47 protein-coding genes and 1 pseudogene (1 of these 48 running past the window's edge) are annotated in these 57488 nt (G+C 69.5%); 25 read left to right on the forward strand and 23 right to left on the reverse strand.

The features are described from left to right. The 11 genes and pseudogenes from ACFHNC_RS19335 to hpxZ form a co-directional block, all read left to right on the forward strand. On the forward strand, positions 1-818 hold an 818-nt coding region (locus tag ACFHNC_RS19335; RefSeq protein ID WP_437170879.1), incomplete at its 5' end, for a PP2C family protein-serine/threonine phosphatase. Beyond that, complete coding sequence (locus ACFHNC_RS19340; RefSeq protein ID WP_305669923.1) at positions 818-1153, forward strand: STAS domain-containing protein; 336 nt, start codon at positions 818-820, stop codon at positions 1151-1153. The genes ACFHNC_RS19335 and ACFHNC_RS19340, both read left to right, overlap by 1 nt. Before the next feature lies 1 nt (position 1154). Continuing rightward, entirely contained in the window at positions 1155-1586 is a 432-nt protein-coding gene (locus ACFHNC_RS19345) for an ATP-binding protein (protein WP_437170880.1), read from the forward strand. 161 nt (positions 1587-1747) lie between these two features. Next, positions 1748-2968, forward strand: coding sequence for a hypothetical protein (locus ACFHNC_RS19350; protein WP_437170881.1), 1221 nt, complete (start codon positions 1748-1750; stop codon positions 2966-2968). 73 nt (positions 2969-3041) lie between these two features. Next, positions 3042-4394 (forward strand): NHLP bacteriocin system secretion protein, encoded by a 1353-nt coding sequence (locus tag ACFHNC_RS19355; protein ID WP_437170882.1) that lies wholly within the window; start codon positions 3042-3044, stop codon positions 4392-4394. Positions 4395-4398: 4 nt separating this feature from the next. Further along, a pseudogene (locus tag ACFHNC_RS19360) lies at positions 4399-5666 on the forward strand (cysteine peptidase family C39 domain-containing protein); the annotation flags it as partial. A gap of 39 nt (positions 5667-5705) precedes the next feature. Next, positions 5706-6548 carry an ATP-binding cassette domain-containing protein gene (locus tag ACFHNC_RS19365; RefSeq protein ID WP_437170952.1) on the forward strand — a complete coding sequence of 281 codons (843 nt, stop codon included), beginning with the start codon at positions 5706-5708 and terminating at the stop codon, positions 6546-6548. 1 nt (position 6549) lies between these two features. Then, the gene (locus tag ACFHNC_RS19370; protein WP_437170883.1) at positions 6550-9426 is read left to right on the forward strand and encodes an ATP-binding cassette domain-containing protein; all 2877 of its coding nucleotides are present in this window, start codon (positions 6550-6552) and stop codon (positions 9424-9426) included. An 887-nt stretch (positions 9427-10313) separates the two neighbouring features. Next, complete coding sequence (locus ACFHNC_RS19375; RefSeq protein ID WP_437170884.1) at positions 10314-10763, forward strand: TonB family protein; 450 nt, start codon at positions 10314-10316, stop codon at positions 10761-10763. A gap of 71 nt (positions 10764-10834) precedes the next feature. Beyond that, on the forward strand, positions 10835-11995 hold the full coding sequence (locus tag ACFHNC_RS19380; RefSeq protein ID WP_437170885.1) for an amidase: 1161 nt from the start codon (positions 10835-10837) through the stop codon (positions 11993-11995). Further along, the gene (hpxZ, locus tag ACFHNC_RS19385) at positions 11995-12390 is read left to right on the forward strand and encodes an oxalurate catabolism protein HpxZ (protein WP_437170886.1); all 396 of its coding nucleotides are present in this window, start codon (positions 11995-11997) and stop codon (positions 12388-12390) included. The genes ACFHNC_RS19380 and hpxZ overlap by 1 nt, the downstream gene beginning before the upstream one ends. An 8-nt stretch (positions 12391-12398) precedes the next feature. Here the strand turns inward: hpxZ and ACFHNC_RS19390 are convergent, their stop codons facing one another. Next, positions 12399-13184: an alpha/beta fold hydrolase gene (locus tag ACFHNC_RS19390; RefSeq protein WP_437170887.1), complete on the reverse strand. Its 786-nt coding sequence runs from the start codon at positions 13182-13184 to the stop codon at positions 12399-12401. Next, the gene (locus tag ACFHNC_RS19395) at positions 13184-14071 is read right to left on the reverse strand and encodes an MBL fold metallo-hydrolase (RefSeq protein WP_437170888.1); all 888 of its coding nucleotides are present in this window, start codon (positions 14069-14071) and stop codon (positions 13184-13186) included. The genes ACFHNC_RS19390 and ACFHNC_RS19395 overlap by 1 nt, the downstream gene beginning before the upstream one ends. 242 nt (positions 14072-14313) lie before the next feature. Between ACFHNC_RS19395 and kdsA the strand changes: the two genes are divergently transcribed. The 3 genes from kdsA to ACFHNC_RS19410 are packed head-to-tail and all read left to right on the forward strand — an operon-like array spanning position 14314 to position 16882. After that, positions 14314-15153, forward strand: coding sequence for a 3-deoxy-8-phosphooctulonate synthase (kdsA, locus tag ACFHNC_RS19400; RefSeq protein ID WP_437170889.1), 840 nt, complete (start codon positions 14314-14316; stop codon positions 15151-15153). Beyond that, complete coding sequence (locus ACFHNC_RS19405) at positions 15150-15884, forward strand: 3-deoxy-manno-octulosonate cytidylyltransferase (RefSeq protein ID WP_437170890.1); 735 nt, start codon at positions 15150-15152, stop codon at positions 15882-15884. Before kdsA ends, ACFHNC_RS19405 begins: the two co-directional genes overlap by 4 nt. After that, the gene (locus ACFHNC_RS19410) at positions 15884-16882 is read left to right on the forward strand and encodes a KpsF/GutQ family sugar-phosphate isomerase (RefSeq protein ID WP_437170891.1); all 999 of its coding nucleotides are present in this window, start codon (positions 15884-15886) and stop codon (positions 16880-16882) included. The genes ACFHNC_RS19405 and ACFHNC_RS19410 overlap by 1 nt, the downstream gene beginning before the upstream one ends. Positions 16883-16977: 95 nt before the next feature. Here ACFHNC_RS19410 and htpG read toward each other — a convergent pair whose 3' ends face one another. From htpG to ACFHNC_RS19425, 3 genes are all read right to left on the reverse strand, one after another. Continuing rightward, on the reverse strand, positions 16978-18810 hold the full coding sequence (gene htpG / locus ACFHNC_RS19415; protein ID WP_437170892.1) for a molecular chaperone HtpG: 1833 nt from the start codon (positions 18808-18810) through the stop codon (positions 16978-16980). A gap of 71 nt (positions 18811-18881) precedes the next feature. Beyond that, positions 18882-19232 (reverse strand): hypothetical protein, encoded by a 351-nt coding sequence (locus tag ACFHNC_RS19420; RefSeq protein WP_437170893.1) that lies wholly within the window; start codon positions 19230-19232, stop codon positions 18882-18884. Beyond that, positions 19229-19798 carry a histidine phosphatase family protein gene (locus ACFHNC_RS19425; protein ID WP_437170894.1) on the reverse strand — a complete coding sequence of 190 codons (570 nt, stop codon included), beginning with the start codon at positions 19796-19798 and terminating at the stop codon, positions 19229-19231. Before ACFHNC_RS19425 ends, ACFHNC_RS19420 begins: the two co-directional genes overlap by 4 nt. Before the next feature lie 104 nt (positions 19799-19902). Between ACFHNC_RS19425 and ACFHNC_RS19430 the strand changes: the two genes are divergently transcribed. Together ACFHNC_RS19430 and ACFHNC_RS19435 are read left to right on the forward strand one after the other, a co-directional pair. Beyond that, positions 19903-20793: a TauD/TfdA dioxygenase family protein gene (locus ACFHNC_RS19430; protein WP_437170895.1), complete on the forward strand. Its 891-nt coding sequence runs from the start codon at positions 19903-19905 to the stop codon at positions 20791-20793. A gap of 65 nt (positions 20794-20858) precedes the next feature. Beyond that, positions 20859-22052 carry an LLM class flavin-dependent oxidoreductase gene (locus ACFHNC_RS19435; protein ID WP_437170896.1) on the forward strand — a complete coding sequence of 398 codons (1194 nt, stop codon included), beginning with the start codon at positions 20859-20861 and terminating at the stop codon, positions 22050-22052. Here ACFHNC_RS19435 and ACFHNC_RS19440 read toward each other — a convergent pair. From ACFHNC_RS19440 to ACFHNC_RS19460, 5 genes are all read right to left on the reverse strand, one after another. Continuing rightward, entirely contained in the window at positions 22049-23254 is a 1206-nt protein-coding gene (locus tag ACFHNC_RS19440) for a pyridoxal phosphate-dependent aminotransferase (RefSeq protein ID WP_437170897.1), read from the reverse strand. The two genes, ACFHNC_RS19435 and ACFHNC_RS19440, sit on opposite strands and share 4 nt — an antisense overlap. Positions 23255-23263: 9 nt before the next feature. Beyond that, positions 23264-24250, reverse strand: a complete 987-nt coding sequence (locus ACFHNC_RS19445; protein ID WP_437170898.1) for a Bug family tripartite tricarboxylate transporter substrate binding protein — start codon at positions 24248-24250, stop codon at positions 23264-23266. A gap of 13 nt (positions 24251-24263) precedes the next feature. Further along, positions 24264-25232: a Bug family tripartite tricarboxylate transporter substrate binding protein gene (locus tag ACFHNC_RS19450; RefSeq protein ID WP_437170899.1), complete on the reverse strand. Its 969-nt coding sequence runs from the start codon at positions 25230-25232 to the stop codon at positions 24264-24266. Positions 25233-25345: 113 nt separating this feature from the next. Continuing rightward, positions 25346-27451, reverse strand: a complete 2106-nt coding sequence (locus ACFHNC_RS19455; protein ID WP_437170900.1) for a hydantoinase/oxoprolinase family protein — start codon at positions 27449-27451, stop codon at positions 25346-25348. Next, positions 27448-29091 (reverse strand): hydantoinase B/oxoprolinase family protein, encoded by a 1644-nt coding sequence (locus ACFHNC_RS19460; RefSeq protein WP_437170901.1) that lies wholly within the window; start codon positions 29089-29091, stop codon positions 27448-27450. The genes ACFHNC_RS19455 and ACFHNC_RS19460 overlap by 4 nt, the downstream gene beginning before the upstream one ends. A 94-nt stretch (positions 29092-29185) precedes the next feature. Here ACFHNC_RS19460 and ACFHNC_RS19465 point away from each other — a divergent pair, with 94 nt between their 5' ends. The 4 genes from ACFHNC_RS19465 (at position 29186) to ACFHNC_RS19480 (ending at position 35146) form a co-directional block, all read left to right on the forward strand. Then, complete coding sequence (locus ACFHNC_RS19465) at positions 29186-30088, forward strand: LysR substrate-binding domain-containing protein (RefSeq protein WP_437170902.1); 903 nt, start codon at positions 29186-29188, stop codon at positions 30086-30088. A gap of 80 nt (positions 30089-30168) precedes the next feature. Continuing rightward, on the forward strand, positions 30169-31335 hold the full coding sequence (locus tag ACFHNC_RS19470) for an efflux RND transporter periplasmic adaptor subunit (protein WP_437170903.1): 1167 nt from the start codon (positions 30169-30171) through the stop codon (positions 31333-31335). Positions 31336-31346: 11 nt separating this feature from the next. After that, positions 31347-34496 (forward strand): efflux RND transporter permease subunit, encoded by a 3150-nt coding sequence (locus ACFHNC_RS19475; protein ID WP_437170904.1) that lies wholly within the window; start codon positions 31347-31349, stop codon positions 34494-34496. 5 nt (positions 34497-34501) lie between these two features. Further along, positions 34502-35146 carry a TetR/AcrR family transcriptional regulator gene (locus ACFHNC_RS19480; RefSeq protein ID WP_437170905.1) on the forward strand — a complete coding sequence of 215 codons (645 nt, stop codon included), beginning with the start codon at positions 34502-34504 and terminating at the stop codon, positions 35144-35146. A 12-nt stretch (positions 35147-35158) separates the two neighbouring features. Here the strand turns inward: ACFHNC_RS19480 and ACFHNC_RS19485 are convergent, their stop codons facing one another. Together ACFHNC_RS19485 and ACFHNC_RS19490 are read right to left on the reverse strand one after the other, a co-directional pair. Further along, the gene (locus ACFHNC_RS19485) at positions 35159-36556 is read right to left on the reverse strand and encodes a M20 family metallopeptidase (RefSeq protein WP_437170906.1); all 1398 of its coding nucleotides are present in this window, start codon (positions 36554-36556) and stop codon (positions 35159-35161) included. A 274-nt stretch (positions 36557-36830) separates the two neighbouring features. Next, entirely contained in the window at positions 36831-37805 is a 975-nt protein-coding gene (locus ACFHNC_RS19490) for a ketopantoate reductase family protein (RefSeq protein ID WP_437170907.1), read from the reverse strand. A 137-nt stretch (positions 37806-37942) separates the two neighbouring features. Between ACFHNC_RS19490 and ACFHNC_RS19495 the strand changes: the two genes are divergently transcribed. Continuing rightward, entirely contained in the window at positions 37943-40198 is a 2256-nt protein-coding gene (locus ACFHNC_RS19495; protein ID WP_437170908.1) for a PAS domain-containing protein, read from the forward strand. 9 nt (positions 40199-40207) lie between these two features. Here the strand turns inward: ACFHNC_RS19495 and ACFHNC_RS19500 are convergent, their stop codons facing one another. The 8 genes from ACFHNC_RS19500 to ACFHNC_RS19535 form a co-directional block, all read right to left on the reverse strand. Then, positions 40208-41863 (reverse strand): thiamine pyrophosphate-binding protein, encoded by a 1656-nt coding sequence (locus ACFHNC_RS19500; RefSeq protein WP_437170909.1) that lies wholly within the window; start codon positions 41861-41863, stop codon positions 40208-40210. A 78-nt stretch (positions 41864-41941) separates the two neighbouring features. Further along, entirely contained in the window at positions 41942-42976 is a 1035-nt protein-coding gene (locus tag ACFHNC_RS19505) for an NAD(P)-dependent oxidoreductase (RefSeq protein WP_437170910.1), read from the reverse strand. After that, positions 42973-45048, reverse strand: coding sequence for an acetate--CoA ligase family protein (locus ACFHNC_RS19510; RefSeq protein WP_437170911.1), 2076 nt, complete (start codon positions 45046-45048; stop codon positions 42973-42975). Before ACFHNC_RS19510 ends, ACFHNC_RS19505 begins: the two co-directional genes overlap by 4 nt. A gap of 11 nt (positions 45049-45059) precedes the next feature. After that, a complete protein-coding gene (locus ACFHNC_RS19515) occupies positions 45060-46121 on the reverse strand; it encodes an acyl-CoA dehydrogenase family protein (protein WP_437170912.1) in 1062 nt (353 codons plus the stop codon). A gap of 4 nt (positions 46122-46125) precedes the next feature. After that, positions 46126-47298 carry an acyl-CoA dehydrogenase family protein gene (locus ACFHNC_RS19520; protein WP_437170913.1) on the reverse strand — a complete coding sequence of 391 codons (1173 nt, stop codon included), beginning with the start codon at positions 47296-47298 and terminating at the stop codon, positions 46126-46128. A 1-nt stretch (position 47299) separates the two neighbouring features. Beyond that, a complete protein-coding gene (locus tag ACFHNC_RS19525) occupies positions 47300-48070 on the reverse strand; it encodes an enoyl-CoA hydratase/isomerase family protein (protein ID WP_437170914.1) in 771 nt (256 codons plus the stop codon). 73 nt (positions 48071-48143) lie between these two features. Next, positions 48144-48806, reverse strand: coding sequence for a TetR/AcrR family transcriptional regulator (locus tag ACFHNC_RS19530; protein ID WP_437170915.1), 663 nt, complete (start codon positions 48804-48806; stop codon positions 48144-48146). 28 nt (positions 48807-48834) lie between these two features. After that, complete coding sequence (locus tag ACFHNC_RS19535; protein WP_437170916.1) at positions 48835-49848, reverse strand: Bug family tripartite tricarboxylate transporter substrate binding protein; 1014 nt, start codon at positions 49846-49848, stop codon at positions 48835-48837. A gap of 226 nt (positions 49849-50074) precedes the next feature. Here ACFHNC_RS19535 and ACFHNC_RS19540 point away from each other — a divergent pair, with 226 nt between their 5' ends. Continuing rightward, positions 50075-51682 (forward strand): ABC transporter substrate-binding protein, encoded by a 1608-nt coding sequence (locus ACFHNC_RS19540; RefSeq protein ID WP_437170917.1) that lies wholly within the window; start codon positions 50075-50077, stop codon positions 51680-51682. Between the two features lie 83 nt (positions 51683-51765). Beyond that, the gene (locus tag ACFHNC_RS19545; protein ID WP_437170918.1) at positions 51766-53043 is read left to right on the forward strand and encodes an NAD(P)/FAD-dependent oxidoreductase; all 1278 of its coding nucleotides are present in this window, start codon (positions 51766-51768) and stop codon (positions 53041-53043) included. Positions 53044-53054: 11 nt separating this feature from the next. Here the strand turns inward: ACFHNC_RS19545 and ACFHNC_RS19550 are convergent, their stop codons facing one another. After that, the gene (locus ACFHNC_RS19550) at positions 53055-54026 is read right to left on the reverse strand and encodes a Bug family tripartite tricarboxylate transporter substrate binding protein (protein WP_437170919.1); all 972 of its coding nucleotides are present in this window, start codon (positions 54024-54026) and stop codon (positions 53055-53057) included. A gap of 34 nt (positions 54027-54060) precedes the next feature. After that, on the reverse strand, positions 54061-54939 hold the full coding sequence (locus tag ACFHNC_RS19555; protein ID WP_437170920.1) for a TauD/TfdA dioxygenase family protein: 879 nt from the start codon (positions 54937-54939) through the stop codon (positions 54061-54063). A gap of 118 nt (positions 54940-55057) precedes the next feature. Here ACFHNC_RS19555 and ACFHNC_RS19560 point away from each other — a divergent pair, with 118 nt between their 5' ends. Both ACFHNC_RS19560 and ACFHNC_RS19565 read left to right on the forward strand, forming a co-directional pair. Continuing rightward, entirely contained in the window at positions 55058-55822 is a 765-nt protein-coding gene (locus ACFHNC_RS19560) for an IclR family transcriptional regulator (RefSeq protein ID WP_437170921.1), read from the forward strand. Positions 55823-55874: 52 nt separating this feature from the next. Continuing rightward, positions 55875-56717, forward strand: a complete 843-nt coding sequence (locus tag ACFHNC_RS19565; RefSeq protein WP_437170922.1) for a serine hydrolase — start codon at positions 55875-55877, stop codon at positions 56715-56717. A gap of 18 nt (positions 56718-56735) precedes the next feature. On the opposite strand, the gene ACFHNC_RS19570 is transcribed toward ACFHNC_RS19565, so the two are convergent. Next, positions 56736-57488, reverse strand: partial view of an ABC transporter substrate-binding protein gene (locus tag ACFHNC_RS19570; protein ID WP_437170923.1) — the end only. Its footprint extends 837 nt past the window's final position; the window shows 753 of its 1590 coding nt (coding positions 838-1590); the start codon falls outside the window, past its right edge; it ends in the stop codon at positions 56736-56738.

A 57488-nucleotide genomic window follows, 5' to 3' on the forward strand; every position in this document is an offset into this window, starting at 1 on the left:
CGCTGGTGCGCCAGGCGCTGGATGAGCGGCTGCAGTTCAACCGGATGCGGGAGGAGTTGGACGTGGCGCGGCGGCTCCAGCTTTCGTCGCTGCCCACCACCTATCCCGAACGCCCCTGCTTCCGCCTGCACGCCGCGATGGTGCCGGCGAAGGAAGTGGGCGGTGACTTCTGCGACCTGTTCATGCTGGACGAACACCGGCTGGTGCTGATGATCGGCGATGCCTCCGGCAAGGGCGTCGGCGCTGCCATCTTCATCGCCATGGCCCGCAGCCTGCTGCGTGCCGCCATGGGCCGCGGCGCCACGCCGGCGGAGGCGCTGGTCCAGGCCAATGACACGCTGGCGGCGGATAACCCAACGCTGATGTTCGCCACCGCCATCGTCGCCGTGCTGGATTGCCGCAGCGGCCTGCTGAGCTACGCCAATGCCGGCCACAACGCACCACGCCGGCGCAGCGCGGATGGGCGGGAGGGGGAATTGCCCGTGGAGGTCGGCATCGCGCTCGGCGTGATGGATGGCATCGACTTCGCCGACCAGACCCTCGTGCTGGAAGCCGGCGACCATGTGCTGATGTTCACCGATGGCGTGACGGAAGCGATGGGCCCGAACGACGCGATGTTCGGCGATGCGCGGCTCGCCGCCATCGTTGCCGATCCGCGCAACGGCGAACCCGCCAGCCTCGTGGACGCCGTGGCCCAAAACGTCGAGGTCTTTGCGGAGACCGAGCCGCAGGCGGATGACATCACCATGGTGGCGCTGCATTGGCGCGGGGCGGATGCGGCACCCGTTCTGCACGCGCGTGAAAAGGAGACGGTCTGATGGACGTGACCACCGAAGTGCATGGGGACGCGCTGATCCATCGTGTCAGCGGCCGCATCGATACCGGGACCGCGGCGGATGCGGAACGCAAGCTGACGGCGGAGGTCCGCCAGGGCCGGCGCGTCGCGATGGACATGACGCAGGTGGCCTATGTCTCCTCCGCCGGGCTGCGCGTGGTACTGATGGCGGCGAAACTGGCCAAGGCCAATCGGGGCGCCGTGTCCCTGTTCGGATTGCAGGCGACCGTACGGGAAGTCTTCGCCATGTCTGGTTTCGACAAGGTGGTGACCATCCGCGACGACGAAGCCTCCGCCCTCGCTGCCGTCGCACCCTGACATGGCCGCGATCCGGCTGCGCTGCGACCGCGCGCCCGCGGCGGTGGAAAGCACGCTCGACGCCATCGAGGCGCATCTGGTGGCCGCCGGGGCGGCGGAGCCGGAGGCGATGCAGTGGCGCCTGGTGGCGGAGGAGATCGTCACCAACATCGCACGCTGTGCCTGGCCCGAGGGCATCGAGGCGCAGTTCCATGTAGAGCTGGCGGCGGAGCCTCGCGCGGCCGGCCTGCATGTCAGCATGACCACGATCGATGATGGTGTGCCCTTCGATCCCACCGCGCAGGCGGCGCCCGATATCGATGCGGAACTGGATGACCGCGCCATCGGGGGCCTGGGCATGTTCCTGGTGCGGGAGATGACGGACGCGCAGCGCTATGACCGCGCGAATGGCGAGAACCGTTTTCGGGTAGAACGGCTGCTGCCGCGTGATTGATGAAGTGCACCACAATGTCTTGCTTCACGAACGCAAGTAGCGGTCCAGTACATCAATCATAAAGGATACCCAGTCAGAATAACGGAAGTCATCCGGTCTGCGCCTGCTTATACCATGAAGCAACGTGCGGCGGGATGCGTCGAAATCGAAGGATCCCTCCCATGACCCCGCCTGACAACAACGTTTGGTCCGATTTGGATGATTCGACGCTGGCCTCCGTCGTCGGCGGCAGCGGCTCAACCGGCGCCACGCCGACCTCCGGCGGTGGCGAGGAGGATGAGGCGGAGTATGGCGCCAGCCTGACCAGCCCGACGATCGTCGGCGGCGGCGCGTCCACCGGGGACCAGGTCTCGACCAGCATCGTGGTGAACGGCGTCACGCTGGAAGCCGGCGCGGGCTGGGGCGCCGCGGCGGGCTATGAAGTCACCCATACCGGCGCCAGCGCCGGGGCGGGCGTGGGCGCCGGCGTGTATGCCACCGGCAGCGTGACGGAAGGGAACGTCACCACCACGGTCACGCTGGAAGCCGGCGCCGGCGCGCAAGTGGTGGCGGAGGTGGGCGTCACCGGCATCAGCGTCGGCGCCTCGGCCGGCATCGGCGGCAGCGTGACGGTGGAGGTCGCGACCGAGCACAATCTGGGCAACGGCACCACCGCGACCACGACCACGACCACCGAAGTGGGCGTGAAGGCCGGCGTCGAGGGCAATGTCTCCTACGGCGCGGAGGGCGTGCAGACGGAGGCCGAGATCATGGCGGGTGCCTATGCCTCCATCACCGTGGAAGCAACGATCGGCGGCGAGGAAGGCTCCGGCACCGCCTCGGTTGGCTATGTCGATCCGGGCTCGGCGGGCGTCGGCGCGGAGGTTGAGGCTGGCTACGAGAATGGCGAGATCACCATCGGCGTGGGCGGTGAGGTTTCGCTGCTGCTGGGTGGCGTGAATGTCGGCGTCAGCGGCACCGTCGATGTGAACGCGGTGGGCGATGCGGGCGCCGAGACGGCGGCGCTGGCCGAGGCGCAGGCGCAGGTGGCGGCGGAAAAGGCCGCGGCGGAGGCGGAGGCTGCGGCGGAGCGCGCCGAGGCGGAAGCGCGTGCGGCGGCGGAGCGCGCCGAGGCGGAAGCGCGTGCGGCCGCCGAACGTGCCGAGGCGGAAGCGCGTGCGGCCGCGGAACGTGCCGCGGCGGAAGCGCGCGCGGCCGCGGAAAAGGCGGCGGCCCAGGCAGCGGCCCAGGCCGCCGCGACCGCGGCGGCGGCCAAGGCCGTGGCGGATAAGGCGGCAGCGGAGGCCAAGGTGGCGGCGGATGCTGCGGCCTCGGCTGCGAAGTCCGCCGGCAATGCCGCGAAGAAGGTGGGCAAGTCCATCAAGAAGAAGTTCAGGTTCTGATCCCCCGCGGTCCGGCCCGCGTGATGCGGCGCCGGACCCGCGACCTGCCCGCTTCGAGAGGGAACATTTCTGCATGACCGCGCCCGCCAGCCCACCGCCCTTCCGCGCCGAGGCGGTCGCCTCCGCCACCTCCGTCACCGTGGTCGAGGATGCGCTGGAGGTGGTGCAGCCGCCGCTGATGGTGCTGTGGTGGGGGCTGGCGGCGCTGGTCATCGGGCTGCTGACCTGGTCCGCCACCACGGATGTGCCGGTGAAGATTGGCGGGCAGGGCATACTTCTGTCCGCCGGTGGGCTGACCGACATCGTGTCCGACACCGAAGGCCGCGTGGTGGAGATGCTGGTGGCGCCAGGTGATAACGTCACCGCCGGCAGCATCGTCGCGGTGGTTGACCAAGCCGAACAGCGCCTGCTGCTGACCGCGGCGGAGGGTGAGCTGCGCGACGCGCAGGCGGCGCGGGCCGAAGTGCTGCGCTTCCAGGAACGCGATGCGGAAGCCGATCGCGCCTGGCGCATGGCGCGGGAGGAGGGGCTGACGCAGACCCTGCGCTCCGCACAGGAACGCCTGCGACTGATGACGGAACGCGAACAGGTGGTGCGCGACCTGGCCGCGCGGTCGCTGGCCACGCGCGACCGCGCGATCGGCGCGCAGGTGGAGCTGTTCACCATCCGCGACCAGATCGAGACGGTCCGCAACGACCATCGCGTGCTCGGCCTGGATGCCGCCATGCGGCAGACCCAGCGGGAGAAGGACCTGATGGTGGCGGATCAGCGCGTCGCCCAGGCGGAACGCCAGGTGACCACGCTGAACGAACGCATCCGCCGCATGGGCGCCATCGTCTCGCCTTTCGACGGGCGGGTGGTGGAGGCCAAGGCGAATACCGGCCAGGTGGTCAGCCGCGGCGGCCCGCTGCTGACTCTGGTGCGCAGCGACGTGCCGGGCGCGGAGGCCGGCGGGCTGGTCGGGCTGATCTATGTCGGCGCGCAGGATGGCAAGAAGCTGCAGCCGGGCATGGCGGTGGAATTGTCGCCCGCCACGGCGCCGCAGCAGGAATATGGCTATCTGGTGGGCCGCGTGGTGCGGGTGGCGGATACGCCGGCTTCCTCCGCCGGCATGTTGCGGACCTTGCAGAACGACGCGCTGGTGACGGAATTCCAGCGCAACCAGCGCACGCTGTTCGAGGTGAACATCGTGATGGAGCGCGACGCGCAGGGCGGGCTGCGCTGGTCCGCCGGGAACGGTCCGCCCTTCACCATCGAGGGCGGCACGCCGGTGGCGATGCAGGCGACGGTGCGGAATGTGCGGATGATCTCGCTCGGCCTGCCGGCGCTGCAACGCTGGCTGGGCGAGGATGTGCGCGTGGCTGCCGCGCCGCCCGCCACCACCGTCGCGGCGCCGCCGCGCGCTGCCATGGCCGAGGCGCGCTAAGGCCATGCGCACGCCGACCATCCTGCAGATCGAGGCGGCGGAATGCGGTGCCGCAGCGCTCGGCATCATCGCCGCGCATCACGGGTTGTGGCTGACGCTGGAGGATCTGCGCGCCCGCTGCGGCGTCTCCCGCGATGCAGCAAGGCGCAGCATATTGCCGCGGCTGCGCGCGAGATGGGTTTTGAGGTGCGCGCCGTACGGGGCGAGCCGGAGGCGCTGGCCAGTGTCGAAGGCCCGGTGATCCTGCATTGGGGCATGGACCATTTCCTGGTGCTGGAAGGGAAGCGTGGCGGAAGCTGGCAGCTCAATGATCCTGCGCGTGGCCGGCGCCGGGTGGATGATCGCGAATTGCGCCGGCAGTTCAGCGGCATCGTGCTGATGCTGAAGCCCGGGCCGGATTTCAGGAAGGGCGGCTCGCCACCCAGCGCCATGCGCGGCCTGGCGGACCGGCTGCGCGGCTGCCGGCGCGCGGTGCTGCTGGCCATCGGTATCAGCGTGATCCTGGCGCTGCCGGGTGTGCTTGGCCCGTCCTTCCGCCAGGTCTTCATGGACCGCATCCTCTCGGCCGGCGTGATTGCCTGGTTGTGGCCGATGGTGCTGGTGATGGTGGGTGTCGGCGCCTTCGCGGCGCTGTGCACCTGGATGCAGAAGACGTTGCAGCACAATCTGGAAACCCGCGTCGCCGTGGCCGGTGGCATCGGCTTCATGGAACGCGTGCTGCGCCTGCCGATGTCCTTCTACGGCCAGCGCGGGCCGGCCAGCATTGCCGATCGCGTCATGCTGAACGACCGGGTCGCGGGTATCGTCGCCGGTGAAATCGGCGGCACCATGCTGGCGCTGATCATGGCGACGATCTACCTGGCGATGTTGCTGCTGTTCGACCTGCGGCTTGGCCTGGTGGCGCTCGCTGCCGCGGCCTCGCTGGCCCTGGCGCTGGTCTTCCTCTCGGCCCGGCTGAAGGAGGATCAGCAGCGCCTGATGAACGAACAGGCGATGGAGGCGGCGGAGGCCAAGCAGGGGCTCCGCATGATCGAAAGCTACCGCGCCAGCGGCAGCGAGGCGCTGCTGTTCGACCGGCTGATGGCACGCCGTGCGCGGGCGTTGAACCTGCGGCAATCGCTGATGCTGGGCCGCACCGCGCTGCGGCACCTGCCGGGGCTGGCCACCGCGGTCGCCGCCGCCACCTCGCTCGCCATTGGTGGTGGGCTGGTGATCGGTGGCGAGATGTCGATCGGCGCGATGGTGGCGTTCCAATTCCTGCTGGCGGTGTTCCTCTCGCCAGTCGGCCGCCTGGTGCAGCTTGGCCCGCGCATGCAGGAAGCCGGCGCCAGCCTGCGCCTGCTGGGCGACACCTTGCAGCACCCGCTGGCCGAGGAGTTCACCAAGCCCCCGGCCGCCCCGCGGCTGATCCGCCGCCTGGATGGACGGATCGAGCTGCGCGACGTCACCTTCGGCCATTCGCGCCGCGCCACGCCGCTGATCTCCGGCGTCTCGCTGGTGGTGGAGCCGGGGGAGCGTGTCGGCATCGTCGGCGCCTCCGGCTCCGGCAAATCCACGCTGTCGCTGCTGGCGGCCGGGTTGCACGAGCCGTGGTCGGGACAGGTGCTGCTGGATGGCAAGCCGTTGCGCGACATCCCCCGCGCCGTGCTGCGCCAGAGCCTTCAGGTGGTGGACCAGACGGCCACGCTGTTCACCGGCACGGTGCGGGACAACATCGCGATGTGGGACCCGACCGTGTCCGAGGAACGGCTGCACGCCGCGGCGCGCGACGCCGTCATCCACGATTTCATCCTGGAGCGGCGGGAGGGCTACGCCTGCCCGATTGCCGGCGGCGGCACCAACCTCTCGGGCGGCCAGCGCGCGCGCATCGAGATTGCGCGCGCCCTGGTGCAGGACCCGCGCATCCTGCTGTTCGACGAGGCGACTGCGGCGCTGGATGACCAGACGGAGGCGGAGCTGCTGTCCAACATCCGCCGGCGTGGCGCGACCATGCTGGTGGTGGCCCACCGCCTGGCGCCGCTGCGCGATTGCGACCGTGTGGTGGTGATGGAGCGTGGCGCGATCGTCGAGATGGGGCCGCCGGCGGAACTCGCGGCACGGCGCGGCGCCTTCGCCACGCTGATGCTGCCGGCCATGGCCGAGATTGGGGCCTGAGATGGACGCCTTCGTACCCTCCGGCCTGCCGGGCCAGCCCGACCCCCACTTCCAGCAGCCGCCGCGCAGCCTGGCGGACTCCGGCGCCTTCTGGCTGCTGGAAGCCGGGGAGGCCGACATCTTCGCAGCCCAGGGCGGGCTGGAGGATCGCGAGCCTGGCCAGGTGCCGCCCGGCCCGCATCTGTTCATCGGCCGCATCGGGCCTGGCACGCTGGTGGTGGGCCACGGGCCGGATCTGGAATGCCTGGTGCTGCGCCCGGCCGCCGGCGCCAGGCTGCGGCGCCTGCCGCAACTTGCGGCGCTAGGCGGGCACCAGGCGCAGGTCGAGGCGATGCAGCTCTGGGCCTCCGCATTGGCCGGCGGAATGGGGGCGCGGCTCTGGCGGCCGTCGAACATCGACAAGGTGGCCCGCCCGGGCCGAAGGCTGCATTTGGCGGAGCGCCAATCCGCCACCGCGCGCGGGCAGGGGGTATGGCTGGAACTGCCGCCGGGCTGCGGCATGCTGCTGGGGCTGGAACCGGTGGGCGGGTTGCTGCCGCTGCCGCCGGAGGGCTGGCTGGTTGCCGGTGGTGACCTGGATGCGCTGGTGCTCAGCGCGCCGCCGCCCTCCCTGATGGCGGCGGCGGTGGAGGGTATCACCGCCTTCACCGATGCCTGCGTCGCCATGCTGCCCAGCCTGCGCAGCCTGGCCGAGATCGACGAAGGCGGAAGGCTCGGCCAGCGCGCGCAGCAGGATGCGGAAGCCGCGCAGCGCACCACGGAACTCGCCGCCGCGCTGCTGCACGCGCCGGCGCCGCAGGTGGCCGCGAAGCCGGTGGAAGCCGGGCCGGCGGAGCCGCTGTTCCAGGCGATGGTCACGGTGGCGAAGGCCGCCCGCATGCGCCCGCGCATCCAGCGCCCGACCCGGCTGCGCGAACAGGATATCGACACGCCGCCGACGATGGACGAGATCGCCCGCGCCTCCGGCCTGCGGCTGCGGCCGGTGGCGTTGCCGGCGGAATGGTGGCGGCGCAACCTCGGCCCGCTGTTGGGCCATCTGGAGGGGGAGCCGGTTGCGCTGCTGCCGCGCAAGGGCGGCTATGTGCTGCAAGGCTTCGGCGTGGCCGCGCAGCCGATGAATGCGGCGCTGGCGGACCGGCTGGAAACCCGCGCCTGGACGATGATCGAGCCGCTTTCGGACCAGCAACTGACGGTGGAGGCGCTGGGCCGATTCGTGCTGCCCAATCGCGGCGATCGCGGGCTGGCACTGGGCGCGGCGCTGCTTGGCGCGTTCCTCGGGCTGGGCATGCCGATCGCCATGTCCTTCGCCACCGGGTCGCTGATTCCGGGCGGCAACCGGATGGGGCTGATGGAGCTGGGCATTGCACTCGCCTGTGTGGGTCTCGCGAACTTCGTGGTGCAGATGGCAGGCGACATCGCCAAGCATCGGCTGACGGCCACCGCGGAAGCGCCGCTGCATGCCGGGCTCTGGGACCGGCTGCTGCGGCTGCCGATGCCGGTGCTTCGGAAATTCACGCCGTCCGAGATATCATCACGGTTGAATGTGGCGCTGTCGCTGCCACTCGGCATGCAGGGGTTTCGTTTGTCCGTGATGGGCTACGGCGCGGCGCTGGCGACCTCCATGGCCATGCTGTTCCTGTACCACCCGATCGCGGCGCTGGTGGCGCTGGGCATCCTGGCGGTGCAGCTCGGCGTCGCGGTGGCCGGCGGCATCCTGAAATCCCGCGTGCAGCAGACCGGGCAGCAATTATCCGGCCAGGCGGACAGCCTGGCGATCGAGGCGGTGGGCGGCATCACCAAGCTGCGCCTGGCCGGCGTGGAACACCGGCTGCTCGGCGCCTGGGCGGAACGCTTCGTCGGCATGCGGCGGACCAAGCTGGTGGAGGAGCATATCGACACCTGGCTCGCCTCCGCCGCCGCCTTCCTGTCCTTCTTCGGCGTCGGGCTGCTGTTCCTGCTGTTCATGTCGGGCGCCAATGCGCCGAACAACGCCGCGGTGGTCGGCTTCCTGATGGCCTTCATGATCGCCAATGGCGCCGCCAACGGGCTGGGCCAGGCCTTCACCGGCTTCTATCCGCTGTATGCGATGCGGAGCTACGCCCTGCCGCTGTTGCAGGCGCAGCCGGAACCGACGGCCGGGCGCATCGACCCGGGCCGGCTGACCGGCGCCATCGCCATGACCAATGTCGCCTTCGGCTATGAGGGCGCGGATTCGCCGCTGTTCTCCGGCCTGAACCTGTCCATCGAGCCGGGCGAGTTCGTCGCCATCGTCGGGCGCTCCGGCTGCGGCAAGTCCACGCTGGTGCGGCTGCTGCTGGGGTTGGAACGCGCGCGCTTCGGCAGCGTGACCTTCGACCGGCAGGACCTGGTCTCGCTCGACCTTGGCCTGCTGCGGCGGCGTATCGGCACCGTGCTGCAAGGCGCGCAACTGCCGCCAGGCGCGCTGCTGGACGTGCTGCGCGGCTTCAGCGAAGCGACGGAGGCGCAGATCTGGCAGGCGCTGGCGGCGGCGGCCATCGCGGATGATGTGCGCGCCATGCCGCTCGGCCTGCGCACGCCGATTGCCGATGCGGCGCATGTGCTCTCGGGCGGCCAGGTGCAGCGGCTGCTGCTGGCGCGCGCACTGGTGAACAAGCCGGACGTGCTGATCCTGGACGAGGCGACCAGCGCGCTGGACCCGGCGACCCAGGCGGTGACGACGCGCACCCTGGCATCCCTGACCTGCACGCGCATCGTCATCGCGCATCGGCTGGAGACGATCCGCGGCGCCGACCGCATCCTGGTGATCGAACGCGGCAAGGTGGCGCATTCCGGCAGTTTCGCGGAGCTGGTGGCGCGCGGCATCCTGGATGGCGGGGCGGAATTACAGGCGGCGTAGGAGGCCAGGTCCCCCGGCTATTCACCGGGGGCTGATTTCCGTGGCGGCGCGGGATGCTCTATGGCGGCTGGCGCTTCATATCGGGCACCGTGCCAGACGCCTCCCACACGTCCCCCAGAACCTTGCCACGATTCCACGCCACGCCCCGCGTGCCGGTCCGGCGCGACCCGGCGCTGCTGCCGGCCGGCGGGGGCGAGTCCTTTGGTCGGCTGCTGCCGCGAGGTTCGGGGCGGCGGCGATGGATCCTGGCCTGGCTGCTGGCTTCCTTGCTGCTGCACGGGCTGCTGGCGCTGTATTTCATCGCCCGCCCGCGCCAGGTGCAGGACCTGCCGCCGCCGGCGGTCGAGGTGGTGTTCGAGGGCGGGGGCGCCTTGCGGCCGGCTGCGGAGCCGCCCCCTGGTATCGCGGGCCCGCCAACCCCCCCGCCAGCGCCGCCCCAGCCGGCCCCGGCGCCACCGTCGGCCGCGCCCGCCCCGCCCCAGGCTGCCCCCGCACCGCCCCCGGCCGCGCCTGCGCCGCCCCCGGCCGCACCGGCACCGGCCGCACCGGCACCGCGTCAGGTAGCGCCTGCGCCACCGCCCCCGGCAGCGCCCGCCCCGCCTCCGGCCGCGCCTGCGCCCGCCCCGGCCGCGCCTGCGCCACCCCCGATCGCACCCGGGCCCGCCCCAGTCGCGCCTGCGCCACCCCCGGCCATACCTGCGCCAGCCCCGGTCGCGCCGGCACCGCCCCAGGTCGCGCCCGCCCCGCCTCAGACGGCCCCCGCCGCGCCCGCGCCCACCCCGCCTGCCGAGTCCCGGGACCCGCCCGTATCGGATGATCCGCCACCGCCACCACCACCCCCTGCGCCGCCGCCACCCCGCCGCGCCGCGCCATCGCTGCCGCCCGGGGTGATCTGGGCGCCGGGCGGGGTGCAGCTCGGCCAGCCGGCGCGGCCCGCCGCCCCTTCGGGCCGCCCTGTGGCGCGCGGCCTCGACCTCAGCTTCGATCCGCGCATGGTGGAAGGGGAGGCCAGCGCGGATGCCAATCTGCGCGTCACCGGCGCCCAGGTCGGCGCCGATTGGCGCGCCGCCTTCCGCCGCTGGCTGGACCAGAACATCAGCTACCCGATGGGCGCGTTGCGGGAGGGTGAGTCGGGCACCGTGCGCGTCCGCGTCATCGCCGGGCCGGATGGGCGGGTGCGCAGCGTGCGGCTGACCGGCCCTTCCGGCTCGCCCTCGCTGAATTTCGGCACCACCTTTCCGTTCAGCGGCGCGCAACTGCCGGCCTTCCCGCCGCCGGCCGGCCCGGAGGGCGTGACCATCGACCTGACGGTGAACTACATCCTGATCCGGCGCTGAAACCCGCCGCCGGTGGCGCGACAGGCCGGGCGGGCTGCGGCATAGTTGTGCGGCGCAGCGCAGGATCCGCCATGTCCCCCTTCGTCCCCGGCACCGACATCCATATCGAGGGTCGCCCCGGCGGCCCGCTTTCCGGGCTGCGCTTCGCGGCCAAGGATCTGTTCGACATCGCCGGCCACCCGACCGGCGGCGGCAATCCCGATTGGGCGCGGCAGAACCCGGTGCCCGCACGCCATGCCTGGGCAGTGCAGACGCTGCTGGATGCCGGCGCCACGCTGATCGGCAAGACCATCACGGATGAGGTCTCGCTGGGCATTTTGGGCGAGAACCCTTTTGACGGCACGCCCACAAACCCCGCCGCGCCGGGCCATGTGCCGGGCGGGTCCTCCTCCGGCTCCGCCAGCGCCGTGGCGCAGGAGCTTTGCGAGGTGGCGCTGGGCACGGATACCGGCGGCTCCGTCCGCGTGCCGGCCAGCTTCTGCGGGCTCTACGGCATTCGCCCGACGCATGGCCGGATGAACTTGGCCGGCATGCTGCCGCAGGCGCCAAGCTCCGACACCACCGGCTGGTTCGCCCGCGACGCCGCCACCTTCGCCCGCGTGTCCGAGGTGCTGCTTCAGGACAAGGTGGCGGAGACGCCGCCCACCCGGCTGATCATCGCCGTCGATGCCTTCGGCTTCGCTGAGGCCGAGACTGCGGCGGCGCTGGCGCCCATGCTGGACCGATTGAAGAAAATCATCCCCGATTGGCGGGAGGAGGTGCTGGCCCCGCCCGGCCTGGTCGCCTGGGGCCGCGCCCAGCGCACGCTGCAACCGGTGGAGGCGTGGGAGACTTTTCGGGCATGGATCGAGCGCGACAATCCGCGCTTCGCCTTCTCCGTCGCCCGCGGCCTGGTGATGGGCGCCGCGACGCCGGAGGCCGAGCGCGGCTGGGCGGCGCCGACGCGGCAGGAGGTGCGCGGCCGGTTGCGCCACCTGCTGCCGCCCGGCACGGTGCTGGCCATGCCGACCACGCCCTTCCCGGCGCCCAAGGCCGGGCTGCCGCTGCCGGCGCTGAACCCGATCCGCGACCAGATCCTGAGCCTCTGCGCCGTGGGTGGCTTGGCGGGGCATCCGCAGGTCAGCCTGCCGGGCGCGACGGTGGCGGGGCGGCCGGTGGGCCTCTCGCTGATCGCGGCGCGGGGCGCGGACACCTTGCTGCTGCGTGCGGCGCTTGAGATGGAGAAAGCCTGATGGATGTGAATATCCCGGAAGTCGTCGCGGAAATCCGCGTGCTGTTCGACCGCTACGAACAGGCCCTGATCGACAAAGATGTCGATGTGCTGGACGCCACCTTCTGGCAGTCGCCGCATACCATCCGCTACGCCATCCATGAAAATGGCTATGGCTTCGACGAAATCCACGCGCATCGGGTGCGCCGCCCGCCGGGGCCCGGCATCAAGCTGGCGACGCGCCGGCTGGTGATCACCACGCTGGGCTGGGATTTCGCCACCGTGAACTTGGAATTCGACATGCGCGGACGGGACATGCCGGGGCGGCAGAGCCAGACCTGGGTGCGGCTTCCGGATGTCGGCTGGAAGGTTGTGTCCGCGCATGTCTCCGTGACGGAAGCCTCCCCCGCCTACTGAACCGGCGCCTATTGATCGGCGAGGAAGCCCAGCACCTCGGCGGCCAGCAACTCCGGCGTCTGGATCGCCATGAAGTGGCCGCTCTCCACCACGCGGAAGGTCGCGCCCGCGATGGAATCGGCGACGGGGGCGACGCGGTCGGGCGGGCGGGTGTGGTCGTGGATGCCGGCCAGCACCAGCACGGGGCAGGCGATGCTGGCCAGGTCGGCGGCCATGTCGAGCCCCGCCAGCATCCGCATCGTCGCCGCCCAGCCGCCGGCATCAGCGCCCAGGCGCTGGGCGCGGGTGGCGGCGAAGCGGGCGGCATCGCGGCGCAGAACCTTCGGATAGGCCTGGTCCAGCCCGGCATCGACCACGGCGCGCGTGCCCTGCCGCTCCACCAGCGCCGCGCGCTCCAGCGTGGCGGCGCGGGCGGCTTCCGGCAGGCCGGTGGCGGGGGAGGTGACAATGGCGGCCCGCACCCGGCCGGGATGCGCCGCGGCCAAATGCAGGGCGACTGCGCCGCCCACCGCCGTGCCCATCACCACCACCGGATCGGTCAGGCCGAGCGCATCCAGCAGCGCCACCGCGTCATTGCCGGATTGCGCCAGCGTCATCGGCCCGGGCGGCTTTTCGGACAGGCCGGCATTGCGCTGGTCGTGGCGCAGCACCCGGAAATGCGGGTGCAGCAGGGGCAGCACCCGGTCCCAGCTTTCCAGGCAGCCGCCCATCTCATGCAGCAGCAGCAGCACCTGTTGGCCCTCGCCCGAAATTTCGTAGCGCAGGGCGATGTCGGGGGTGGCGATCCAGGGCATCAGAGGTCTCCGTCCAGATCGATCGACCAGGCATCCGGCACCAGGCGGTAGCCGGCGCCGTCGCGGGCCAGATGCGCGAAGGCGGGGAAGTGCAGGTGCATGCCGGCAATCGCCTGCCGGTCCGCGGCCACCTGGTCGAAGATGCGGCGGCGGGTGGCTGCGGCCTGGCCAGGGTCCACATCCACCGCCATCGTCGCCTCCGGCCGCGGCACCTGCACCTCCGGCACATGCACGATATCGCCCCAGATCAGCAGGGATGTTTGCCCGGAGGTGACCACAAATCCGGTATGGCCGGGGGTGTGGCCGGGCAGGGGGAGGGCGGTGACGCCCGGAAAGACCTCGCCGCCGGTAAACAGGCTGGTGCAGCTGGCATAGGCGGCCAGCCGGGTGCGGGCGCCATGGAAGAAGGCGGCGCGGCGGGACGGGTCCTCGCGTTCCATCGCGGCATCGTCGTGCCAATGGGCGTGCTCGGCCTCGTGCAGGTGCAGGGTAGCGTTGGGGAACAACGCGGCACCGTCGGCACCGGTCAGCCCGCCGAAATGGTCGGGGTGCAGATGCGTCATCAGCACCGTGTCGATCGCGCCCGGCGCCACCCCGGCGGCGGCGAGGTTCGCCGCCAGACGCCCGGTGGTCGGTTTGATCGGGCCGCAGCCGGTATCGACCAGCGCGATCCGTCCGCCGCTGCGCATCAGGAAGGCGTTCACGGCGGTGCGCCGCGGCACCGGGCGGAAGGCGGCGTGCAGCAGGGCGGCAGCCTGCTCCGTCGCGATGCCGGCCATGGTGGAAAGCGGCGCGTCCTGGTGGCCGTCATTCAGGGCGGTGACCAGGATGTCCCCCACCCGCCGGTGGCAGAATCCCGCCGCCTGCTGAATTGTCGCATCCGCCATGCATATCGCTCCCGCCACCGCGCCCAGCATCACCCGAAGCGCGGCGGAGGCAAGGGCGCGCGTCGTAGGGCAAGAATCCTGCGTGGCGGCCAGGCTGATTGGAACAAGTGCGGCCCCGTTCCGGGGTTCGGCCGAATCATGCGCGCCACTGCGCGGGCCGGGAACTGGCCGCCGATTGAACGGCCTCGGGCCTTGGGATAAGTCACGGCACCCCTTCTGGGGGCGGGCATGGAGTGTTGTCGTTGGACAAGTCGAAAAGCGTGCGGATCGGCCCGGTCACCCTGGGCAACCACCTGCCGATCGCGCTGATCGCCGGCCCCTGCCAGATGGAAAGCCGCGCCCATGCGCTGGAGACAGCCACGGCGCTGAAGGAGATCTGCGGCCGGCTCGGCATCGGGCTGATCTACAAATCCTCCTTCGACAAGGCCAACCGCACCTCCGCCAGCGCCGCGCGCGGCCTCGGCATGGCTGCCGCGCTGCCGGTGTTCGCCGAAATCCGCGAAAGCCTTGGCCTGCCGGTGCTGACCGATGTGCATGACGCCGCCCAATGCGCCCCGGTGGCGGAGGCGGTGGATGTGCTGCAGATTCCGGCCTTCCTCTGCCGGCAGACCGACCTGCTGCTGGCGGCCGCCGCGACGGGGCGGGCGGTGAACGTCAAGAAGGGCCAGTTCCTGGCGCCTTGGGACATGAAGAATGTCGCCGCCAAGCTGACCGGTGCCGGCAACCCGAATGTCCTGCTGACGGAACGCGGCGCGTCCTTCGGCTACAACACCCTGGTTTCCGACATGCGGTCGCTGCCGATCATGGCGCGCGACACCGGCCTGCCGGTGATCTTCGATGCCACCCATTCCGTGCAGCAGCCGGGCGGGCAGGGCACGTCCTCCGGCGGCCAGCGCGAATTCGTCGAAACCCTGGCCCGCGCCGCCTGCGCCGTCGGCGTCGCCGGCCTGTTCATCGAGACGCATGAGGACCCGGACAACGCCCCCTCCGACGGCCCCAACATGGTGCCGCTCGCGCAGTTCGAGGCGCTGATCCGGCGCCTGATGCAGATCGACGCGCTGGTGAAGGGCTTCGGCGCTTGAAGCCGATCGTCGTGATCCCGGCACGCATGGCGGCCACCCGCCTGCCGGGCAAGCCGATGGCGGATATCCTCGGCCAACCGATGATCGTGCATGTCTGGCGCCGGGCGATGGAGGCCGAAATCGGCCCCGTGCTGGTGGCGACCGACAGCGCGGAGGTGGCGGAGGCAATCCGTGCCGCCGGCGGCCGGGTGCAGATGACGCGCGATGACCACCCCTCCGGCACCGACCGGATCGCGGAGGCGCTGGCGGCGGTAGATCCGGAGGGTCTGCATGATGTGGTGGTGAATGTGCAGGGCGATCTGCCGACCATCGCGCCCGCCGCCATCCGCGCGTCGCTCGGCCCGCTGGCCGACCAGGCGGTGGATGCCGCCACGCTGGTGGCGCAGATCCACCGGGCGGAGGAGCGCGTGTCGCCCTCCGTGGTGAAGATGGTGGGCAGCGAGATCGCGCCCGGCCGCTTCCGCTGCCTGTACTTCACGCGTGCCACCGCACCGACCGGGGAGGGGCCGCTCTGGCACCATATCGGCCTCTATGCGTGGCGGCGCGGCCCGATGCAGCGCATGGTGGCGCTGCCGCCCTCGCCGCTGGAATTGCGGGAAAAGCTGGAACAGCTTCGCGCGCTGGAGGCCGGCATGCGGATCGACGCGGTGGTGGTGGACGACGTGCCGCTTGGCGTCGATACGCCGGAAGACCTTTGGCGCGCCCGCGACATGCTGACAGGAGCGGCGTGATGGATGGTCTTGCAGGCAGGCCGGATGACGAAGCCCGGCGCCGCGCCACGCTGCGCCGGACCGTGGCGCTGGAGGCCGAGGGCCTGGTGGCGCTGGATGCCGCGATGGAGGGCGAGCTCGGCGACCGCGTGCTGGCGGTGGTGGAGCTGATCCTGCGCGGCAGCGGGCGTGTGATGGTCACCGGCATGGGCAAATCCGGCCATATCGGCCGCAAGATCACCGCGACGCTGGCCTCCACCGGCACGCCATCCCATTTCGTGCATCCGGCCGAGGCGAGCCATGGCGACCTGGGCATGATCCGGCCGGAGGATACCGTGCTGGCCCTGTCCTGGTCCGGGGAGGCGCCGGAACTGGCCGATATCATCAGCTACACCCGCCGCTTCGACGTGCCGCTGATCGCCATTACCTCCCGCGACAGCAGCGCCCTGGGTTCCGCGGCGGATCATTGCCTGACGCTGCCGCGCATGCCGGAGGCCTGCCCGAACGGCCTGGCGCCCACCACCTCCACCGCCATGCAACTCGCCATGGGCGATGCGCTGGCGATGTGCCTGCTGGAGGCGCGCGGCTTCTCCCCAGCCGATTTCCGCGAATTCCACCCGGGCGGCAAGCTCGGTGCGCGGCTGAAGCGGGCGCGGGACCTGATGCATGCGGCGGGCGAAGTGCCGTTGGTGACGGAACAGGCAATGCTGGCCGAGGCGATCGTGCAGATGACCTCGCGCCGTTTCGGCGTGACCGGCATCGTCGATTCCACAGGCCGGATCATTGGCATCCTGACCGATGGCGATCTGCGCCGCGCCTTCCAGCGCGGCTTCGTCAACGGCCCGGTGGCGGAGGCGATGAACCGCCGACCGCTGACCGTGCCGCCGGACACGCTGGCGCCGGACCTGCTGGGAATTATGAACGAGCGCAACATCACCAGCATCTTCGTGGTGGATGAGGCGGGCGTGCCGGTCGGCATTGTCCACCTGCACGACCTGCTGCGCACCGGCATCGTCTGACACCACCCAAAAGCCCTCTCCCCCCGCTTTTGGGGGGTTGGGTGAGGGGGGCGGGCAACAACGGCGGGGCTCTCCCCGCCGGCGCCGCCCGCGCTTCAGCCGCCGATCGCCAGCGCCTCCGCCACCCTGCGCGCGAAGGCCACCGGATCCCGCGGCGTGTCGCCATCCTGCACCCGGGCCAGATCCAGCAGCAGGCCGGCGCTGTCCGCAAGATCGGTATCCGTCGCCGCCTGCTCCGCCAGGCGGCGGATCAGCGCGTGGCGGGGGTTCACCTCCAGCACTGGCAAGCCACCGGGGAAGCCACGGCCGGCGCGGCGCATCAGACGCTGCATCTGGAGGTCCGGCCCCATCTCGCCGGCAGCCAGCACCACGGCAGAGTCCACCAGCCGGTCCGTGCCGCGCACATCCGCCACATGCTCCTTCAGCGCATCCTTCAGCAGCGGCAGCAGGCGCGCGAGGTCCGCGGCCTCCCCTTCCTGGGCGGCACCTTCCACCGCGGACAGGTCGATGCTGCCCTGGGTGATGCTGCGGATCGGCTTGTCCTCGAACTTCTCGAGGCGTTCCGGCCAGAAGGCGTCGATCTGGTCGGTCAGCAGCAGCACCTCCACCCCCTTGGCCCGGAAACCTTCGAGCTGCGGGGATTTGGCCAGCGCCTCGGCATTGTCGCCGAGCAGGACATAGATGGCCTCCTGCCCCGGCTTCATCCGCGCCACATAGTCGGGCAGGGAGGTCCAGCCCTCCACCGCGGAGGACCGGAAGCGCAGCAGCGGGGCGAGGTCCTTGCGGTGCTCGGCATCCTCCCAGACGCCTTCCTTCACCACCGGGCCGAAATTCTCCCAGAAGCCGGCGAAGGACTCAGCATCCTTGGCCTTGGTCTTCAGTTCCGACAGCACCCGGCTGGTGACGGCGCGGCGGATGCGGGCCAGCACCGGGGTGGCCTGCAGCATTTCGCGGGAGACGTTGAGCGGCAGGTCTTCCGTATCCACCACGCCCTGCACGAAGCGCAGCCAGGGCGGCAGCAGCGCCGCCTCATCGGTGATGAACATGCGGCGGACATGCAGGCGCACGCGGCTTTCGCGCTCCCCCTCCACCGCCTGGAAGGGCTTCATGCCGGGGATGAACAGCAGCGCGGTGAAATCCAGCGCGCCCTCGGCCCGCCAATGCAGGGTGGACCAGGGCTTGTCGAAGATGTTGCCGAGGTGGCGGTAGAACTCGGTGGTCTGTTCCTCCGTCACCTCGGATTTGGACTTGCGCCACAGCGCGGTGCCTTCATTCGCCGGCTCATCCACACCGTCCTTGGCCACGGTGATGGGGATGGTGATGTGGTCGGCCCATTTGCGGATGATGGTCTGCAGCCGGATCGGCTCCAGGAACTCCTCCGCATCCGGCTTCATGTGCAGCACGATGTCCGTGCCGGCTTCCTCCCGCGTCGCGGGCGCCAGGGTGTAGTCGCCGGCGCCGGTGCTGGCCCAGAGCCAGGCTTCCTCGCCCCCGGCGCGGCGGGAGGTGACCTCCACCCGTTCCGCCACCATGAAGGCGGAGTAGAAGCCGACGCCGAACTGGCCGATCAGGCTGGGCTTGTCCGCCGCCGGCGCATCTGCCAGCGTCTTGGCGAAGGCCGCCGTGCCGGAGCGCGCGATGGTGCCGAGGTGCTGCACCAGGTCGGCCTTGGCCATGCCGATGCCGGAATCGGAGATGGTCAGCGTCCGCGCCGCCTTGTCCGGCACGATCCGCAGCTTCGCGCCCTCGGGGGCCATCAGTGCGGGGTCGGTCAGCGCCTCGAACCGTCGGCGATCGGTGGCGTCGGCGGCATTGGCCACCAGTTCGCGAAGGAAGATCTCGCGGTCGGAGTACAGCGCGTGGACGACCAGATCGAGCAGGCGGCCGACCTCGGCGCCGAATTCATGCCGCTCCACGGTATCGCTCATCGGACAGGTCCTCAGTTGGTTTGCGCGGCGCGCGATATGCGAGGTGGCGGCGCGCTTTTCAACTGTGCGCTCTACAGGTTCCGCGCCCAGGCGAGGAAGACCAGGAAGCCCGCCACGCCGAGCACCGCATGGCTGGCCAGCAACAGGGTGGCGCCCGAACGGCGGCGCCGCGCGATGCGGCCGGCGGACCAGCCGGCGGCGAGCGACACCGCCAGCATCCCCAGCGGCACCAGGCCGGGCGGGCTGGCACCGGCCGGGCCGCCCGAGACCAGCAACGCAACCGCGGCAGTGGCACCGAGCGCCAGCACCAGGTGCGTGGTCACCAGCCAGGGCCGGCGGGCGCGTTGCAGGAACAGCAGCCCCACCGCCACACCGGCCGCGAGCGTCAACACCAGCAGCAGGATGGCGAGTGCCGGCGTCATGGCCGGATGCGCCCCACCACAACCAGCATTTCGCCGTCCCGCCGCAGCACCACGCCCTCGCCCGAGGCCGGGAAGATGCCGGTCAGCGCGGTGATGTTCACCTGATGCGTCGCGACGAACAGCGCCCCGTGCCCGTCCCAGGCCAATAAAAGCCGCCGCGCCGCCACCGTGCGGGATTCCGCCTCCTGCCGCGCACCGAAGAAGGAATTGAAGGCGGGCTCCACCCGCATCTGATCCGGGAAGGCCAGTTCGGCCGTGTCCACGGCGCGGCACCAGGCGGAGGCCAGCACCGCCCCCACCGCGATGCCCCGGTCGCGAAAGGCGGCGCCGATGCGCCTGGCCTGGGCGCGGCCCTCATCATCCAGATTGCGCTGCGTGCTGCAGTCGCCGAGCCGCATGCCCGGCGGGTCCCCGCCACCGGGGGCGATGGCATGGCGAAACAGCACGATCGCGCCTTCCGTCAGGGCCTGCCAGGCGGCATCCGCAGGCTGGGCCAAGGCGGGCCTGCCGGCGATCAGCAACAGTGCCGCCAGGGTGGTGCGACGGGGGCTGAGACTTCGCATCATTCCAGAAATCGTGCGGCCCGCGCGAATGTAAAGCGGTGAGTTGACGCACCCCCGGCGCTGCTGTTCCCATCATGCCGTGCCGCGGCACCGGGAAGGAAACCACCATGAACCATGTCAGCCCCGCCAATCCGACGGGCGCCAAGGGCCCGCGCTACAAGCACAGCGCGGAGGCCGGCGCCCCCTATCGCAGCATCACGGTGGAAAAGCTGACGCCGGTGATCGGCGCCGAGATCGGCGGCGTCGATATCGGCAACCCGACCGAGGCGCAGATGCAGGAAATTCACCGGGCGCTCGCCGAGAATCTGGTGATCTTCTTCCGCGACCAGACCCTGACCGCCGAACAGCACCTGTCCTTCGGCCAGCAATTCGGCGAGCTGCACATCCACCCCGCCGCCCCCACGGAGGGCCACCCCGCCCTGATGATCATCAAGGCCGATCGCGACAGCCCGCGCGCCAATGGCGAATTCTGGCATTCCGACGTGTCCTGCGACGAGGAGCCGCCGATGGGCAGCATCCTCTACATCAAGCAGTCGCCGGAGGTCGGTGGCGATACGCTGTTCGCCAATATGTATGCCGCTTATGACGCGCTGTCGGATCGCATGAAGACCTACCTGGAGGGCCTGACCGCCCTGCATGACGGGGAGGATGTCTATCGTGGCACCTATGCCAATCTCGGCGTGCAGGACAAACCCGTCTATCCGCGCGCGGTGCATCCGGTGATCCGCACCCATCCCGTCACCGGCCGGCGCGCGCTGTTCGTCAACAAGGGCTTCACCCGCCGCATCCTGGACATTCCGGCGGATGAGAGCACCGGCATCCTGGCCTATCTGTTCGAGCACAGCGCCAACCCGCTATTCCAGTGCCGCTTCCGCTGGCGGACCAATTCCGTGGCCTTCTGGGACAATCGATGCGCCCAGCACCGCGCGATGTGGGACTACTGGCCGGCGACCCGCTACGGCAATCGCGTGACCATCCAGGGCGACCGCCCAGTCTAGTCGGGCCCGTTTGACCCGTTGGACGGTTCGGGTTGAAGTTTCGTCCGGACGAGGGAGACGCGACAATGGCGAAGCGGGGCATGCAGTTCGGGATCTTCCTGGCACCCTTCCACCGGCTGGGGGACAACCCCACACTGGCCATCTCCCGCGATATCGAGATGATCGAGCTGCTCGACCGGCTCGGCTATGACGAGGCCTGGATCGGGGAACATCATTCGGCGGGGTGGGAGACCATTGCCTCGCCCGAGCTGATCATCGCCGCGGCGGCGGAACGCACCAAGACCATCCGCCTCGGCTCCGGCGTCACCAGCCTGCCCTATCACCACCCCTTCCTCGTCGCACAGCGCTTCGTGCAGTTGGACCACATGACGCGCGGGCGGGTGATGCTGGGTTGCGGGCCAGGTGCGCTGGTCTCGGACGCTTATATGCTCGGCATCGAACCTTCGACGCAGCGGCGCCGGATGGATGAGTCGCTGGAGGCCATCATGGCACTGCTGGCCTGCGATGGGCCGGTGACGCGCAAGACCGACTGGTTCGAGATGCATGAGGCGCGGCTGCACCTGAAGCCCTACAGCGATCCGCATTTCCCCATCGCGGTGGCCAGTACGCTGACGCCCGCGGGGCCGGCCGTGGCGGGCAAGCATGGCGTCGGCATCCTCTCGCTTGGCGCCGGCATGCCGGGCGGGCCTTCCGCGCTGCCCGGCCAATGGAAGATCGCGGAGGATGCGGCGGCCGCGCATGGCAAGACCATCAGCCGCCGCGACTGGCGCATGGTGATGAACGTGCATGTGGCGGAAACCGACGAACAGGCGCTGGCCGATGTGCGGGTGGGCGAACGGCTGGAGACGGTGACCTATTTCGAGGATGCGCTCGGCCGCCCGCCCGGAAGGTCGCAGGACCCGCTGACGGATGGCGTGCAGGCCGGCACCACCCTGGTCGGATCGCCGGAGACGGTGGCGCGCGGCATCGAGAACCTGGTGGAGAAAAGCGAGGGCGGCTTCGGCGGCTTCCTGTTCCGCGCGCATGACTGGGCCAATCGCGAACAGACCTGGCGCAGCTACGAGCTGTTCGCCCGCTGGGTGATGCCGCGCTTCCAGCAATCGCTGGAGACGGTGCGCGGATCCCACGAATGGGCGGTGGCCAACCGCAAGACCATCTTCAGCCCGAATGTGGAGGCGCTGCGGAAGGCCTTCACCGATGCGGGCAAGCCGGTGCCGGAGGCCTTCGCCGCCAGGGCCTCCGGCGCGCGGGACGTTTAGCTCAGCCCCTCGCAGAAGCGGTGGATGCGGATGCACGCATCCTCCAGCAGCGCATCGGCCGCGGCGAAGCTGATGCGGAAATGGCCGGGGAACATGAAGGCGGCGCCGTTCACCGTGGCGACGCCCTGTTCCGTCAGCAGCGCGAAGACGAAGTCCCAGTCATTGGTGATCTTCGTGCCGGCCGCCGTGGTCATCCCGAGGCAGGCGGTCATGTCCGGAAAGGCATAGAAGGCACCCTCCGGCAGGTGGCAGCGGAGATGCGGCGTGGCGTTGAGGGATGCGACCACGCGGTTGCGCCGCGCCTCGTACACCTGACGCATCGCCTCCGTCGCATCCTGCGGGCCTTCCAGCGCGGCCACCGCGGCGGCCTGCGCGATGGAGCAGGTGTTGGAGGTGGATTGCCCCTGCAGCTTGTCCATCGCCTTGATCAGATGCCGCGGGGCGCCGCCGAAGCCGATGCGCCAGCCGGTCATCGCGTAGGATTTGGAACAGCCGTTCATCGTCAGCGTGCGGTCCCGCAGGCGCGGTTCCACCTGCGCGAAGGTGGCGAAGCGGCGCCCGTCGAAGACAAGCTTTTCGTAGATGTCATCTGTCAGGATATGAACCTGCGGATACCGCAGCAGCACGTCGCACAGCCCGCGCAGCTCTTCCGCCGAATAGGTCGCGCCGGTCGGGTTGGACGGCGTGTTGACGATCAGCCACTTGGTCTTTGGCGTGATCGCGGCTTCCAGTTGCTCCGGCGTCAGCTTGAAACCCTGATTCGGGCCGCAGGGCAGCAGCACCGGCGTGCCATCGGCCAGCCCCACGATATCCGGGTAGGACACCCAGCAGGGGGTGGGGATGATGACCTCGTCGCCCGCATTGATGGTCGCGATCAGCGCGTCATAGATCACCTGCTTGCCGCCGGTGCCAACCAGGATCTCATCCGGCGCGTAGTCCAGCCCGTTGTCGCGCTTGAATTTCGTGGCCACGGCGCGGCGCAAAGCGAGTGTGCCGGAGATATCCGTGTAGCGCGTCTGGTTGGCGCGGATGGCGGCGATCGCCGCATCCTTGATGTGTTCCGGCGTGTCGAAATCCGGCTCGCCGGAGGAGATCGCCAGCACATCCTTCCCCTCCGCCTTCAGCGCCTGCGCGCGCTGACGCATGGCGGTGGTCTGGGAAGGGGAAATGCGGTTAAGGCGATCCGCGATGACGTCACTCATGATCTGTCCTCAGCGTGCCAGGTTCAGCCGGGCGCGCGATACGATGTCCTTGAATTTTGCAAACTCACCGGCAATGAAGGCGCCGGTGGATTGAGGCGTGCTGTCGCTGACCGCATCGATGCCGGCACTGGCGAGGCGCGCCTTCACATCCTCCATCGCCAGCACCTGGTTCGCCGCGGCGTTCAAGCGCGTGACGATAGCGGGCGGCATGCCCTTCGGGCCGAGCATCACGTTCCAGGTGCTGGCCGCAAAACCCGCCACGCCGGTTTCCTGCATGGTCGGCACATCCGGGAACAGCGGATGCCGCGTGGGCGTGCCCATGCCGATGATGCGGAACAGCCCGTCGCGCGCCGCGGCCGCCATCGAACCGAGCGGTTCCCAGCCATACTGCACCTCGCCCTTGGTCAGCGCCTCCACCAGCGGGGCGCCGCCACGATAGGGAATGTGTTCCGCGCGCAGGCCGCCAGCCGAGAGATTCATCAGCTCCCCGGCCAGATGCCCGACGCTGCCGGAGCCGGAACTGCCCCAGCTTCCCGCACCGGGATTGGCGCGCAGCCAGGCGATCAGCGCCTGCGGGTCGCGATGCGGCGAATTCGTCGGCACGGCGAGCGCGATCGGCGCACGGCCCAAAATCGCGATCGGCGTGAAATCGGCGACCGGATCATAGGGGGTGGTATCCGGCTGCAGCGCCGGTACCGTGCCGTGGGTGGAAGGCGTGCCGAGCAGGATGGCGTGACCATCCGCCGGCGCGCGCTTCACCATATCGCTGCCGATGGTGCCGCCGGCGCCGGCGCGGTTTTCCACCACCACCCGCCCGTTCGCACCCAGCAGCGGACCCATGCGGTCCGCCACCAGCCGCGCCAGCAGATCGGCCGATCCGCCGGGTGGGAAGGGGATGGTGAAGCTGACCGCGCGTTCCGGCCAGGCGCCCTGCGCGTGCAGGTTTGCGAAGGGTGCTGCCGTGAAGGCGGCCAGGGCGAGACGACGGGTCAGCATGGCGGATCCTCCCTCAGATGGTGATGTTCTGGGTACGGATGATGTCGCCCCACTTGGCGAGCTCCTCCGTCCAATAGGCGTCGAGTTCGGCGGCGCTGCTGCCGATGGTCTCCACCGCCATGGAGTTCAGTCTTTCCTTGGTGGCCGGATCGCGCAGCGCCTTCTGCAAGGATGCCGTCAGCCGCGCCGCGATCGGCTGCGGCGTGCCGGCCGGCAGCAGCATGATGACATCGGTGGAGGAGGCGAAACCGGCCACGCCGGATTCCGCCAGCGTCGGCAGTTCCGGCGCGAAGGCCGAACGCTGCGCCGTGCCGACGCCGAGCACCTTGAGCTGGTTGTTGGCGCGGAAGGGCAGGCAGGTGACGAGATCGACGAAGGACATGGCCACTTCGCCCGCCAGCAGGCCCTGCACGGAAGGACCGCCGCCACGATACGGCACATGCAGCAGGCGCGTGCCGGATTTTGCCTGGAACAGCTCCGTCGCCAGATGGCTGCTGGCCCCGATGCCGGCGGAGGAATAGGCGACATCACCCGGCCTGGACTTCGCGTAGGCGATGAACTCGGCCAGGGTATTCGCCGGCACGGAGGGATGCAGGCACAGACCCTGCGCGCTGCGCGCCACCAGGCTGATGCCGGTGAAGGCGGCGCGATTGTCATAGGGCAGGTTCCGCATCAGATGCGGCGCGATCGCATAGGTGCTGTTGGTGCCGAGCAGGAATGTATATCCATCCGGCCGCGCGCGCGCGACGATGCCGTGGCCGACGGTGCCGGAGGCGCCCCCGCGATTTTCCACCACGACGGGTTGGCCGAGATCGATGGACATCGCCTGCGCGATGACGCGCCCCATCACATCGGTGGAGCCGCCTGCGGCCCAGGGAATCACCAGCGTGATCGGACGGCTGGGGAAGACGTCCTGCGCCATTGCCGGTCGCAGCGCCGGCAGGGCGAGGCTCGCGGCCAGCAGGGAACGACGTGTTGCCATGGTCCATCTCCTTATCGCCGTCGCAGCGCGACGGGGGTGAGTGCCGTGATGCTTTCGCATCTCCCTGTTCACCGCGCTTCTTGGTGGCGCGGCGCTGTGCAGTTTTGGGGTCCTCAGGGCAGTTCGACGACCAGATTCCGAAAACTGTCCACTGAGACTTTCGCCTCCGGCCCGATGACGCAAGTGGATTCACGTTCTTCGACCAGCGCGGGTCCGATGAAGCTGGCACCAGGTGCGAGCGCATAGCGGTCATAGACCTGGCAGGGGCGCCAGCCGATGCCCTCGAACAGAACCTCGCGCACGCCACGCGCGGCGCGTGCGGCATCGGTGAAGCTCTCGGTTGCCGTGTTGGCAACTTCCGCAAGCTGGATGTCGCGGCCCGGTGCGAGGCAGGCGACGCGCCAGGACAGCGCCTCGATCGGCAGGTCGGTCAGTGCCCGGCCGAAGCGTTCGCGGTAGCTGGCGAAGAAGTTTTCCCGAACTTCCGGAAGGTCCTTGGCGCTCAGCTTCATGGACGGCAGCTTAACAGGAATCTCGAAGCCTTGGCCGACATGGCGCATGTCGGCGGCGGCGAGTGCGGTGATCTGGTCGGGGTCGGCGCCCGTTTCCAGCAGCAGCGCGCGGCCTTCCTCCTCCATCTGCGCCAGCAGGCCATTCACATGGTCCCAATCCAGCCGCTCCAGCCGCCCGACATGGCTGCGCACCAAATCGGTCGCCGGCGGCGCGACGAGGAAGCCGAGCGCCGAGGCAACGCCGGCGCCGAGCGGCACCAGCATGCGCTTCATCTTCAACAGGCGCGCCAGGTCATAGGAATGCACCGGCCCCGCGCCACCAAAGGCAATGAGCGTATACCGGCGCGGATCGCGCCCCTTCTCCGCCAGATGCATGCGCGTGGCGGCGGCCATCGTCTCATCCACGATGCGACGGATGCCGAGCGCCGCCATGTCCCGCTCCACGCCAAGCTTCTTCGCGATGCCCGTCTCGATGGCGCGCTGCACGGCGTTGGGGTCCAGCGCCATCTCGCCGCCCAAAAAGTATTTTGGATCCAGCCGGCCGAGCACGAGATCGCCATCGGTCACCGTGGGCTCGGTGCCGCCGCGCCCGTAGCAGATCGGCCCCGGCTTCGCGCCCGCGCTGCGCGGCCCGACTTTCATCAGGCCGGAGGCCTCATCGACGCGTGAGATGGAGCCGCCGCCGGCGCCGATCTCGATCATGTCCACGACCGAAACTTTCAGCGGCAGGCCCGAGCCTTTCTGGAAGCGGCGCACGCGACCGGCCTCGAAGTCGAACTTCCGGTCCGGCGCGGCATTCTCCACCAGGCACATCTTGGCGGTGGTGCCGCCCATGTCGAAGGAGACGACATGGTTCTCGCCGGTCAGCCGCGCCAGGAAGGACGCCGCCATGGCGCCCGCCGCCGGGCCGGATTCGATCAGGCGGATGGGGAATTCCTTCGCATCCCGCACCGCCGCGATGCCGCCGCCCGAGAGCATCACATGCAGCCGCCCGACAAAGCCGAGGGCTGCCAGATCCGCCTCCAGCTTGTCCAGGTAGCGGCGCATCAGCGGCTGCACATAGGCGTTGGCGCAGGCGGTGCTGGTGCGCTCGAATTCACGGATTTCCGGGGCGACGCGGGACGACAGCGACAGCGGCAGGTCGGGATACATCTCCGCCACGATGGCGCCCGCGCGTATCTCGTGCCGATCGGCGTGGTAGGCATGCATGAAGGCGATGGCCAGCGCCTCAATCTTCTCCACCTCCACCAGCCGCGTCACGGCCGCACGAACCGCTTCCTCATCCAGCGGCAGCAGCGTGGCGCCATGCACGTCGATGCGTTCGGGGATTTCCAGGCGGCGATGCCGGGGCACCAGCGTCGGGGGCGCTTCCAGATACAGATCGTACAAATCGTAGCGCGTCTCACGCCCGATCTCGATGACGTCCCGGAAGCCGGCCGTGGTCAGCAGGCCGACGGTGGCGCCGGTGCGTTCGATGATGGTGTTGGTCACCAGCGTCGTGCCGTGGACGATGCTGTGCAGGTCGGCGGGCTTGAGGCCAGTTTCCTCCAGCAGCCGCATCGTGCCGGCGATGATCGCCTCGCTCGGATCGTCCGGCGTCGTCAGGCGCTTGCCGGTGGCGACCATTTTCCGAACCGGGTCATGCAGCACGAAATCGGTGAAGGTGCCGCCGACATCGACGCCGATGCGTGCCGTGCCCGTGCTCATGCCTTCACCCCATAGTCACGCATCGCTGCCTCTTCCGTGATGTAGCCGTCGCGGATATCTGCGCGCACGGCTTCGGGGTCGCGCTGCTTCGGGTCGCCGAAGCCGCCGCCGCCGGGGTACAGCAGGGTCACGCGCCGCCCCGTTTCCACGCTGGTGCGGGATTTCGGGTGCGGCTTGGTGCCGTCATCGATGGCGATCACCGCCGGCGCACCGGGGCCACCGCCGAGCAGCCCTTGTGCCGGATGATCGCGCCGGTCCGACAGCAGCGAAAGCCGCACGGCGGCCGGCGTGCGGACCTCGATCTCCGCTTCCTGGCCCAGTCCGCCCCGGAACCGTCCGGCGCCGCCGGAATCGGCGCGAAGCTGTTTGCGCCAGACCAGCAGGGGCGCGACGCTTTCATAGGCCTCGATGGAGCCGGCGCCGACATTGGTCGGGAAGGCGGTGGTGGGCAGCCCATCCCGATGCGGGCTGGCGCCCATGCCGCCACTGGCGAACAGAACCTGGGAGAAGCGGTCGCCATTCTGGTCCAGCCCGCTGAACAGCGCGCGCATGGTCGGCGCGCCACCGCATTCCGCCAGCACCTTGTCCGGCAGCACATCCGCCAGCGCCTTGTAGATCACGCCCGCCAGCAGATGCCCGGTGAGCTGCCGCGCACTGCACGGCGCGGGAAAGCGCGGGTTGAGGATGGACCCCTCCGGCGCCGCGACGGTGATGGCCTGGTAGCTGCCCTCGTTCCGCGGGGTGAAGGGATCCAGCGCGCATTTCACCGGATAGACCGAATAGGCATGTGTGTAGTTCAGCACGCAGTTGATGCCGCGATCGATCTGTGGCGAGGTACCGGCGAAATCGATATGCATCGTCTCGCCCGAAACCGTGACGGCGCAGGCAATATGCGTGACCTGGTCATCGAAGCCATCGGCCTCCAGCGTGGCGTGGTAGATGCCATCCGGCACCTGCGCAATGGCGCGGCGCATGGCCTGGTCGGCGCGAATCTGCAACGCCTCCGACAGGCCCTGCAAATCCTCCAGCCCTGTGTCGTCCAAAAATTCGGCGAGGCGACGCACCGCCACCTCATTCGCCACCACCTGCGCTTCCAGATCGCCCATCACCGGGCCGGGGATGCGGACATTGGCGGAGAGCAGCTCCACCAGATCCTCATTCCGCTGCCCGGCGCGGAACAGGCGGGAGGGCGGGATGCGGATGCCTTCCTCGAACAGCTCCCGGCAATCCGCCGACCACAGCGCGCCGCCGACATCCGGCGAATGCGCGATCGACCCGGCGAAGCCCACGATTTTTCCACCATGGAAGATCGGGCTGACCGCCGTGAAGTCCGGCAGATGGCCCGTCGCCAGGAACGGGTCATTGGTGATCACGCAATCGCCCGGCTGCCAGGTCTCGATCGGGAAGCGCTGCAGAAAATGCTTCGTCGTCTTCGGCAGGATGCAGGAGAAGGAGGCGATGCCGCCGGTATTCTCCGAGATGGAATCGCCATTCGCATCCATCAGCACGGTCGCAAAATCGTTCGACTCGCGGACGATGGTGGAGAAGGCGGTCCGCAGCAGACCCGTCGCCGCTTCATCGGCGATGGAGATCAGGCGGCTCCAATAGACCTCCAGGGTGATCGGATCGAAGGACTCCAAGGGGCAAGCCTTTCCCGTTCATGCAATTGAAACGCTAGTCGCGGCGAATCAACCCGTCCAATATCAAACGCATCTATATTGAGAGGGGTTGGGTATGGAGCTGCGGCATCTGCGCTACTTCGTCGCGGTGGCGGAGGAACTGCACTTCACCCGCGCCGCCCGCCGCCTCGGCATGGCGCAACCGCCGCTGAGCCAGCAAATCCAGCAGCTTGAGGCCGAGCTGGCGACCCCCCTTTTCGAACGCGGCACCCGCCGCGTGGCGCTGACGGAGGCCGGCCGCATGCTGCTGCCAGAAGCCCGCGCCACGCTGGACCAGGCCGGCCGTGCCGCGACGGTGGCGCGTCGCGCCGGACGGGGGGAGATCGGGGAATTGCGGATCGGCCTGTTTGCCTCCGCGCCGCTGCTGCCGGTGTTCACCGCTTCCGTGCTCAGCTTCCGCCGCCGCCTGCCGGATGTGCACCTGGCCCTGCAGGAAAGCCCGACGCTGCAACAGGTGGATGCGCTGCGACGCGGGGCGCTGGATGCCGGTTTCCTGCGCTGCCCCTCCGCCGCCGATATCCCGGCCGATGTCGCGGCAGTGGAATTGCTGCGCGAACGCCTGGTGGCGATGATGCGGGAGGATCACCCGCTGGCCCGCCACCGCGGCCCGCTGCCGATCGCGGCGCTGGCGGAGGAGAAGCTGATCTTCTTCTCCCGCGCCGTCGGCACCACGCTGCACGCCCAGTTCGACGCCCTGTGCCGCGGCGCCGGCTTCACGCCCAACATCACCCAGACGGCGCGGGAGAATTCCACGCTGATCGGCCTGGTCGCCGCCGGCCTTGGCATTGCGGTGATGCCCGCCTCGCTCGCGCAGATCCGGGTGGCGGAGGTGACGCACAGGAACCTGGCGGAGCCGGGCGCCACCACCAGCATCTGGCTCGCCACCCCGCGCGGTGCGCCGACGGCCCTGGCCCGGGCCTTTCTGAAATGTGCGGGCGCACCGATGCCAATGCCGTGACTTGTGCGATGCAACATTGACTTCCATTGGAAACCGACCAGTATCCATTCAAAGAAAACTCTCCGGTTTCCAGAGGTCCCATGCCCCATCCCATCGGCCGGCGCCTTGCCGTGCTCGGCCTTGTCCTGCTGACCGCCGCCTGCGAGGACCAGCCCCGCGGCGCCGCTGCACAGCCCGCACCACCCCCCACCCCCGTCACCGTGGTGACGTTGCAGCGGCAGGAAATCCCAGTCACCACCCTGCTTCCCGGCCGCACCGCGGCCTTTCAGGAGGCGGAGGTCCGCCCCCAGGTCGGCGGCCTGGTGCGGGAGCGTCTGTTCACCGAGGGCCAGGCCGTCACCGCCGGCCAGCCGCTGTTCCAGATCGACCCGGCGACCTATGAGGCCGCCCTGTCGCGCGCCGAGGCCGCGCTGGCCCGCGCCGAAGCGACACAGCGGGCGGCGGCGAGCACCGCCAACCGCTACCGCACCCTGGTCCGCACCCAGGCCGTCAGCCAGCAGAACCTGGAGAATGCCGAGGCGGCGTTGCGTGAGGCGCAGGCCGATGTGCTCTCCGCCCGTGCCTCGCTGGAGACGGCGCGGATCGACCTCGGCCACACCCGCGTCACCTCCCCCATCGCGGGCCGCACCGGGCGGTCCAGCGTGACGGTTGGCGCGCTGGTCACGGCGAACCAGGCGGCTTCGCTGGTCACGGTGACGCAGCTCGACCCGATCAATGTGGACGTCACCCAGCCCAGCGCGGCGCTGCTGCAACAGCGACGGGATGTCGAAAGCGGTGCGCTGCGGAGGGCCTCGGCGGAGATCGCGCCGGCGCGGCTGATCCTGGAGGATGGCTCCCGCTACCCGCATCCCGGCCAGATCCAGTTCTCCGAGGTCATCGTCGACCAGGGCACCGGCTCCGTCACTCTGCGCGCGGTGTTTCCGAACCCGGACCAGCTTCTGCTGCCGGGGATGTTCGTGCGGGCGGAGGTGGAGGAAGGCGTCACCGACCGGGCGCTGATGGTGCCGCAGCAGGCGGTGCTCCGCACGCCGCGCGGTGAGCCGATGGCCTATGTGGTGAATGCGGAGGGCGTGGTCGAACAGCGCATCCTCCAGGCCGGCCGCGCCATCGGCACGGACTGGATGGTGACGGGCGGCGTGCAGGCCGGGGATCGCGTGGTGGTGGAAGGTGTGCAGCGCATCCGCCCCGGCGCCCGCGTGAACGCCACCGAGCGAGGCGCCGCGCCCGCCGCGCAGCCGCGCAGCTAAGGCCCCGAGACATGGCACGTTTCTTCATCGATCGCCCGGTCTTCGCCTGGGTCCTCGCCATCGGCATCATGCTGGCCGGCTTGCTGGCGCTGCGCACCCTGCCGGTGGCGCAGTACCCGGCGATCGCACCGCCCGCCATTTCCGTCACCGTCAGCTATCCGGGCGCCTCCGCCGAGACGGTGCAAAGCACGGTGGTGCAAGTGATCGAGCAGCAGCTCAGCGGCATCGACGGGCTGCTGTACTTCTCCTCCAACACCACCAAGGATGGCGCCGCGACCATCCAGCTCACCTTCGCGCAGGGCACCAACCCGGATACGGCGCAGGTGCAGGTGCAGAACAAGGTGCAGTTGGCAGTGCCGCGCCTGCCGCAGGCGGTGCAGCAGCAGGGCATCCGCGTCGCCAAGTCCAGCAGCAGCTTCCTGCTGGTGATCGGTTTCGTCGCCACAGATGGCAGCATGAACAATGCCGACATCGCGGATTTCCTGGTCAGTTCGGTGCAGGACCCGATCAGCCGCACGCCGGGCGTTGGCAACTACCAGGTCTTCGGCTCGCAATTCGCCATGCGGATCTGGCTGGACCCGGCGAAGCTGGTGAATTACGGCATGACGCCGGGCGATGTGCGAACCGCCATCCAGGCGCAGAATGTGCAGATCTCCTCCGGCGAGATGGGCGCGCAGCCTTCCGTGCCTGGCCAGCAGTTGAACGCCACCATCATCGGCTCATCCTACCTGCAGACGCCGGAGCAGTTCGGCGCCATCCTGCTGCGCGTGCAGACGGATGGCGCGCAGGTGCGGCTGCGCGATGTGGCGCGGGTCGAGGTCGGCGCGGACAACTACGCCTTCACGAGCCGCTATAACGGTCAGCCCGCCGCCGGAATCGGCATCCAGCTCGCCAGCGGCGCCAATGCGCTGGATACCGCAACCGCGGTGCGCGCCACCATCGAATCGCTGCGGCCCAACTTCCCGCCCGGCCTGCAGGCGGTCTATCCGCTGGACACCACGCCCTTCGTCCGCCTGTCCATCACCAGCGTGGTCGTCACGCTGATCGAGGCGGTGGTGCTGGTCTTCCTGGTGATGTTCCTGTTCCTGCAGAACCTGCGCGCCACGTTGATTCCGACGCTGGCGATCCCGGTGGTGCTGCTCGGCACCTTCGCGGTGCTGTCGGCGGCGGGCTTCACCATCAACACGCTGACCATGTTCGGCCTGGTGCTGGCCATCGGCCTGCTGGTCGATGACGCCATCGTGGTGGTGGAGAATGTGGAGCGCGTGATGGCGGAGGAACACCTCTCGCCGATCGAGGCGACGCGCAAATCCATGGACCAGATCACCGGCGCGCTGATCGGCATCGGCTTGGTGCTGTCCGCGGTGTTCCTGCCGATGGCCTTCTTCCCCGGCTCCACCGGCGTGATCTACCGGCAATTCTCCATCACCATCGCAACCGCCATGGCGCTTTCCGTGCTGGTCGCAATATTCTTCACGCCGGTGCTCTGCGCCACCATGCTGAAGCCGCACAAGCCGGGGCAGGGCAAGCGTGGCGTCTTCGGCTGGTTCAACCGCGGCGTGGACCGTACGACCGCCGTGTATGAACGCGGCGTGCGCGGCAGCCTGCGGCGGCCCTGGCGGATGATGGCGGTCTATGCCGCCTTGCTCGCCGGCCTCGGCTTCGCCTTCCTGCGCCTGCCCGGCGGCTTCCTGCCAAATGAGGACCAGGGCACCGCCTTCGTGCAGGTCATCGCGCCACCCGGCGCCACCACGCACCGCACGCAGCGCGCGCTCGATGAGCTGAACCGCTATCTGCTGGAGGATGAGAAGGACGTGGTCCAGTCCTTCTTCGGCATCAACGGCTTCAGCTTCAGCGGTCGCGGCCAGAATGCCGGCCTCGGCTTCATCAGCCTGCGTCCCTGGGATGAACGGCCGGGCGCACAGAACAGCGTGCAGGCGCTGACCGGGCGCATCATGCAGCGCTTTGCCGGCTACCAGGACGCCATCATCGTCGCCTTCGCGCCGCCCGCCATCACGGAACTCGGCAACGCCACCGGTTTCACCTTCCAGCTTCTGGACCGCGCCGGTGCCGGGCATGAGGCGCTAATGGCGGCCCGCAACCAGTTGCTGGGCCTGGCGGCGCAAAGCTCCGTGCTGGCCGGCGTCCGGCCCAACGGGCTGAATGACGAGGCGCAGTTCCGCCTTCTGGTGGATTGGGAGAGGGCCAGCGCGCTGGGACTTTCCGTCTCCGACATCAACACCACGCTCTCCACCGCCTGGGGTTCGACCTACGTCAACGACTTCCTGGATCGTGGCCGCATCAAGCGCGTCTACATGCAGGGCGAGGCGGAATCGCGCATGCTGCCGGGTGACCTGGACCGCTGGTTCGTGCGCAATGCCCGCGGCCAGATGGTGCCCTTCTCCGCCTTCGGCCGCACCGAATGGGTCTATGGCTCACCGCGGCTGGAACGCTTCAACGGCATCGCCTCCCGCGAGATCCAGGGCACGCCGGCACCCGGCCGCACCAGCGGCGAGGCGATGGCGGAGATGGAACGGCTGGCGGCGCAATTGCCGCCTGGTTTCGGCCATGCCTGGAGCGGCATTTCCTATGAGGAACGAGGCTCCTCCGGCCAGGCGCCGGCGCTGTATGCCATTTCGCTGCTGGTGGTCTTCCTGTGTCTGGCGGCGCTGTATGAAAGCTGGTCGATCCCGACGGCGGTGATGCTGGTGGTGCCGCTTGGCGTGCTGGGCGCGGTGCTGGCCAGCCTGGGGCGGGGCATGTCGAATGACGTGTATTTCCAGGTCGGCCTGCTGACCACCATCGGCCTGTCCGCGAAGAACGCCATCCTGATCGTCGAATTCGCCAAGGAGGGTTTTGATCGCGGGCTCACCCTGGTGGAAGCGGCGGCGGAGGCGGCGCGGCTGCGGCTGCGGCCGATCATCATGACCTCGCTCGCCTTCACCCTCGGCGTCGTGCCACTGGCGATCGCGACTGGCGCGGGGTCTGGCGCGCAGAACGCGATCGGCACCGGCGTCATCGGCGGCGTGGTGACGGGCACGGTGCTGGCTGTGCTGTTCGTGCCGCTGTTCTTCCTGCTGGTGCTGCGCCTGTTCCGCACGAAGCCGAAGGGCCAGGCGGAACCCGTCACGGCCGCGCCGCTGCCGGCGCCGGCGGAGTAGGGGCGATGGCACAGGACCTGGCCCCGGCTGAACGGCGCAAGCCGGGGCGCGACCCGATGCCGGAAGCGCTGCGGGCGCGGCTGCTCTGCGAGGCCGCCGCGCAGGTCTTCCTGCGCGATGGCTATGCAGCGGCGCGGATGGATGACGTGGCGCGGGCTGCGGGCATGTCCAAGCGCACGCTGTACCAGCTCTACCCCTCCAAGGCCGCGCTGTTCGAAGCGACGATCTCGGATGCGGTGGCGCCGCTGCATCTGGACACGGAGCTGGAGCGGGACCCGGATCTTCGGCAGGCGCTGAACGGCATTCTGCTGGCCGCGGCGCAGCAGCTTCTGTCACCGACGCAGACCGCGATCTTCCGCCTGGTAATCGCGGAGGGGCAGCGATCCCCCGAACTGGCCGAGGCGTTTCATCGCGTGAAGCTCAGCCGTGGTCCCAGCGCGCTGCAACGTCGCCTGGCCGCGGAGATCGAGGCCGGGCGCCTGAAGCTGGCCGACCCGGAACGCGCGGCGCATATGCTGTTCGGCATGGTCTGCGGCGCCAAGCACATGATGATGCTGCTTGGCGTCTGCGAGGCGCCCGATGCCGCGGCGCTGTCCGCCATGGCGGAGGAAGCCGTGGAGGTCTTCCTCGCCGGCGCGCTGCATCGCTGACGAGGGGCGCCGTCAGGCCCCCTTTGGCCATTCCTGCTCGCCGAGGTCCCAGAACAGCCCGGCGGCAATCTCAAGCCCCTCCCGCATGATCGGCAGCAGCGCGTGTTCGTTCGGCGCGTGCTGGGAACAGCCGCTGTAGGAATGCGGGATATACAGCGTGGGCAGGCCGAGCGTGACCGCGAAGGTGTCGTTGGGCAGCGACCCACCGGCATTCGGCACGATCATCGGCGCCTTGCCGGTGCTGCGCTGGATCGAGGCCGCGACCATGCGCGGCCAGGGCCCGTCCGGGTCCATCCGCGTCGCCGCCCATTCGGCGCCCGCCTTCACCGGCTCCACCGTCACATCGTCAAAGCCCGCTTCCGCCAGATGCTTGCGCAGCGCCGGGATGAATGTGACGGGATTGCGGTCCACTGTGTAGCGGATCTGGCAGCGGGCCACGGCTTCCGGCGGCACCGCGTTGACCGGCGCCGCCGGGTGGCCGCAGGTGAAGGCGAGGATTTCAAAGGTGTTCCACCCGAACACCTTCTCGGCCGCCGTCAGCCCGCGCTCGCCCCACCAATGGTTGATCTCGGGCCCATCCGCCCCGCCATCCACCTCGCAATGCGCCAGCGCGGCGCGCACGCTGTTGGGGATGCGCTCCGGCAGGATGTCGCGCGCCAGCACATGGCCGTCACGGTCGATGATGGCGGCGATGGCATGCGCCAGCCGCACGCCGGGGTTGGCCAGCAGCCCGCCCCAATTGCCGGAATGGTGCCCACCCTCCCGGTATTTCACGCTCAGATCCAGGCTCAGCGCGCCACGTGTGCCGAGCACCAGCGCCGGCACATCCGGCACCAGCCGCGGCCCGTCCGAGGCGATCAGCACATCCGCCTTCAGTTCATCGCGATGCGCGCGGCAGAATTCATCGATGCCGGGGGAGCCGACTTCCTCGCTGGTTTCCAGCAGGATGATGACGTTGAAGCCAAGGCGGCCGCGGATCTTCAGCCCGGATTCCAGCGCCGCCAGATTGCAGCAATGCTGGCCCTTGTTGTCGACGACGCCGCGGCCGTAGAGCCTTTCGCCGCGCCGCGTCAGCACCCAGGGCGAAAGCCCTTCATGCCATTCGGCATCCAGGCCGAGCACTGTGTCGCCATGCCCGTAGGTCAGCAGGGTGGGCAGACTCTCGGCCTCGATGCGGCGGCCGATCAGGAAGGGACCGCCGCGGCCGGTAGGGTTGGGGTGGACGGTGCAGGTGAAGCCGATGCGCTCCAGGTCCGGCGCCATCTCCTGCTCCAGGTAGCGCCACAGATGCGGGCCGGATTCCGGGTCCTGGCTGGCGGTGGGGCAGGCGACGCGGCGGGCGAGCAACGCCAGCAGGCTGCCATCATCGAGCAAACCGCTGGCGGCGGCGATCGCGGCTTCGCGGGTCATGCTGCGAGGGCCTGAACAGGTTGCTTGGCCTCGGCGATTGGCATCGGCGGTTGTCCCCTAATGGTCGCAGGATGCCACCACCACCCGCCGGCCCGCGCAACCCACCCGCGCTTAGAGGCCGTTTGAGAATGCCAGCGGCTGAGGGCCCGTAGGTGATTCTTCGTCTCTGCAAGGCGCCGGATGCAGCCGATGCTGATTGCATCGGCAAACTCGGCAACACAGTAGGGGCGGAAAAGCACCGCGGGACCGACCCGCTGGTGTTCTCAAACGGCCTCTAAAGCCCCAGCGCGCGCGCCTTCACCCGGATCAGCGCCGCCAGCATCTCCAGCGTCGGCATTCGCGCGCCGGTCAGCGCGGCGAGTTGCAGCGGCACATTGTACAGCGCGTCGATCTCCATCGGCCGGCGGGCCTGCAGGTCCTGCAGCACGCTGGGGCGATGGCCGAGCTGCATGTTGGTGGCGACGATCCGCTCCACATCGATCTCCGCCCGGCAGCCCAGCGCGGCGATCAACTCCGCCACCTCCGCCAGCACGCGGCGGGATGTCTCGATCAGCACCGGCTCCTCATGCGTCGATCGCACCGGCGTCTCGGTCAGCACGCAGAGCGGCCCGGCACTGAGGTTGAAGGCCAGCTTTTCCCAGATCCGGTCGCGGATGCGGGTCTCCACCTGCACCGGCAGTCCGGCCCGCTCCAGCGCCTGCTGCAACACCACCGCACCGGCCGAGATGGTGCCGTCCGGCGCGCCGAGGATGGTGGGCCGGCTGCGCGGATCGGTCAGCCGCACCACGCCGGGCTGCGGCACGGAACTCGCCGGCCAGGCGATGCCGCCCACCAGCCGGCGCGGGCCGATGGCGGACCACAGCACATCGCCGGGGTCGAGCATCGGCAGGCGCCGGCCATCCCAGGCGCCGCCATGGCCGTGGAAATACCACCAGGGCACGCCATTGGTCAGGAAGGTCACCGGCGTATCCGGTGCCAACAGCGGGCCGATCAGCCCGGCGACCCCGGGCAGGGATGGCGCCTTCACCGTGACGAACACGCCATCCTGGACGCCAAGCTCGGCCGGATTCTCACTGGCGCGGACCGGCACCGTGAAGGTCTCGTCGCGCGTCTCCACCGTCAGCCCCCGGGCGCGGATGGCGGCGAGGTGGGCGCCGCGGGCGACGATGGAGACGTCGATGCCCGCGCGCGCCATGTAGGCGGCGATGAAGCCGCCGATCGCGCCGGCGCCGAAGATGCAGATACGCATGTCGAGAACCCTTCTGGCTGGTCTGCGCCCGGGCGATGGTTTGAAACCTGCGCGGTCGCAATTGTCAGAAAGGTTGACACAGGCAACGGCCAGCGTGAAATACGTCCATGGCGGCCAGCCGAACCAGAAATGTTTCGTTGACGGCGCAGTCGGCTGCCTTCATCGATGCGCGCATCGCCTCCGGCCAGTATCGCGACGCTGGCGAGGTGCTTGCCGCTGCGCTGCACCTGCTGGCCGAGCAGGGCCCCGCCCAGCCCATGGACGCGCAGCAGATCGACCTGTTCCGGGACATGGCGGCGGAATCCCCCGCCCTGCTGTGGATCGGCGACCAGCATGGGCGCTGCATCCTGCCCAACCGCGCGCTGCGCGACTTCTGCGGTATCGCCGCCGACGCGGCGGGCGCATTCGACTGGGCCGGCCTGCTGCATCCCGAGGATAGGGCGGCGGTCGCCGCATCCTTCGCCGCGGGCCTGGGGGCCGGCGTGCCCTTCGTGGTCGAAGGCCGGTACCGGCACACCGCCGGCGGCTTCCGCCTGCTGCGGACGGAGGCGCGGCCACGCCTCGGCGCCGATGGCCGCGTCCTCGGCCTGTTCTGCGTCAACATCGACCTGACCGGCTTGCGGCAGGCCGAGACCACGCTGCACCAGGCCATCGCCGGTCTGCGATCGAGCGAGGCGCGGCGGCGCCTGGCGCAGGAAGCCGGCGGCATCGGCACCTTCGAGTGCGATCCGTACAGCGGGCGCGTTGAATGGTCGCCGGAGATGTTCCGCCTGCACGGCATGGATCCGGCCACGCCGCCCGAGGCGCTGCTGGCCGCCTGGCTGGCCCGCATCCACCCGGAGGAGCGGGACCAGATGGCGCAGAACCTGCGCGCCGCCGCGGCTGAGAGCGGCCCGCTGCAGGGGGAGTTCCGCATCCTGCTACCGAATGGCGCGACCCGTTGGATCATGGCGCGGGGTGTCGTGGTGCGGGATGGGGAGGGGAAGAGGCTGCGGATCTGCGGCGTCGGCCTGGACATATCCGGCCTGCGCCGGGCCGAGGCCATGGCGCGGCAGAGCGAGGCACAGCAGCGCGCGATGTTCGATGCGGCGCCCTTCGGGGTCATGGTCATTGATCCCGGGACGCATGCCGTCCTGGATGTAAACCAGCGCGCCTGCCAGGAACTCGGCTACAGCCGGGACGAGGTCCTCCGCCTCGGCATCGGCGATATCGACGCGGCGGCCGATGCGGAAGCCATCCGCGCCCGCGGTCGCCAGAGCCGCCTCATCTGTGGCGCGCAGGAATTCGAGGCCCAGCACCGCACCCGCAGTGGAACCATCCGGGACGTGCTGGTGCGCGTGGTGGGGTTGGAGATTGCGGGGCGCAACGTGACCTATGGCGCGCATATCGACATCACCGAGTGGAAGCGGGACGCGGCCGCCCTGCGCACCAGCGAGGCGCGGCTGCGCCTGGCGCTGGACGCGGCCGGCTTCGGCACCTGGGAGTATGACGTCCGCCGCAATCGAGGCGCGCGGAAGGGCCTGTTCGTGAATGATTTTCCCGGTGTGCCGGCCGCGGATTTCGACCTGGCCACCTGGCTTACCCCGGTCCATCCGGAAGATCGCCCCGTGGTGGAGGCCCGCCTGCGCGCCTTGGCCGAAGGCCGCTCACCCAGCTACGAGGCCGAGTTCCGCGTGCCGCGGGCGGAAGGCGGCTGGCGCTGGATGGCCTCCCGCGGCGCGGTGGTGGAAACCGATCAGCGGGGGCAGCCCGTGACCCTGGCGGGGATCGCGCGCGACATCACCGAAAGCCGCCAGGTGGCGGAACGCCAGGCACTGCTGGCGCGGGAGGTGGACCACCGGGCGAAGAACGTGCTGGCGGTGGTGCAGGCGGCGCTGCGGCTGACCCGGGCGGCGGATCTGCCCTCCTACATCCGTGCCATCGAGGGGCGGGTGGCGGCCCTGGCCCGCACCCAGACCATGTTGGCCGAGAACCAGTGGAACGGCGCCAGGCTGGATGCGCTGCTGCGTGGAGAAATCGCGCCCTTTGCCGAGGAGGGACGTGTGGCATTGGAAGGGCCGGCCGTGGCGCTGATGCCGGCGCTCGCCCAGGCCCTGGCCATGGCGATCCATGAGCTGGCGACCAACGCGGTGAAGCATGGCGCGCTGTCCACCCTGGCCGGGCGGGTGCGGGTGGCGTGGCACGTGGCCGGCTGCACGCCCGACCGCCTGCATCTGGCTTGGTCCGAGGCAGGCGGGCCCAACCTGCAAGGCCCGCCCGCGCGGCGCGGCTTCGGGTCCCGGGTCCTGGAAGCGACGCTGTGCGGGCAGATTGGCGGTGCCGTGTCGCTGGATTGGCGGAGCGGCGGGCTGGTCTGCCGGATCGAGGTGCCGCTGGCGCAGCAGGGCTGCTGACGGCGGCCCCTACGGCGCCCAGGGTTCCGGTGCGCGGCAGTCAATATCTGTGGCCACATCCACCACCACTGTCTCCTCCGCCGCCATCGCCTCGGCCAGTGCGGCGGCGAGGTCGCCCGGACGTTCCACGCGGATGCCGCGCAGGCCGAACTGGCACGCGAGCGCGGCGAAATCCGTGGGCCCGAAGCGCAGCACCTGTTCCGCCGCCACCGGGCGGTTGCCGGCCTGCTTCAGGTAGTTGGGCCAGCCCTGGCCGAAGCCGGAATTGTTGTTCACCACCAGCACCACCGCAATGCCGCGCCGCTTCGCCGTCTCCAGCTCCGTCAGGTGGTAGTACAGTGCGCCATCGCCGGACCAGCACACCACCTTGCGGCCGGGCGCCGCGCATTTCGCGCCCAGCGCCGCCGGAAAGGCCCAGCCGAGCGAGCCCGCCGCGCGTAGATAGGTCTGGCCTGGGGCGAGGTCGATCAACGTGCCGGTCCAGATGCCGGAATAACCGGTATCCGCCACCAATATGCCATCCGCCGGCAAGGCGCGCGTGATCTCGGCCGCCAGTCGCGCCGGGTCGATCGCCATCGCATCACTGGCCAGGCGCGGCGCCATGGCGGCGCGCCATTCGGCCATCAGCTCCTGCGCCTGCCCCAGCAGCGCGCCGTCCCGCGCCGGTTCGCCGAGTTCCGCGATCAGTGCCGCCAGCGTCGCGCGCGGGTCGCCGAGCAGCGCCACCTCCGTCGCGTAGCTGCGCTCGAATTCCAGCGGATCTGCGTCGATCTGGATGATGCGCGTGCCGGGCGCGGGTATGCGCCAGGCATGGGTCAACTGGTCGCCGGTGTCGCAGCCGATGAACAGCACCAGCTCCGCCGCGTGGACGATGCGGTTGGCCGGCGGCGCGGAATAGCCGCCGACCACGCCGATGGCGTGCGGGTCGCGCGTATCGATCAGCCCGCGCGCGCCGAGCGAGGTGGCAACCGGCGCGCGCAGCAACCGCGCCAGGGCCAGCAGCTCCGCCCCGCAGCCGCACAGCGCCGCGCCGTCCCCGGCCACGATCACGACGCGGTCGGTGCCGCGTAGCGCAGCCGCCGCCGCGCGCAGCGAGGCGGCGTCCGCCACCGGCCGATGCCGTGGTGCCGTCCAGTCGCCAAGCGCGGCGGGTTCGGCCGAGGTCTCGCTGATCTCGACGAACTCGCCCATCAGCCCCTTGAGGTCCAGATGCACCGGGCGCGGCGGCGCGCTGGTGGCGGCGGCCCAGGCCTGGCGGAACTGCCGCGGCAGCTCCGCCGCGCTTTCCACCTGCGCGGCGTGGCGCGTGACCGGCGCGAATAGCGGCGCATGCGCCACTTCCTGATAGGCGTTGCGATGCTGGTGATCGAGCGGCTTGTGACCGGTGAGGGCCAGCACCGGGCTGCGGCCGAGCCACGCATCCTGCAGCCCGGCGGCGAGGTTCGCCGCCCCCACGGACTGGGCCGCCACCACGCCCGGCCGCCCGGAGATGCGGCCATAGGCATCCGCCATGTAGGCCGCGGCCTTCTCCGTGTGCGCCAGCACCGGCTGCACGCCGACGCGCTCCATCTCCAGCAGCGTGCGGCGCAGCACCGCATCGACGAAGAAAAGATGCGTCTGGCCGGAGGCCTTGAGGCTGCGGGCCAACCATTCGGCGCCATTCATCGCGGCGTTTCCTTGATGCGTTTCCTGCCTTCCAGGGGTAGAACCGGCGCTCGCGCCTGTCGATCCCCCAGGCAAGATCTATGCGGGTTGCAAGCGCCGCTGCGTGTAGGCCGGCAGAACCTCCGGGTTCACCAGCCGCGGCAGCGCCTCGCCCCGTGCGGCGGCGATGAAACCCTCCGCGGCGAAGCGGCCGACGCGGGCGCGGCTTTCCTGCGTCACGCCCGCGGTGTGCGGCGTGGCCACCACGCGAGGATGCGCAAGCAAGGGATGGTCGGCCGGCGGCGGCTCCCGTTCCCACACATCCAGCCCGGCGCCGGCGATATGGCCGGATTGCAGCGCGGCCAACAGCGCCGCCTCGTCATGGACATGGCCGCGCGCGGTGGTGATGAAGATGGCGCCCGGACGCATGGCGGCGAAAGCCTCTGCGCCGAACAGGCCGCGCGTCGCCGCCTCCAGCGGGCAGTGGACGGAGACGATGTCTGCAGCGGCGAGCAGTTCCGGCAATTCGGCCTTGCTGGCGCCCCGCGCGCCGCATTCGGCGGCGGACAGGTAGGGATCGCAGACCAGCACACGGCAGCCGAAGGCCAGGCGCAGGATTTCCGCAACGCGCCGCCCGACATGGCCGAGGCCGATCAGCCCCACCGTCCGGCCCGCCAGTTCCCGCCCCATGAAGGCGCCACGATTGGCGGCGCCACCCGCGCGCATCGCGTGTTGGGCCTCGGGCATGCGCTTCAGCAGCGTCAGCATCATGCCGACCGCGTGTTCCGCCACGCCTTCCGCATTGCCGCCGGCCTGGTTCAGAACGGCGATACCGGCCGTGGTGCACGCGGGCACGTCGATGGTGTCATAGCCAGCGCCATAGCTGGAGACGACGAGGAGCCGGGGCAGGGCGGCCAGCAGCGAAGGCGTGGCGTGCCATGCCAACGGCAATTCATCCCGCGCCGCCTGCACGTAATAGCCCTCGCAGGTGGCAAGCCCGGCGCGGATGCGGTCCGCGCCATCCGCCAGCGACAGCCGGATCACCTTAAGCTCCGGCGCTGCGGCTGCCGTGTCGAGGAAGCTCTGGTGCATCGGCTGGTCGAGATAGCCGACCCGAAAACGGGGCCTGGTCATCCGCGCAGCGCCACCAGCGCATCCAGCGCCACGCCGCCCTGTTGCTGCACAAGGAAGGGATTGATCTCGATGCTCTCGATCTCCGGCTGTGCCGCAGCGAAACCCGCGACGGCGCAGAGTGCGGCCACCAGCGCCGCCTTGTCCAGCGCCGGCCCGCCGCGCCAGCCTGCCAGCAGCCTTGCGCCCTGCACGGATTCCACCAGGGCGGCGGCGCGCGCGGGTGTCAGCGGTGCGGAGGCGAAGGCAACGTCGCGGAACAACTCCACGGAGATGCCGCCGAGGCCGAACATCACCATCGGCCCGAAGATCGCGTCGCGCTGCACGCCGATGATGGTCTCCACGCCACCGTGCACCATGGGCGCCACCAGCACGCCATCCAGCCGCGCATCAGGCCGCGCCGTGCGGGCGCGCTCCATCAGCGTGGCGAAGCCCTGCCGTGCCGCTTCCGCATCGGCCAGGTTCAGCAGCACGCCGCCGATCTCGGTCTTGTGTGGGATGTCATCCGACAGGATCTTCATCACGACGGGATAGCCCACGGCATCCGCGGCACGCACCGCATCTTCGGCCGATGCGCACCCATGTTCAGGCAGCACCGTCACGCCGATTTCGGCCAGCAGCGCCTTGGCCGCAGCTTCGTTGCCCGCGACGATCCGGCGCCGCGCGGGCGGCGCCGCCTCCGCAAGCACCATGGCCGCGTCTTGCAACGCCCGCAGCCTTGCGGCGCCCGTCACGGCCTTCACCGCGCGCGTCGGGTCCTCGAACACCGCCACGCCGAGCGCTTCCAGCTTCGTCCGTACCTCCTCGACCGAGGTCATCACCGCCACCACCACCCGGTCCGGCGCGGCCTTGCGCAGCGCGGCCAGGGTCTGCTCCAGCGGCGGGAAGCGCGGGATGTTGCGACCGAGATGAGCCAGGTAGAACAGGAAGCTGCCAAGCTCCGCCCCGCGCAGCATCTCCTGGCTGATCGCCTCAAAGATATGCATGCGGCCATTGAGCTGCGCGGTGGTGTCGATCGGGTTTCGGCCGCCCGCCATGGGCTGAATCGCGCGGATGTTTGCCAGCACGTCATCGGCCATCGGCGGCACGGACAGCCCGGCCTCGATGCAGGCATCCGCCATCAACACGCCGATGCCGCCGGAGACGGTGAGCACGCCCACCGCATCATTCGGCGGCAGCGGCGCGATGGCGCAGAGATAGGCGATGTCGATCATCTCCTCGATCGACTGCGTGCGGTAGGCGCCGCATTCGCGGAACACCGCGCTGAAGATGCGATCCTCCCCGGCTAGCGATCCGGTATGCGTGGCAGCCGCCGCGGCGCCGACCTCCGTGGTGCCGACCTTCATGATGATCACCGGCTTGCGCGCCGCCGCCGCCTTTAGCAATGCGCGCCGCAGCGCCGCGCCATCCTTGCAGCCTTCGAGAGAGGCGCAGATCACCCGCGTGCCGGCATCATCGGCCAGATAGTCGATGGCCGCGGCCACATCGATATCCGCCTCATTGCCCGTGGCGATGGCGCGGCTGATGCCGATGCCGCGCAGATGTGCCGCGGCATAGATGTGGCTGCCATAGGCGCCGCTTTGCGTGGCGATGCCGATCACGCCAGGCCCCGGTTGCGCCGTGGCGAGCAGGGATGAGAAGGTGCCGAAAAATCCATCCGGCGGGCTGATGCTGCCCAGGGCATTCGGCCCGGTGATCCGCATGCCATGCCGGCGCGCCAGCGCCGCGACGCGATCCTGCATCGCAGCCCCCTCGGCGCCTTCCTCGGCAAAGCCGGAGGACAGCACCTGCACATGCAGGATGCCCTTCGCCGCGCAATCCTCCAACGCCGGTTCCACCAGCGCTGCCGGCAGCAGCATCAGCGCGGAATCCGGCACCTCCGGCAGGTCCCGCACGCTCGGCCAGGCGGGCAGGCCCTGGACCTGCTTTGCGGTGACGTTGATCGGGTAGATGCGGCCCCGATAGCCCAGCTCCCGCAAATGCAGCAGCGTGCGGCCACCGAGCTTGTCGGGATCATTCGAGGCGCCGATCACGGCGACCGAGGCCGGGCGGAACATCTTCTCCAGCGGGTGCATCACAGGCTCCGTCACGCGGCCTGTGCCAGCAGGCGGCCTGCCTGGAAGCTTCGGTCGCCGAATTCGAATTCCGCCATCATCACGCGGCGCGCGAGGCGAATGGCGCGCACGCCCTCGGTCAGCCCCATGCCGCCATGCATCTGGATGGTCTCATGCGCCACGAGCCGCCCGGCCTCACCCAGCCGCAGCTTGGCGAGCGCGATGTCACGCCATGGCAGCGCGTCCGCCGATGCCGCGCCGCGCAGCGCATGCGCTACAAGGCCACGCAAATTTTCATACTCCACATACATCTCCGCCACGCGATGCCGCAGTGCCTGGTAGGAGGCGAGCGGCGCGTTGAACTGCACGCGGTCCGAGAGGAAGGCGATGGTCTGCTCGATGATGGCCCCCATGGCGGAAACACCCTCGACGCAAGTGATCAGCGCGCCAAGATCCCGCGCTTGATCGATCTGCGGCGCCAGGCCACGCGCCAGCACGTGCGCTTCCGCGCCAGTGAAATGCCAATCAGCCGCGAGCCGCCCATCGATCCGCAAAGACAGCGCCCGTGTAATGCCGGGCGCAGTGGCAGGCAGCAGCAGCACATCGCCGCCGGCGGTAGCGAGCAGCAGATGCGTCGGGTCCGGCGGCGTCTCCACCGCTACCACGCCGCCTTCGAGCGTGGCGCCGCAGCGCAGCGGTGGTGCACCGGGATCCTGGGTCGCATCTGGCAGAATCACGCAAATGCGTGCCGTGCCCTCCGCAAGCCGCGCCAGCGCATCCCGCGCACCGGCAGCGGCCAGCAAGGAAGGAGCCACCGCGCAGCACATGGCGAGCGGCAGCGGCAGCCCGCCGCGCCCGGCACCACAAGCCAGTGCCGCGACATCGCCGAGTTCACCGCCGGCACCACCCGCATCCTCCGCAACCATGGTCGCCATCCAGCCGAGGCCAGCGATCGCATCCCAATGCCGGCGCAGGGCGGCCAGATGCTCGCCGGGTTCGGCCAGCGCGGAAAGCTCCGCATCGGCATCCAGCGCCAGGCGCAGCGCCATCTCATAAGTATCGCCGCCGATCAGCGGGGTCGCGGTGAAGGGCATGGCGTCAGGATCCGAAGAGCTGCTTGGCGATCACGTTCTTCTGTACCTCGCTGCTGCCGCCATAGATCGTGCGCACCCGCATATACATGTAGTTCTGCACCCACTCGATGCCGGGCGCTTCCGCATTCGGCCCGCTGCCGTCGATGCGCCGGAAGCGCGGCGCCAGGCGGGCGCCCACCGCATCCATCGCCACCTCTGCCACATGCTGGTGCGAGACGCTTGTGCTGAGCTTCATCACGGAGGGCAGCAGGCCGAGCGGCTTGCCCTCCATCACCGCCGCGACCGCTTCCTTGCCCAATGCCAGCGCGCCATGCAGCTCTGCCTCCGCCAGTAGCAGGCGCAGCTCCAACGCCTCCCGTTTCGCACGCTGGTCTTCACCGGCCAATTCCTGCGCGACGAGGTCGCGCGTGCGCGCCAGGTTCTTCAGCGCCGGCGCGACATTGGCGCCGCCCAGCCGTTCCCGTTCCAACAGGAACTTGCCATAGGTCCAGCCCTGGCCTTCTTCGCCGATTCGGTTGGCGCCGGGCACGCGCACATTGTCGAGAAATACCTCGTTCACATGGTGCCAGCCATCGATGGTGCGGATCGGGCGGATGGTGATGCCGGGCGCGTTCAGCGGGATCAGCAGCATGGTGATGCCCTGCTGCTTCTTCGCCTCCTGCGAGGTGCGCACCAGTGTGTACATCCAATCCGATTCATGCGCGTGCGACGTCCATGTCTTCTGGCCATCGACGACGTATTCATCGCCTTCGCGCCGCGCCGCGGTGCGGAGCGAGGCGAGGTCGGAGCCAGCGCCGGGTTCGGAATACCCCTGGCACCACCAGTCATCCCCGCTGAGGATGCCGGGCAGGAAGCGCGCCTGCTGTTCGGGCGTGCCGAATTCGATGATGACCGGGCCGATGTGGCGCAGACCGTGGTGGTATTGCGGCGGGCAGTCGCATTCCGCCATCACCTCATCGAAGATGTGCCGCTGCTGATGGTCCCAGCCCGTGCCACCGAACTGCTTCGGCCAGGATGGCGCGCCCCAGCCATGCGCGTGCAGAATCTGCTGCCACGGTTGCCACACCTTGCGCGACAGCTTGCGATAGCTGGCGACAACCGCGCGGATCTCCGGCGGGCAGCGGGTTTGCGCGAATTCCGTGACCTCCCGCCGGAAGGCCTCGTAGTCCACTGCCATCTCAGCGGCCCTTGAAGACTGGCTTGCGCTTTTCAAGCTGCGCGGCGCGGGCTTCCTTCGCATCCTCGGTCTTGGCGAGTTCGTAGGTGAAGTTCTGCTCGAAGCGATAGGCGTCCTTCGCCGGCATCAGCTCCACCATGTTGCAGCTCGTCTTCGCGTACCGGATGCCGAGGGGGCTTTTCTGCGCGATGCGCGTCGCCATCGCCATCGCGGCGGGCATCAGCTCATCGGTGGGCCAGACCGAATCGATCACACCGAGACGGTGCAACTCGCTTGCCGGCAGCCGATCCCCGGTGAACATCAGCCGGCGCGCATAGGATTTGCCAAGAAGCTCGTTCAGCATCGCCGCACCGCCCGCCAGGCCGACATCGATCTCCGGCATGCCGAATACGGCGGTGTCGGAGGCCAGCATGATGTCGCAGGCAGCCATCAGCCCGAAGCCGGCGCCGAGCGCGGCACCGTTCACCGCGGCGATCACCGGCTTGGCGCATTCCTTGATGGCATTGCCGGTTTCCCGCGTGATGCGGTTGTGGTGCCAGAAGGCGCCGGCCTTGCCCGCGTCCGGCCGCTGCTTCAGGTCCGCGCCGGCGCAGAAAATCTTGCCCTGCCCGGTCAGCACCACTACGCGGATGTCGTCACGGTCCGTCACCTCGTCGAAGATCTCGATGATGCGATTCCGCATCTCGGCATTCACCGCATTGACCGGTGGGCGGTTCAGCGTCGCCACCGCCACATGGTCCGAGACTTCCAGCTTCACGACGTCCGATGACATGGCGTGATTTCCTCCTGACGGACCAACCGAGCGGTCGGGAGGTTATGCGTGGCTCCGCTGCCGCGCAAGTGGCTCAGCTCTTGGCTTGCGCCTTGCGGCGCACCGTCTTCCGCGGCGGCGCCGCACGTAGGCCGCCGAGCAGCATGTCGCAGAACTGCCCGGCGATCTCCGGCGCCTTCAGCGGCCCCGCGGGATTGTACCAGCGCGGCATCCAGTTGATCGTGCCGAGCACCAGGCGCCCGGCGAGCTTCACATCGGGGACGTGCAACTCGCCGGATTCGACGCCGGCCTGCAGAATGTCCCGCAGCAGTTGTTCATAGCGATCGCGCCAGGCGATGCGTTCCTTGCGCGCCCGCGCCTCCGGATCGCTCCAGAAGGCGGTGGAGCCGGCGATCCAGGCCCAGCGGAAGGCTTCGAAGAAGGTCACCGTCTCCACGATGAAGCGGCGCAGCCGGTCCATCGCCGGCAGCGCGGCGTCATCATGCCGCGCCACATGCAGATAGATCGACTTCGTCGCGCCCATGGCGAGGGGCCGCAGGATGGAATCCTTGTCCGGGAAATAATGGTAGAGCGTGGCCTTCGAGATGCCGCACTCCGCCGCGATATCGCGCATCGAGACGCCATCGAATCCACGCTGCGCGAATTGCCGGCAGGCGACTTCGTAGATCTGGATGATGCGGCCGCTCGGTACTTCGCCATTGCCGTCCAGTCCCAGCAGGCCGGCCAGGTCGTCCACCGGCGGCGCGACCTGGCGCTTGCGCGGCCTAGGCCGGGCGGATGCCGACCCGGCGGATGACGTCGCCCCACTTCGCGACTTCGGTTCGGAGTAGTCCACCCAATTCCTCCGGCGTGCTAGAAACCGGCGGAGATGCGCCGGCCGCCCGCATTCTCTCACGCAGCGCCGGGTCCGCAAGCACCTTCACCAGCGCCTCATTCAGCCGTTGGATGATGGGTTGCGGTGTGCCGGCGCGCACGCAGAGATAGTTCATGACCGTCACCTCGAAGCCTGGCAGCGTCTCGGCCACGGTCGGCACGTCCGGCAGATCTTCCGAGCGCCTGGCGCTGGTCACCGCGATGGGACGTAGAAGACCCCCCTGGATGAGGGAGATCATCGGTCCATAGGTGTCGATGGAGATATCCACCCGCCCGGCCGCCACATCCTGCAGCGCGAGTCCGGTGCCGCGATAGGGCACATGCGACATGCGAATGCCCGCCTGCATGCAGAGCAACTCGCCCGACAGATGGCTGCCCGCGCCGATGCCGGCGCTGGCGAAGGTCAGCTCGCCCGGCCGCGCCTTGGCCAGCGCGATCACCTCGGCCACGGTGCGCGCCGGCACGTCCTTGTTGACCACCATCAGATAGGCGCCCTGGGTCAGCAGGCTGACCGGCGCGAAGTCGCGGTCCGGATCATAGGGCAGGTTGGACATCAGGAAGCGGTTGGTGATCAGCGGCCCCGGCGTGCCGTAAAGCAGCGTGTAGCCATCCGCTGGGGCTTGCGCCACGGCTGCGGTGCCAATGGTGCCGCCCGCGCCGCCGCGATTCTCCACAACCACGGTCTGGCCCAACTCCGGCCCCAGCAGTTCTGCCACGAAACGTGCCGTCAGGTCGGCGCCACCACCCGGCACGAAGGGCACGATCATCCGCACCGGCCGGGTCGGGTACGACTGGGCCTGGCCCGCGCGCGCCAGCAATGCCGCGGAGGCCAACGATGCGGCGGCTGCGAAGGTGGCACGGCGACCGAGCCCACCCTTGCCCTGGTTGCTGTCGTGGGCAGTCATCTTGTTGTTCCTTCCCCATCCCGGCAGCGCTTCTTCACCGGCGCCGCATCTGCACCAACCGAACGGTCGGTGGCCTCTCGCATAGCGCCTTCATGCCGCGCGTTGCAAGACGAATGGCCCGCTCAAGCCGGCTTGCGGCTGCGGCGCCGGGCGCATAGTCTCGGGAGACCAACCGATCGGTCGGCATACAGAAGCGCCGGAACGGCGCCGTGGGAGGGTACTGCACATGCTTCAGCAAGCTCGTCGCAGCAGTCGGTTCGGCGCGTGGCGCCATGTGCTCGCGGGCCTTGCGGCGCTGCCGCTGGGCGCGGGGCTGGCGGCGGCGCAGACCCTGACCATGGGCGTCGGCTCCCCGGTTTCATCCATCGATCCGCATTACCATCTGCTGCGAAGCAACAGCGAAGTGTCGCAGATGCTGTTCGACACACTGCTGACCACGGACGCACAGGCGCAGCTTCGGCCCGGCCTGGCCGAAAGCTGGCGGGCGCTGGGCGAGGAGGGGTGGGAGTTCAAGCTGCGTGAGGGCATCCGCTTTCATGACGGCAGGCCCTTCACCACGGATGATCTCGCCTTCACGCTGGAACGCATCCCGACCATCACTGGACCTGGCGCCTCCTTCACCACCCATGTCCGCCCGGTCAGCCGTGTTGAAGTGGTGGATGCCCGCACCATCCGCCTGTACACGCGTGCCCCGGCGCCGCTGCTTCCCGTCTATCTCAGCCAGGTACCGATGCTTGGCCGTAGCCTGCACGCGGATGCGACCACGGCGGATTTCAGCAGCGGCCGTGTCGCCATCGGCACGGGTCCCTTCCGCTTCGGGACCTACACGCCCGGCGATCGCCTGGAGGTGACGCGGAACGAGGGCTACTGGGGCGAGAAGCCCGAATGGGCGCGGGTCAACTACCGCATCATCTCGAATGACGGCGCCCGCACCGCGGCCCTGCTTGCCGGCGATGTGGATTTCATCGACCAGATCCCGACCGCGGATCTCGACCGTCTGCGTGCGGACAACCGCTTCCGCGTTGCGGAGACCACCAGCCTTCGCGTGATGTACATCACGCTCGATGCGGAACGTGCCCCGCCGGTGCCGCAGATGGCCGCCGCGGATGGCAGCGCGCTGGATCGCAACCCGCTGGCGGATCGCCGGGTGCGGCAGGCGCTATCGCTCGCGATCGACCGGCGGATGCTTGTGGACCGGGTGATGCAGAAGGCAGCTCTCGCCACCGGCCAGTTCATGCCGCCCGGCGCCTTCAGCCACATTGACAACCATCCCGTACCGGCCGCCGATGCCGATGCGGCGCGCCGCCTGCTGACGGAGGCCGGCTATCCGCAGGGCTTCCAGATGACGCTGGCCGGGTCCAACGACCGCTACATGAACGACTCCCGCGTGGTGCAGGCAATCGGCCAGATGTGGGCGCGCATCGGCATCCGCACGACGGTGGAGGCGCAGCCCTACGCCACCTTCATCGGCCGCGCCACGCGGCGAGAGTTTCCTGCGGCGCTGCTGACCTGGGGCAACTCCACTGGCGATGCCTCCGTCCTGCTGAACTCGGTGCTGCGGACGCGCAACCGGGATCGCGGCCATGGTGCCGCCAACCGCACGCATTACAGCAATGCCGAGGTGGACCGCCTGACCGGCGAGGCGGAGCGCGAGATGGATGACGCCAAGCGCGACCGCCTGCTGCAACAGGCCAGCCTGGCGGCGATTGACGATGTCGCGCTGGTGCCGCTGTATCTGCAGAATGCGCTATGGGCGATGCGGCGAGACCTGACCTACACCGCGCGCGCCGATGAGCGGAACGATCCCGCCGCGGTGCGCCGCACGGCGCGCTGACCGCGCGCCCGCTTGCAGCCCAACAGCAGCCATTGCACGCTGCAGGCGTTGTGGCGGGGGAGGAGGCCGATGCGCTGGTTCAGATGCCATCCGGGGTAGTCGCGGCATCGCCGGGCCGTGTGCTGGTGGTCGGCGCCGGCATCGTTGGCCTCGCCATCGCCTGGCGGCTGCGGCGCGGTGGCGCCACCGTCACCGTTGTGGATGCCGAGCCGCCGGGCGAGGGCGGCGCCAGCTTCGGCAATGCCGGCGCGATCAGCGCGAGTTCCGTGGCGCCCTTGGCCATGCCAGGCCTGCTGCGCCAAGTGCCGCGCATGTTGCTGGACCCCGCCGCGCCGCTGCATGTGCCCGTCGGCTACTGGCTGCGCGCCGCGCCCTGGCTCGCTCGTTTCGCGGCCGCCGCGCGGCCGGCCGCCGTGGCGCGTGCGACATCGGCGCTGGATGCGCTGCTGCATCTGGCGACGGAACAGCACCATGCCCTGGCGCGGGAGATCGGCGCGCCGGAGCTGCTGCGCCCAAATGGTCAGCTCTATCTGTACCGGAATGCGGCGCAGCTTGCGAAGGATGAGGCGGCCTGGGCCATCCGCAGCGCGCATGGCGCGCGGCTGCAACGTCTGGACCGTGCCGGCATCCTGGCGCTGGAGCCTTCCATCGGTGCCGCCTACCAGCTTGCGATCTTCCTGCCGGACCACGCGCATTGCGCCTCGCCCCTGCGCTATGTGCGCGCGCTGGCACAGGCCTTCACGCAGGCGGGCGGCACCATCTTGCGTGACCGTATCGCCGCGCTGACGGTGGCCGAGGGTCGTATCAGCGGTGCGACAGGTGCGGGGGCGCTGCATCAGGCGGATACGGTGGTGCTGGCTGCCGGCGCCTGGTCTGCGCGGCTGGCGGCACCGCTGGGCTACCGCATCCCGCTGGAGACGCAGCGCGGCTACCATGTGGATCTGGCGCAATCCGGCATCACTCTGACGCGCCCCGTGATCCCGGCCGACCGCAAGGTGTTCATCACGCCGATGGAGGGTGCTCTGCGCGTCGCCGGTACGGTGGAATTCGGCGGCCTGGACCGTGCGCCCGATGCCGCGCGCGCCAGGCTGCTGTATGACGATCTGGCCGCCGTGTTCCCGGATGCGCAGGTGGCGAAGGCGGATGGCTTTTGGATGGGCCATCGGCCCTGCCTGCCGGATTCGGTGCCGGTGATCGGCCCGGCACAGCGCGTGCCGGGGCTGTGGTTCGCCTTCGGCCACGGGCATCTCGGCCTCACCGGCTCCGCGCCCACGGCCGAGATGCTGGCCCCCGCCATTCTGGGCCAGCCGACCAATCGTGACCTTGCGCCCTACGCCGCGGAGCGTTTCGCCCGCGGCTGAGCGTCTGGCGTTCAGCTCGTGATCTTGGCTGCCTCGATCACCCGGCGCCAGCGATCCAGGTCGCGTTCCAGGAAGGCGCCGAATTCCCCCGGGGTGGAGCTGGTGACAATGGCGCCGAGTGAACGCAGCCGCTGATTCGTCTCCGGCTTCTCCAGCGAGGCGCGGATTGCGGTGTTGAGGCGCGCCACTACGGCCTCCGGCGTACCGGCAGGGGCGGCGATGCCGAGGCCCTGGCTGTAATCCTCGAAGCCCGGGAAACCGATTTCGCGCATCGTCGGCACATCCGGATAATCCGGGCTACGTTCGGCGGTGGAAACGCCGAGCGGGCGCAGCGATCCGCGCGCGATGTGGTCCGCTAGGCCGATCATCGGGTAGAACATGAAGGCGACGCGGCCGGCCATCACCTCCGTCAGCGCCGGCGCGTTGCCGCGGAACGGCACATGCGTCATCTCCGTGCTGGACTGCACCGCGAGCAGCGCGGCGGCCAGATGCGCGGAGCCGCCGATGCCGGCGGAGCCATAGGTCAGCTCACCCGGCTTCGCCTTCGCCGCATCCACAAGCTGCCCCAGGGTGCGGTAGGGTGTGGAGGCGCCCGTCACCGCGATCAGCGGCAGCACCGCCAGCAGGCCGACCGGCGCGAAGTCGTGCAGCGGGTGGTAGCGTGCATTCGGGTTCAGAATGGCGTTCACGCTGTGCGACAGCGTGGTCACCATCAGCGTGTAGCCATCCGGCTGTTCCCGCGCCACCGCCTCCGTCGCCACCAGCGCATTCGCGCCGGTGCGATTCTCGACGATGACGGATTGGCCAAGGCTGGCCGACATGTCCTGCGCCACGACGCGCGCGATGACATCGGTCGGCCCGCCGGCGGAGAAGCCGACGATGAGGCGGATGGTCTTGCTCGGAAAGTTTTGGGCCCGTGCGAGGTCCGGCAGCGCGAACGCGCCGAGCAGCCCGGCCCCGGCCTGGCGCCTGGTGATGTTCATTCTTGTTTCCTCCCTTGTGTCGCGCAGCCTGCCGTCAGGCGGCCAGCCGCGCGTAGTCCAATGTCGCCATCACCTGCACGCGCAGGATGTAGCGCGGCTCATCGGCCCGGTAATCCGCGACGGCGTTGTGGGTGGTGGCGATATTGTCCCACATCAGCACGTCGCCGGGCGTCCAGCTATGCGAGTACAGGTACTTTGGCTGTGACTGGTGCTTGAACAGGAAGTCCAGCATCGCATCGCTTTCCGCCGGGCCGAAACCTTCGATCCGCATCGCGTAGCCCGGGTTGCAGTACAGCACGCGGCGGCCGGTGATGGGGTGGGTGCGGAAGATCGGCTGGCTCACCGGCGGCTTGCGGCGGCGCTGTTCTTCCGTCAGCGCCGGGCGGGTCGATCCCGGGCGCTGGCGCATCATCTCCCAGAACTTGTTGAAGTCGTGGATGGCGGTGCGGCCTTCCAGGCGCTGCTTCACTTCGGCCGGCAGATCCTCATAGGCCGCATGCATGTCGAGGAACTGCGTGTCGCCCAGCGGTTTGCCATCGCGGACCGGCACCTGCTTGGCGTGCAGGATATTGGCCAGCGCGATGTCCGTGGAATAGCTCATATCCGTGTGCCAGCCCTGGCCGGCATCGTTCAGCCCCACGGCCTTGCCGTCCTGCACCACGTTGGACAGGATCATCACCTCCGGGTGGTCGGCCGGGTGGAACATGTTGGCGACGTTGTGCTCCAGCGTACCGAAGCGGCTGCCGAGCGCGCTGAGCTGCGGTGCCTCCAGCGACTGGTCCGGGGCGCACAGTACGCCATGGGTGCCGAGGGCGCGCAGCAGCGTGCGGAAATCGGCATCCGTCAGCGGCTCGGCGAGATCCACGCCGCGCACCGTCGCGCCGACCCCGCCCTGATTTGCGATGATCTGCATCGGACATTCTCCCTCATCTTGCGGACAGGCTCCCCGAGCCGCAGCCGCGGGTCAACCGACGTTGCAGCGGGCTGTGGTAATTCCACATATATGGAGCCTTGAATGGCCGGAGGCAGTGATGGACGCGGTGGTGAAGTCCGCGGGCAGGGTGCTGGAGATCTTCGAATTCTTCGCCCACCGTCACGCCCCCGCCACGGTGACAGAGGTGGCCGCTGCGCTCGGCTTTCCGGTGAGCTCCACATCGGTCCTGCTGAAATCGCTGCTGTCGCTCGGCTATCTCGAATACGCGCCGCGCGCCCGGGACTATCAGCCCACCATCCGTTTCGCCGTCCTCGGCACCTGGATCTTCGATCGCTTCTTCGCCGAGGAGGGCGGCATCCCGGGGCTGATGGATGCACTTCAGGCGGAGACCGGGGAGACGATCGTGCTGGCGATGCAGCATGGCGAATACGTGGACTACATCCGCATCCTGCAATCCATCCGCCCCGTGCGCTTTCACATCAAGCCTGGATCGCGTCGGCCCATCTTCCTGCCGGCGGCGGGCAAGGTGCTGCTGGCACAACAGAGCGATGCGGAAGTTTCGCGGCTGCTGCGGCGGGTCAATGCGGGGCGCGGTGCGGTGCCCGTGGCCGTGGCGCCGCTGTTGGCGGAACTGGCGCAGATCCGCGCGCAGGGCCATGCGCGCAGCGAAGGCGCCGTAGTGCCGGATACGATGATGCTGAGCATGGCGCTGCCGGTGACAGAGGGGCACCGGCCGCTGGCTGTCGCCGTCAGCGGGCCGCTCGCGCGCATGCGGCGCGGCCGAAGCGCCATCCTGCGGCTGATGCGCGAGAAGATCGCCGGGTTGCGCCCACTGCCGGCATTGCCTTCGCACCGTCGCTGATCTGGTAACGGGAAGCTGTGCCCGCTACGCTGACGGCGGAGAGGAGACCAACATGCAAGAGCTCGCCACAAGGCTGAAGACCATCGGCGATTCCTATCCCTTCACCACACGCTGGCACGTGAAGGATGCACGCAGCGGGGCGGAGGTGCATCATGAGGGCAATGTGCCGATGCCCTCCGCCAGCGTGCGGAAGATCTCCATCATGATGGCGGCGCTGGCCGCGGTATATAACGGCCGGCTTCGGCTGGACGACAAGGTGGAGATCGAGGCGCGGCTGCAGAAGGACGTCGCCTCCGGAACCTATCGCTACATGACACCGGGCTGCGTCATCCCGCTGCGCGACGTGATCGTGAACATGATGATCACCAGCGACAATGTCTGCACCCAGGCCGTGCTGGAACGGCTGGGGCCGGATACGATGACCGGCTATTGCCAGGGCGTCGGCATGAAGGGCACCAACCATCGTGGCCTGATTCCGCCGCTCGGCATGGGCTGGGACCATCCGCCGGAGGCCGTGGCAACCACCACGCAATCCGACCAGGTGCTGCTGCTGGACCTGATCCTGAAGGGGACGGAGGATGCGGCGGCGGCGAAGCGGCTCGGCAGCACGCCCGAACTCTGCCGCTTGGCGATGGACATCCTGAGCTGGCAGATCCTGCGGAACCTGATTCCGTCGCTGCTGCCCTACGGCACGAAGGTCGCGCACAAGACCGGGCGTGGCCGCCGTGGGCGGATGGATGCGGGCATCGTCTTCGACGAAGGCAAGCCGCTGTTTATCCTGGCCGCCGCGACGGATTGGGTGCCGGAGACGATGCCGGACGGCATGCCGGGATTTGCTTCTTCCTTCGCCAGCATCGGCCGCATCGCCCGCGGCTGCTGGGATGGGCTGCGGTAGCGCAGCCCGCCCGTTGCTTCAGTTGGCCGGCCGCACATCCTGCGGCCGCGTCCGCTCATCGGTGCGCGGCGTGTGGGTGAAGCCCTGGCGCATGGCCCAAACATTGCGCTGCACATGGGTCGGGATGATCGCCTGGTCGGCGATGGCCAGGCGAATCGCGTCCTGCAGCAGCGCCTCCCGCTTGCCGTCATCCAGCTCCCGCATGCCACGCATCAGCAGCGCATCGAATTGCGGATTGGCGTAGCGGCCACGATTGACGGCGCCCATGCCGGCGGCGCGATCGAAGGTTGCCAGCACCGAACGCATGCCGGCCGAGGGCTCACCGGTGGAACTGCCCCAGGAGACCAGGAAGGACGAAAATTCCTGGCGCGAGGCGCGCGTGACGTAGCTCGAGAAGGGCTGCACATCCACTGAGGTGCGAACGCCGACCCGCGACCACATCTGCGCTACGGCCTGCACGATGCGCGCATCATTCGGGTAGCGGTCATTCGGGCCGTGCAGGGTGATGCGGAACCCCTCCGGATAGCCGGCTTCCGCCAGCAGGCGGCGAGCTGCCGCGGGGTCGGCCGGCGGCGGCGGCGCCAGGTCCGGCGCATGGCCGAAGGCGCCCGGCGGCATGAACTGGTTGATCGCCGCCGCATTACCTTCCATCACCCGCTCGACGATGGCGTTGCGATCGACCGCCAGGGCCAGCGCACGACGGACGCGAATGTCCTTCAGCGGGTTCCGCGGCAGCGGCTGACCGGCATTGTCGGTGATGAAGGGCGAGGG

This window comes from Falsiroseomonas sp. E2-1-a4 (assembly GCF_051433165.1).
Taxonomy (GTDB): domain Bacteria; phylum Pseudomonadota; class Alphaproteobacteria; order Acetobacterales; family Acetobacteraceae; genus Falsiroseomonas.

Bases quoted from the DNA above. Each gene is read 5' to 3' on its own strand.
- ACFHNC_RS19485 (WP_437170906.1), bottom strand. From the start codon at position 36,556: ATGACCCGCGAAGCCGCGATCGCCGCCGCCAGCGGTTTGCTCGATGAT.
- ACFHNC_RS19390 (WP_437170887.1), bottom strand. From the start codon at position 13,184: ATGCCCTGGATCGCCACCCCCGACATCGCCCTGCGCTACGAAATTTCG.
- hpxZ (WP_437170886.1), top strand. From the start codon at position 11,995: ATGGATGTGAATATCCCGGAAGTCGTCGCGGAAATCCGCGTGCTGTTC.
- htpG (WP_437170892.1), bottom strand. From the start codon at position 18,810: ATGAGCGATACCGTGGAGCGGCATGAATTCGGCGCCGAGGTCGGCCGC.
- ACFHNC_RS19470 (WP_437170903.1), top strand. From the start codon at position 30,169: ATGCCCCATCCCATCGGCCGGCGCCTTGCCGTGCTCGGCCTTGTCCTG.
- ACFHNC_RS19545 (WP_437170918.1), top strand. From the start codon at position 51,766: ATGCCATCCGGGGTAGTCGCGGCATCGCCGGGCCGTGTGCTGGTGGTC.
- ACFHNC_RS19425 (WP_437170894.1), bottom strand. From the start codon at position 19,798: ATGATGCGAAGTCTCAGCCCCCGTCGCACCACCCTGGCGGCACTGTTG.
- ACFHNC_RS19420 (WP_437170893.1), bottom strand. From the start codon at position 19,232: ATGACGCCGGCACTCGCCATCCTGCTGCTGGTGTTGACGCTCGCGGCC.
- ACFHNC_RS19450 (WP_437170899.1), bottom strand. From the start codon at position 25,232: ATGGCAACACGTCGTTCCCTGCTGGCCGCGAGCCTCGCCCTGCCGGCG.
- ACFHNC_RS19500 (WP_437170909.1), bottom strand. From the start codon at position 41,863: ATGAATGGCGCCGAATGGTTGGCCCGCAGCCTCAAGGCCTCCGGCCAG.
- ACFHNC_RS19395 (WP_437170888.1), bottom strand. From the start codon at position 14,071: ATGGCGGATGCGACAATTCAGCAGGCGGCGGGATTCTGCCACCGGCGG.
- ACFHNC_RS19440 (WP_437170897.1), bottom strand. From the start codon at position 23,254: ATGAGTGACGTCATCGCGGATCGCCTTAACCGCATTTCCCCTTCCCAG.
- ACFHNC_RS19340 (WP_305669923.1), top strand. From the start codon at position 818: ATGGACGTGACCACCGAAGTGCATGGGGACGCGCTGATCCATCGTGTC.
- ACFHNC_RS19565 (WP_437170922.1), top strand. From the start codon at position 55,875: ATGCAAGAGCTCGCCACAAGGCTGAAGACCATCGGCGATTCCTATCCC.
- ACFHNC_RS19365 (WP_437170952.1), top strand. From the start codon at position 5,706: ATGCAGGAAGCCGGCGCCAGCCTGCGCCTGCTGGGCGACACCTTGCAG.
- ACFHNC_RS19475 (WP_437170904.1), top strand. From the start codon at position 31,347: ATGGCACGTTTCTTCATCGATCGCCCGGTCTTCGCCTGGGTCCTCGCC.
- ACFHNC_RS19535 (WP_437170916.1), bottom strand. From the start codon at position 49,848: ATGACTGCCCACGACAGCAACCAGGGCAAGGGTGGGCTCGGTCGCCGT.
- ACFHNC_RS19355 (WP_437170882.1), top strand. From the start codon at position 3,042: ATGACCGCGCCCGCCAGCCCACCGCCCTTCCGCGCCGAGGCGGTCGCC.
- ACFHNC_RS19520 (WP_437170913.1), bottom strand. From the start codon at position 47,298: ATGGCAGTGGACTACGAGGCCTTCCGGCGGGAGGTCACGGAATTCGCG.
- ACFHNC_RS19430 (WP_437170895.1), top strand. From the start codon at position 19,903: ATGAACCATGTCAGCCCCGCCAATCCGACGGGCGCCAAGGGCCCGCGC.
- ACFHNC_RS19550 (WP_437170919.1), bottom strand. From the start codon at position 54,026: ATGAACATCACCAGGCGCCAGGCCGGGGCCGGGCTGCTCGGCGCGTTC.
- ACFHNC_RS19435 (WP_437170896.1), top strand. From the start codon at position 20,859: ATGGCGAAGCGGGGCATGCAGTTCGGGATCTTCCTGGCACCCTTCCAC.
- ACFHNC_RS19345 (WP_437170880.1), top strand. From the start codon at position 1,155: ATGGCCGCGATCCGGCTGCGCTGCGACCGCGCGCCCGCGGCGGTGGAA.
- ACFHNC_RS19445 (WP_437170898.1), bottom strand. From the start codon at position 24,250: ATGCTGACCCGTCGTCTCGCCCTGGCCGCCTTCACGGCAGCACCCTTC.
- ACFHNC_RS19505 (WP_437170910.1), bottom strand. From the start codon at position 42,976: ATGACCAGGCCCCGTTTTCGGGTCGGCTATCTCGACCAGCCGATGCAC.
- ACFHNC_RS19490 (WP_437170907.1), bottom strand. From the start codon at position 37,805: ATGCGTATCTGCATCTTCGGCGCCGGCGCGATCGGCGGCTTCATCGCC.
- ACFHNC_RS19465 (WP_437170902.1), top strand. From the start codon at position 29,186: ATGGAGCTGCGGCATCTGCGCTACTTCGTCGCGGTGGCGGAGGAACTG.
- ACFHNC_RS19410 (WP_437170891.1), top strand. From the start codon at position 15,884: ATGGATGGTCTTGCAGGCAGGCCGGATGACGAAGCCCGGCGCCGCGCC.
- ACFHNC_RS19455 (WP_437170900.1), bottom strand. From the start codon at position 27,451: ATGAGCACGGGCACGGCACGCATCGGCGTCGATGTCGGCGGCACCTTC.
- ACFHNC_RS19540 (WP_437170917.1), top strand. From the start codon at position 50,075: ATGCTTCAGCAAGCTCGTCGCAGCAGTCGGTTCGGCGCGTGGCGCCAT.
- ACFHNC_RS19525 (WP_437170914.1), bottom strand. From the start codon at position 48,070: ATGTCATCGGACGTCGTGAAGCTGGAAGTCTCGGACCATGTGGCGGTG.
- ACFHNC_RS19555 (WP_437170920.1), bottom strand. From the start codon at position 54,939: ATGCAGATCATCGCAAATCAGGGCGGGGTCGGCGCGACGGTGCGCGGC.
- ACFHNC_RS19515 (WP_437170912.1), bottom strand. From the start codon at position 46,121: ATGCCCTTCACCGCGACCCCGCTGATCGGCGGCGATACTTATGAGATG.
- ACFHNC_RS19370 (WP_437170883.1), top strand. From the start codon at position 6,550: ATGGACGCCTTCGTACCCTCCGGCCTGCCGGGCCAGCCCGACCCCCAC.
- ACFHNC_RS19510 (WP_437170911.1), bottom strand. From the start codon at position 45,048: ATGCACCCGCTGGAGAAGATGTTCCGCCCGGCCTCGGTCGCCGTGATC.
- ACFHNC_RS19350 (WP_437170881.1), top strand. From the start codon at position 1,748: ATGACCCCGCCTGACAACAACGTTTGGTCCGATTTGGATGATTCGACG.
- ACFHNC_RS19480 (WP_437170905.1), top strand. From the start codon at position 34,502: ATGGCACAGGACCTGGCCCCGGCTGAACGGCGCAAGCCGGGGCGCGAC.
- ACFHNC_RS19560 (WP_437170921.1), top strand. From the start codon at position 55,058: ATGGACGCGGTGGTGAAGTCCGCGGGCAGGGTGCTGGAGATCTTCGAA.
- ACFHNC_RS19380 (WP_437170885.1), top strand. From the start codon at position 10,835: ATGTCCCCCTTCGTCCCCGGCACCGACATCCATATCGAGGGTCGCCCC.